The organism is Pseudomonas sp. B707 (genome assembly GCF_022496685.1).
Lineage (GTDB): Bacteria > Pseudomonadota > Gammaproteobacteria > Pseudomonadales > Pseudomonadaceae > Aquipseudomonas > Aquipseudomonas paraglycinae.
On the sequence record NZ_WTVE01000027.1, the window covers coordinates 1 to 57,671 of the forward strand.

Genomic DNA, 57,671 nt, shown 5'->3' on the forward strand with positions numbered 1-57,671 from the left:
ACGATGAGCGTTAGCTCGAGTACCGCTTTTGATCGCAGGGCCCGTCGGCAGGCTGAGTGGAGGGATTGATCCGGGGGTGGGAGCGCAGCGACCGTTTGGCGAAGCCAAACACATCGAGAGGAGGTGCAGCGAAGCAAACCGTAGGCGATGCCCCCGGATCAATCCCGGAGCGAAGGAACCCGAGCCACAGCGAGGGCCGTACGTCAGGGTTGAAGCCTTTTGGGTTACCTTTTCGGCGTTTGGAAAAGGTGACTCGCCGTAAGGGCGAAACCGCCAGCGGCAGCTCCCGAAGCAACGGATATGCCCCCAAAATAAAAACCGCAGACAATAAAAAGGCGCCCGAAGGCGCCTTTTCACTTACCAGCCGTCAGGCCATTTCTGCAGTGGTCTCGAAGTCAAACGTCAACTCACCATCCTTGATGTCGATGTGAACCACACCACCATGCTCGGCCAGCTCGCCAAACAGAATCTCCTCCGCCAGCGGACGCTTGATCTTGTCCTGGATCAGACGCGCCATCGGACGAGCGCCCATGGCCGAATCGTAACCACCGGCCGCCAGCCAGCTGCGCGCCGCATCGGTAACTTCCAGAAGCACACGCTTGTCTTCCAGCTGCGCCTGAAGTTCGGTGAGGAACTTGTCCACCACACTTTTGATGACCTCATGACTGAGGCGACCAAACTGAATGATGGTATCCAGACGGTTGCGGAATTCCGGCGTAAAGCTCTTCTTGATCACTTCCATCGCATCAGACGAGTGGTCCTGATGGGTGAAACCGATCGAAGCACGTGCCGCCGTCTCAGCACCGGCGTTGGTGGTCATGATCACGATCACATTGCGGAAATCCGCCTTGCGCCCGTTGTTGTCGGTCAGCGTACCGTGGTCCATCACCTGCAGCAGCAGGTTGAAGACTTCCGGATGCGCCTTCTCGATTTCATCGAGCAGCAATACGCAATGCGGCTGCTTGGTGATCGCTTCGGTCAACAGACCGCCCTGGTCGAAACCGACATACCCCGGAGGCGCACCGATCAGACGCGATACGGTGTGACGCTCCATGTACTCGGACATGTCGAAGCGCACCAGTTCGATCCCCAACGCCTTGGCCAATTGACGCGCGGCTTCGGTTTTACCAACACCGGTCGGTCCTGCGAACAGGAACGAACCGACAGGCTTGTCAGGCGACTTGAGCCCGGCACGGGACAGCTTGATCGCAGTCGACAGCGAATCGATCGCCGCGTCCTGACCGAACACCGTCAGCTTCAGGTCACGCTCGAGGTTACGCAGCAGTTCCTTGTCGGAGCTGGTGACGTGCTTCGGCGGAATCCGCGCGATTTTCGCAACGATGTCCTCGACCTCAGGCACTTCGATGCGTTTCACACGCTTCTCGACCGGTTGCAGACGCTGGTAGGCGCCCGCCTCGTCGATCACGTCGATGGCCTTGTCCGGCATGTGCCGGTCATTGATGTAGCGCGAAGCCAGTTCCGCAGCGGCGCGCAGCGACTCATCGCTGTATTCGATGTTGTGGTGCTGTTCGAAACGCCCTTTCAGGCCGCGCAGGATACCGATGGTGTCTTCCACCGACGGCTCGACGACATCGACCTTCTGGAAGCGACGCGCCAGGGCACGGTCTTTTTCGAAGATGCCACGGAATTCCTGGAACGTGGTCGAGCCGATGCAGCGAATGTCGCCAGACGACAGCAGCGGTTTGAGCAGGTTCGAGGCATCCATGACGCCACCGGACGCAGCACCCGCACCGATGATGGTGTGGATTTCGTCGATGAACAGGATCGCCTGCGGACGTTTTTTCAGTTCGTTGAGCAGCGCCTTGAAGCGCTTCTCGAAGTCACCGCGATACTTGGTGCCCGCGAGCAGAGCGCCCAGATCGAGGGAATAAACGACGCTGTTGGCCAGCAGGTCCGGCACCTGGTTGTCGACAATACGTTTGGCCAGGCCTTCGGCAATCGCGGTTTTACCCACGCCAGCCTCGCCTACCAGCAGCGGATTGTTCTTGCGACGGCGCGCGAGAATCTGCGCGACACGCTCGACTTCCGTTTCACGCCCGACCAGCGGATCGATCCGGCCCTGGCGTGCGAGTTCGTTGAGGTTGCTGGCGTAAGCGTCCAGCGGATTGCCTGAAGAAGAAGACTCACCGCCCTCGTCGTCCTGCATATCTTGTTCACCTTCAGAGTGATCGCCATGCCCCGGCACTTTGGAAATGCCGTGGGCGATATAGTTGACGACATCAATGCGTGCAACGCTCTGCTGTTTCAGCAGGAACACCGCCTGACTCTCTTGCTCACTGAAGATTGCAACCAGCACGTTGGCGCCGGTCACTTCGCGTTTGCCCGAGCTCTGCACATGAAAGACAGCACGTTGCAGCACACGCTGGAAGCCCAGGGTTGGCTGGGTTTCGCGATCCTCGTCATGGACGGGGATCAGTGGCGTGGTGGAGTCGATGAACTCCTGCAGGTCGTGCTTGAGTTTGTCGAGGTTTGCGCCGCAGGCACGCAATACGGTGGCGGCAGCCTCATTGTCCAATAGGGCCAGCAGCAGGTGTTCGACGGTCATGAATTCATGACGTTTCGAACGTGCCTCCTTGAAGGCAAGATTGAGGGTGACTTCGAGCTCGCGGTTTAACATAGCTTCACCTCATACCCAAGTGGTCGGCGATTAACCGTCCTTCTCGATTTCACAGAGTAGCGGATGCTGGCTTTCCCTGGCGTACTGGTTGACCTGCATGGCCTTTGTCTCGGCGATGTCGCGGGTAAACACTCCACATACTGCCCGCCCTTCTGTGTGGACGGCCAGCATGACCTTGGTCGCCAGCTCGCGATTCAGGTTAAAAAACACCTCGAGCACTTCGACGACGAAATCCATCGGTGTGTAGTCATCATTAAACAAAACCACCTTGTACATCGGCGGCGCCTGTAACGCAGGCTTTGCTTCCTGAACAGCAACGCCTGCCGAATCGTCGTCGTGCTCCTGTGGAAGATCCTTTTGGAGAAGCGGGCGATCCTGATTGAATGTTAGTCGAATCTGGCTGATTGCATGCATGGAAAGAAAGGTTCGTCAGTTGTGCAAATACAGTGGTGGGGGCGGCTTGACACGTTTTCAACTCCGACTGCCCGGTCACCTTGACTATCGGGAAAACGGTGTTACAACCAATAGAACCCACAGTGGGGAAAAAAGATCCGCGGAGTCAATCTTTTTAACGGATTCGACTGCGGATGAATTGGATGATACTCCAGCGATGGAGACTGTTGCAGAGGGATTTGAGCATGGCTGTCGGCAAGGTGAAATGGTTCAACAATGCCAAGGGGTTCGGCTTCATCAATACCGAATCCCGCGAGGGGAAGGACGAGGACGGCAAGGATATCGATTTCTTTGCCCACTATTCCGCCATTGAAATGGACGGATACAAAACCCTCAAAGCCGGGCAGATCGTCAAATTCGAGATCGTGCAAGGCCCCAAAGGCCTGCATGCCACAAAAATTCAGAATGTCGAAGCCGCAAAAGATGCGGCCCCGTCCGCTGCTCATCACCAGTCAGTGACCAGCTGAAGCGACCCGAACACCTGCCAGAAAACAAACCGCCCGACTCGATTACTCGAGCCGGGCGGTTTCGTTGCAGCTGGCTTTATTACATGTGCTTGATCAGCGCATCACCGAAGCCCGAAGAAGACACCAGCGTGGCGCCTTCCATCAGACGTTCGAAGTCGTAGGTCACGGTCTTGGCCTTGATGGCGCCATTGGTGCCCTTGATGATCAGGTCGGCCGCCTCGGTCCAGCCCAGGTGGCGCAGCATCATCTCCGCCGACAGAATCACCGAACCCGGGTTGACCTGGTCCTTGCCGGCATATTTCGGCGCAGTACCGTGGGTCGCCTCGAACATGGCCACGGTGTCGGACAGGTTGGCGCCCGGCGCGATACCGATACCGCCCACTTCCGCCGCCAGCGCATCGGACAGGTAGTCACCATTGAGGTTGAGGGTGGCGATCACATCGTATTCGGCCGGACGCAGCAGGATCTGCTGGAGCATGGCGTCGGCGATGGCGTCCTTGACGACGACTTCGCGGCCGGTTTTCGGGTTCTTGAATTTCATCCATGGGCCGCCATCGAGCAGCTCGGCGCCGAATTCTTCCTTCGCCACCTCGTAGCCCCAGTCCTTGAAGGCACCTTCCGTGAATTTCATGATGTTGCCCTTGTGCACGATGGTCAGCGACTTGCGGTCGTTGTCCACCACGTATTGCAGGGCCTTGCGCACCAGACGCTTGGTGCCTTCTTTCGAAACCGGCTTGATGCCGATGCCGCAATCCTGGTCGAAACGGATCTTGGTGACGCCCATTTCTTCTTTCAGGAACTTGATGACCTTGGTGGCCTCAGGGGAGCCGGCTTTCCATTCGATACCGGCATAAATGTCTTCGGAGTTCTCGCGGAAGATCACCATGTCGACGTCGCCAGGCTTTTTCACCGGGCTCGGCACGCCTTCGAACCACACCACAGGGCGCAGGCAGACATAAAGATCAAGCTGTTGACGCAAGGCAACGTTGAGGGAACGGATGCCGCCACCGACCGGGGTGGTCAGCGGGCCCTTGATGGAAACCACGTAATCCTTGACCGCGTCCAAGGTTTCCTGGGGCAGCCAGGTGTCCTGGTCATAGACTTGAGTTGCTTTTTCGCCAGCATAAACCTCCATCCAGGAAATCTTGCGCTTGCCCCCGTAGGCTTTCTCTACGGCAGCATCAACCACTTTGATCATCACAGGGCTGACGTCGACGCCAATGCCGTCACCTTCGATGAAGGGAATGATCGGGTTATCAGGGACATTGAGAGAATGGTCTGCGTTGACGGTGATTTTGTCGCCGACGGCTGGAACCTGAATCTTCTTGTAACCCATGCTGAACTCCATTGTTTGGATTGAACATCTGGCTTGGTTCGAGCGTAACCCAGTTAAATCAACACGCAAACCCTCTGTTCCGGGCGCGGCCACATCTCGTTTCGTACAAGCCTGAAAGCAAAGGGAAAAGCGCCAATCTCAAGCATTCACGGCGACTCTACGCCCCACCCCGCCCTGCGACCTTTAGACCAATGGACGAGAATCGTTGCATATGAACCATCGGCAGATTGCCAGCTACCTATGTATAATGCCGCCCGCTGACCACAGGGTCACGACGGCTGGCCTCTCTAGCACGAGACTTTCCGCCTGATTGGTCGGGTTGTTACCGCAGTCCGACTGCTTGACGCTCTACTGATGCACCCAACATCACCGCGAAGATTCTCGACATTCGGTTCATGGATGACTTTGAACGAACGCGCTTACCCGGCGCCCCTCGAGTTTCTGCGCACGCTTTAGCAAAGAAGAGAGAGTTAATCCGAATATGCCCACCCGCTCGAAGATCATCTATACCTTCACCGACGAAGCTCCAGCCCTCGCCACCTATTCCCTGCTGCCGATCATCGAGGCTTACACCGCCTCGGCCGATATCGCCGTGGAAACCCGCGATATCTCTCTTGCAGCACGTATTCTGGCCAGCTTCCCCGAGCAACTGGGCGACAAAGCCGTAGCCGACCACCTCGCCGAACTGGGCGACCTGGCCGTTACGCCTGAAGCCAACATCATCAAGCTGCCGAACATCAGCGCCTCGGTTCCGCAACTGCAAGCCGCGATCAAAGAACTGCAGGCCCAGGGCTACAACCTGCCGGACTACCCGGAAACCGTGACCAGCGACGCCGACAAAGACGCCAAGGCGCGCTACGACAAGGTCAAGGGCAGCGCCGTGAACCCGGTTCTGCGTGAAGGCAACTCCGACCGTCGCGCTCCGCTGTCGGTCAAGAACTACGCTCGCAAGCACCCACACAAAATGGGCGCCTGGGCCAAGGACTCCAAGTCCCACGTCGCTCACATGAGCACCGGCGATTTCTACGGCAGCGAAAAAGCGGCCCTGATCGACGCCGCTGACACCGTGAAAATCGAGCTGGTCGCCCAAGACGGCACCACCACCGTCCTGAAAGAAAAAACCACCGTTCAGGCGGGCGAGATTCTCGACTGCTCCGTAATGAGCAAAAAGGCTCTGCGCGCGTTCATCGCCGCTGAAATCGACAGCGCCAAGCAACAAGGCGTGCTGCTGTCGGTTCACCTGAAAGCCACCATGATGAAGGTCTCCGACCCGATCATGTTCGGCCAGATCGTTGCCGAGTTCTACAAAGACGCCCTGACCAAGCACGCCGACGTGCTGGCCGAGATCGGCTTCAACCTGAACAACGGCATCGGCGACCTGTACGCCCGCATCAAATCCCTGCCGGCCGAACAACAAGCCCAGATCGAAGCCGACGTGCAGGCGGTCTACGCCGTTCGTCCTTCGCTGGCGATGGTCAACTCCGACAAAGGCATCACCAACCTGCACGTGCCGAGCGACGTTATCGTCGACGCCTCGATGCCGGCCATGATCCGTGACTCCGGCAAGATGTGGGGCACCGACGGCCAGCTGCACGACACCAAGGCGGTGATCCCGGATCGCTGCTACGCCACCATCTACCAGGCCGTGATCGAAGATTGCAAAGCCAATGGCGCTTTCGATCCGACCACCATGGGCAGCGTGCCAAACGTTGGCCTGATGGCTAAAAAGGCTGAAGAGTACGGTTCCCACGACAAGACCTTCCAGATCAAGGCCGACGGCGTGGTTCGCGTAACCGACAGCAAAGGCTCCCTGCTGATGGAACAGGCTGTTGAAGCCGGCGACATCTTCCGCATGTGCCAGACCAAAGACGCGCCGATCCAGGACTGGGTCAAACTGGCCGTCAACCGTGCTCGTGCAAGCGCAACGCCAGCCATTTTCTGGCTGGACCCGATGCGCGCCCACGACGGCGTGGTGATCGAGAAGGTTCAGTCTTACCTGAAGGATCACGACACCGCCGGTCTGGACATCCAGATCATGGCGCCGGTCGATGCCATGAAATACACCCTGCAGCGCACCCGCGAAGGCAAGGACACCATTTCGGTGACCGGCAACGTACTGCGTGACTACCTGACCGACCTGTTCCCAATCATGGAACTGGGCACCAGCGCCAAGATGCTGTCGATCGTGCCGCTGATGAACGGCGGTGGCCTGTTCGAAACCGGCGCCGGCGGTTCGGCTCCGAAGCACGTGCAGCAACTGGTCGAAGAGAACTTCCTGCGCTGGGATTCGCTGGGTGAATTCCTGGCCCTGGCCGCGTCTCTCGAGCACCTGGGTGTGAACTACAACAACCCGAAAGCGCTGGTTCTGTCCAAGACCCTGGACCAGGCCACTGGCCAGTTCCTCGACAACAACAAGTCGCCATCGCGTAAAGTCGGCAACATCGACAACCGCGGCAGCCACTTCTACCTGGCAATGTACTGGGCACAAGCCCTGGCCGCCCAGACCGAAGACGCTGCACTGCAAGCGCAGTTCGCGACTCTGGCCAAGACCCTGACCGAGAACGAAGCGACCATCGTTGCCGAGCTCAACGCCGTTCAAGGCAAGCCAGTGGACATCGGCGGTTACTACCACGCCAATGCCGAGCTGATCAGCAAGGCCATGCGCCCAAGCGCAACCCTCAACGCGGCCATCGCTGCGCTGGTATAAGGTTGTAAAGGGAACATCACAAACCCCGGCCTTGCGCCGGGGTTTGTGTTTCTGCCTATCGCTCAGGAGATTCAATCAATGCAATGGCAACCCCACATCACCGTCGCCACCATCGTCGAGGACAACGGTCGTTTTTTGATGGTCGAGGAACACAAGGCCGGGCGTAATGTGCTCAATCAGCCCGCTGGCCATCTGGATCCGGACGAAACCCTGATCGAAGCCGCCGTGCGCGAAACCCTCGAAGAAACCGGCTGGGACGTCGAACCCACCGCCGTGGTCGGCATTTATCTGTACACCGCCCCGAGCAACGGCGTGACTTACCAGCGCGTGTGCTTCAGCGCCAAAGCCGTGAAACACCACCCGGATTATCAGCTGGACGACGGCATCGTCGGTGCCAAGTGGCTGACTCGCGACGAATTATTGGCCCAGCGCGACAACTGGCGCAGCGAGCTGATCATCCGTTGCATCGATGATTATCTGGCCGGCAATCGCTTCGGCCTCGAACTGATCCGCCCTTCCCTTTAGCCTTGAGGCCGTGAGCCTGATAGAATCGCGTCCTTTTTCAAGACACTCATTGAATCCCTATGCGTGATCCAGCCCCTTCTGACACATCCAAGAAGCGCGTCATTGTCGGCATGTCCGGCGGCGTGGACTCTTCCGTTTCCGCTCTCCTGCTGATCGAGCAGGGCTATGAAGTGGAAGGCCTGTTCATGAAGAACTGGGAAGAAGACGACGGAACGGAATACTGCACCGCCATGGACGACCTGGCGGATGCCCAGGCCGTGTGCGACAAGATCGGTATCAAGCTGCACACCGCCAACTTCGCCGCCGAGTACTGGGACAACGTGTTCGAGCACTTCCTGGCCGAATACAAGGCCGGCCGCACGCCGAACCCGGATATCCTGTGCAACCGCGAGATCAAGTTCAAGGCGTTCCTCGACTACGCCATGATGCTCGGCGCCGACCTGATCGCCACCGGTCACTACGTGCGCCGCCGCGACATCGACGGCCGCACCGAACTGCTCAAGGGCCTGGATCCGAACAAGGATCAGAGCTACTTCCTGCACGCCGTCGGCGGCGAACAGATCGCCAAGACCCTGTTCCCGGTCGGCGAGCTGGAAAAACCGGAAGTCCGTGCAATCGCCGAGAAATACGAGCTGGCCACCGCCAAGAAGAAGGATTCCACCGGGATCTGCTTCATCGGCGAGCGTCGCTTCAGCGATTTCCTCAAGCAATACCTGCCGGCACAACCGGGCGAGATCAAGACCACCGAAGGCGAAGTCATCGGCCGTCACCACGGCTTGATGTACCACACCATCGGCCAGCGTCAGGGCCTGGGCATCGGCGGCCTGAAAGACGCCGGCGACGAGCCGTGGTACGTGCTGCGCAAGGATCTGGACACCAACGAGCTGATCGTCGGTCAGGGCAACAACCATCCGTGGCTGTTCTCCAGCGCCCTGCTCGCTTCGGAAATCTATTGGGTCAACCCGATCGATCTAAGCCAGCCGCTGCGCCTGACTGCCAAGGTTCGTTATCGCCAGAGCGATCAGGCCTGCACCCTTGAGAAAACCGAAACCGGCTATCGCGCCGTGTTCGACGAGCCGCAGCGCGCGGTCACGCCGGGCCAGTCGGTGGTGTTCTATGACGGTGAAATCTGCCTCGGTGGCGGCGTGATCGAAGTCGCCGAGCCGTGGAGCGGCCAGGCATGAGCCCGACTCAGGAGCAATTGACCGCTCTGGGCGGCGTGTTTCTCGCCGCCGTGCTGGTCGACCGGATCGCCAAGACCGGTCAGACCAACGAGGCCGGCCTGAGCTGCATGCTCGGCAGCCTGCTGGTTCGTGACCCGAAAGACACGCTGGATGTTTACGGCGGCGACGATATCAACCTGCGCGAGGGTTACCGCGCGCTGATCGGCGCCCTCGAGCGCGACCCGAGCACCTTGCAGCGCGAGCCGCTGCGCTACGCCCTGTCGATGCTCGGCCTTGAGCGACAACTGGCCAAGCGCAACGACATGCTCGACGTGATCGGCAAGCGCTTGCCGCAGATCCAGTCGCAGGTCGAGCACTTCGGCCCGGCCCACGAAAACGTGATCGCAGCCTGCGGTGCGCTGTATCAGGACACCCTGAGCACGCTGCGCCAGCGCATTCAGGTGCATGGCGACATGCGCAACCTGCAGCAGCCGAGCAACGCCTCGAAGATTCGCGCTCTGCTGCTCGCCGGCATTCGTTCGGCACGCCTGTGGCGTCAGCTCGGCGGTCATCGCTGGCAGCTTGTCGTCAGCCGACGCAAATTGCTCAAAGAGCTGTATCCGTTGATGCGCAGCGAGTAAATCGCCGCGCAATAAAAGCTTTGTAGTCTGTAACGCGTAATACGCCGGTCAGTTGGCGACGGACCGGCGGATTTTTTCATGTATGATACGCGCCCCATTTCGTTGCCCGACTGTCCGAGAACACCCCATGCAGCTCTCTTCGCTCACTGCGGTTTCCCCTGTTGACGGCCGCTACGCCGGCAAAACCCAGGCCCTGCGCCCAATTTTCAGCGAGTACGGTCTGATCCGTGCCCGCGTTCTGGTTGAAGTGCGCTGGCTCCAGCGCCTGGCCGCTCACGCCGGCATCCCGGAAGTGCCAGCCTTCTCCGCCGAAGCCAACGCCGTTCTGAATGAACTGGCCGAGAACTTCTCGCTGGAGCACGCCGAGCGCGTGAAAGAGATCGAGCGCACCACCAACCACGACGTCAAAGCGATCGAATACCTGCTCAAGGAGCAGGCGGCCAAGCTGCCGGAGCTGGCCAAGGTCAGCGAATTCATCCACTTCGCCTGCACCAGCGAGGACATCAACAACCTGTCCCACGCCCTGATGCTGCGCGAAGGCCGTGACGACGTGATGCTGCCGCTGATGCGCCAGACTGCCAATGCCATCCGCGAACTGGCGATCCGCTTCGCCGACGTGCCGATGCTGTCGCGCACCCACGGCCAACCGGCTTCGCCGACCACTCTGGGTAAAGAGCTGGCGAACGTGGTTTACCGTCTCGAGCGTCAGATCGCTCAGGTCGCTGCCGTTCCGCTGCTGGGCAAGATCAACGGCGCTGTCGGCAACTACAACGCTCACCTGTCGGCCTACCCGCAGATCGACTGGGAAGCCAACGCCCGCGCCTTCATCGAAGACGAGCTGGGTCTGGGCTTCAACCCGTACACCACGCAGATCGAGCCGCACGACTACATCGCCGAGCTGTTCGACGCCATTGCGCGCTTCAACACCATCCTGATCGACTTCGACCGTGACATCTGGGGCTACATCTCCCTGGGCTACTTCAAGCAGCGCACCATCGCCGGCGAAATCGGTTCGTCGACCATGCCGCACAAGGTCAACCCGATCGACTTCGAAAACTCCGAAGGCAACCTGGGCATCGCCAACGCGCTGTTCCAGCACCTGGCGAGCAAACTGCCAATCTCCCGCTGGCAGCGTGACCTGACCGACTCCACCGTGCTGCGTAACCTCGGTGTCGGCTTCGCCCACAGCGTTATCGCGTACGAAGCGAGCCTCAAAGGCATCAGCAAGCTCGAGCTGAACGCTGACAAGATCGCTGCCGATCTGGACGCTTGCTGGGAAGTCCTGGCCGAGCCGATCCAGACCGTGATGCGCCGCTACAACATCGAAAATCCGTACGAGAAGCTGAAAGAACTGACTCGCGGCAAGGGCATCAGCCCTGAAGCGCTGCAGACTTTCATCGATGGCCTGGACATGCCGGCCGCTGCGAAAGCCGAGCTCAAGCAACTGACGCCGGCCAACTACATCGGCAACGCTGTAGCGCAAGCCAAACGCATCTGATCGACTGTTTGACCCGTTTGAGACGCCCGGCCGCGCCGGGCGTTTTTATTCCCGTCTGAAAAATGCTTTTTTTCAATAGGTTACATATGAATCCCGATATTCCTCTTCAACTTCTGGGTGGTCTTACGGCGCGCGAATTCATGCGCGACTACTGGCAGAAAAAACCACTGCTGATCCGTCAGGCGATTCCTGATTTCGAAAGCCCGATCGACGCCGACGAACTCGCCGGCCTGGCCCTGGAAGAAGAAGTCGAATCGCGCCTGGTGATCGAGCACGGCGAGCGCCCTTGGGAACTGCGTCGCGGCCCGTTCGCCGAAGACGAATTCAGCAAACTGCCGGAGCGCGAGTGGACCCTGCTGGTGCAGGCGGTCGATCAGTTCGTGCCGGAAGTCAGCGAGCTGCTGGAAAACTTCCGCTTCCTGCCGAGCTGGCGCGTCGACGACGTGATGATCAGCTTCGCCGCTCCGGGTGGCAGCGTCGGTCCGCACTTCGACAACTACGACGTGTTCCTGCTGCAAGGCCACGGCAAGCGCAACTGGAAAATCGGCCAGATGTGCGACTCCGAAAGCCCGCTGCTGCAACACGCGGATCTGCGCATCCTCGCCGAATTCCACGAGACCGAAGAGTGGGTCCTGGAACCGGGCGACATGCTCTACCTGCCGCCGCGCCTGGCTCACTGCGGCGTTGCCGTCGATGACTGCATGACCTACTCGGTCGGCTTCCGCGCACCGAGCGCCGCTGAAGTGCTGACCCACTTCACCGACTTCCTCAGCCAGTTCCTGACTGACGAAGAGCGCTACACCGACGCCGACGCCAAGCCGGTCAGCGATGATCCACATCAGATCCAGCACGATGCACTCGGCCGCCTGAAAGCGCTGCTCGCCGAACACATGAGCGACGAACGCCTGCTGCTGACCTGGTTCGGCCAGTACATGACCGAGCCGCGTTATCCAGAGCTGGTGGTCGGCCCGGAAGAAGTCGAGGAAGAAGACCTCCTCGGCGCGCTCGAAGACGGTGCCATCCTGATCCGCAACCCGAGCGCGCGTCTGGCGTGGTCGGACGTCGATGACGATCTGCTGCTGTTCGCCAGCGGTCAGAGCCGTTACCTGCCGGGCAAGCTGCGCGAACTGCTGAAGCTGATCTGCTCTGCCGACGCCCTGCACACAGACAATCTCGGTGACTGGCTGAGCGACGAAGACGGTCGCGGCCTGCTGTGCGAACTGGTCAAACAGGGAAGCCTGGGGTTCGCCGACGATGAATAAGATTCGCGTACGTGTTGCAGACTGGCAAAAGGACAACGCCGAGATCCGCCGCATTCGCGAAACGGTGTTCATTGCCGAACAATCGGTTCCACCCGAGCTTGAGTGGGACGCTGATGACGCCACGGCGGTGCATTTCCTGGCTTTCGAAGGCGACTTTCCGATCGGCACCGCCCGCCTCTTGCCCGACGGGCATGTCGGCCGGGTTTCGGTGCTGAAGGACTGGCGCGGCCTGAAGGTCGGCGATGCGCTGATGCAAACGGTGATTGCCGAAGCGGAAGCACGCGGCCTGAAGCAGCAGATGCTCAGCGCCCAGGTACAGGCCACGGCGTTCTATGAGCGCCTGGGTTTCAACCTGGTCAGCGAGGAATTCCTCGAAGCCGGGATTCCGCATGTCGATATGGTTCGTCACTCAGCTTAAGACCGAGGCGCCGATCGTTCCCACGCTCTGCGTGGGAATGCCTCTCGGGACGCTCCGCGTCCCTTGCGGCATGTGACGCAGAGCGTCACTGGCTGCATTCCCAGGCGGAGCGTGGGAACGATCACGTAAAACGCCCCGCCATCTCACGATGCCGGGGCGTTTTGCTGTCTAGGATTCAACTTGCCCCACCCCGGGCCGACAAACTGGCAATATCAAGCCTTTCGAAAGCGGAGATAACGGACATGTCCCTACGCACCCTGCTCACCACCCTGCTGCTCGGCTGCAGTTTTTCGGTGATGGCAGCCACAGAAATCGTGCCCCTCAAATACCACACCAGCGCCGACATGCTGCCGGTGGCTCAAGACTTCATCGGCAAGGACGGCCAGGTCAGCGCCTATGGCAACCAACTGATCGTCAAGGCTGAACCCGGCAAGATCGAAGAACTCAAGGACCTGCTCTCGCAACTCGACACCGCGCCCAAGCGCCTGCTGATCACGGTCGACACCAACGAAAACAACGGTCGTGGCGATGAAGGCTATTCGGTCAATGGCGCGCAAACCCGCATCATCAGTCGCAGCACTGCCAGCCGTGACGGCGGCATTCAGCAGATCCAGGCCAGCGAAGGCGCACCGGCGCTGATCCAGGTTGGCCAAAGCGTGCCGATCACCAGCAGCCAGACCAACTCCTACGGCGATTACAGCAGCCAGACTCAATATCGCAACGTCACCCAGGGGTTTTATGTCACCGCAAGCGTCACCGGCGAAACCGTTCACCTGGCCATCAGTACCAACCGTGACCGCATGAGCCAGGAACGTCCCGATGTAGTGAACGTGCAAAGCACCGACACAACTGTCACCGGACGCCTGGGCGAGTGGATCACCCTCGCTGGCGTAAATCGCCAGACTCAGGCCGACAAACAGGGCCTGGCCCGCAGCTACTCGACTCAAGGCCGGGATGACATGACGTTGCGGGTGAAAGTCGACACGTTGGACTAAAGCACCGAAAACTGACTGATTAGTCGTATTAGACGAAAGATGTAGTGCTTGAAAAAAAGCACTACAAAACGTTTGACGAGCCAAAAAAGCGAAGGCATGATGGCCTCGCTCCCGCTAATCAGAGGCCCTGGCAAGGGCCTTCGAAGCGATGCTCGCAACCATCCCCGCGAGCCGTTTCGTGTCTGTACCGCCCACAAGGTGTGTTTGACGAGGTTGCCGACTGGAACGAAGTTGTCCCGAGGGACGGAAGCGTAATTAGGTAACCCGGCTTTACACTGTAGTTCGTATAAAGGCCCACGACGCCCGAATGCGCCCGCCAGTTCGCCTTTACCTGCTCACTTCCCCTCGAGCCCATCGTTCATCCCGTCGCCTGCCCCGCCGAACCCGACCTGACCACCTAAGCTTCTGGTCAGCGAGCGCAAGGAATTTTCCACCGCAGAACAACTTTTCATAAAGACGCGACGAGGTTTATCTCCATGGCACTGACACGCGAACAGCAAATTGCAGCCCTTGAAAAAGACTGGGCTGAAAACCCGCGCTGGAAAGGCGTGACTCGCAATTACTCCGCTGCTGACGTCGTCCGTCTGCGTGGCTCGGTTCAACCAGAGCACACCTTTGCAAAAATGGGCGCCGAAAAACTGTGGAACCTGGTCACCCAGGGTGCCAAGCCGTCCTTCCGCCCAGAGAAAGATTTCGTCAACTGCATGGGCGCCCTGACCGGCGGCCAGGCTGTGCAACAGGTCAAAGCCGGTATCCAGGCGATCTACCTGTCGGGCTGGCAAGTCGCTGCGGATAACAACTCCGCCGAATCGATGTACCCGGACCAGTCGCTGTACCCGGTGGACTCGGTGCCAACCGTGGTCAAGCGCATCAACAACTCGTTCCGTCGTGCCGACCAGATCCAGTGGAAAGCCGGCAAGAACCCGGGCGACGAAGGCTACATCGACTACTTCGCGCCAATCGTGGCTGACGCCGAAGCCGGCTTCGGCGGCGTACTGAACGCCTACGAGCTGATGAAGAGCATGATCGAAGCAGGCGCCGCCGGCGTTCACTTCGAAGACCAGCTGGCCTCCGTGAAGAAATGCGGCCACATGGGCGGCAAGGTTCTGGTTCCAACCCAGGAAGCCGTACAGAAGCTGACCGCTGCACGTCTGGCTGCCGACGTTGCCGGTGTACCGACCATCATCCTGGCCCGTACCGACGCCAACGCTGCCGACCTGCTGACTTCCGACTGCGACCCGTACGACCAGCCGTTCGTGACTGGCACCCGTACTCAGGAAGGTTTCTACAAGGTTCGTGCAGGCCTGGACCAGGCAATCGCCCGCGGCCTGGCCTACGCGCCGTACGCCGACCTGATCTGGTGCGAAACCGCCAAGCCGGACCTGGACGAAGCCCGTCGTTTCGCTGAAGCGATCAAAAAGGAATATCCGGACCAGATCCTGTCGTACAACTGCTCGCCTTCCTTCAACTGGAAGAAAAACCTGGACGACGCGACCATCGCCAAGTTCCAGCGCGAACTGTCCGCCATGGGTTACAAGCACCAGTTCATCACCCTGGCCGGCATTCACAACATGTGGCACAGCATGTTCAACCTGGCGCACGACTACGCCCGCAACGACATGACTGCCTACGTGAAGCTGCAAGAGCAGGAATTCGCTGACGCCGCCAAGGGTTACACGTTCGTGGCTCACCAGCAGGAAGTGGGCACTGGCTACTTCGACGACATGACCACCGTGATCCAGGGCGGCACGTCCTCGGTGACCGCGCTGACCGGTTCGACCGAAGAAGAACAGTTCCACTGATCGACTTCGCCTGAGCGAACGGCCTTTGCGGACCGTATAGAAAGCTAACCGCATTGCCGAAAAACTGACGCCCCGACTGGTTCGGGGCGTTTTTTTTGCCTGCGGTTTTCCGAGCGCCTCAGGAATTGGCACAACCTGTCAGGCAAAACATTGATCCAGAGCGGTATCCGCATCGCAAAAATCGGCTAAAACGGGCGCCGCCGCTACTTGCAGTAACGCGCATATAAGACAACTTCCCAACTACTGACCCGTTAAACAGTTACGAAACCACCCCAAACGATATTAATTATCATTTAGCGGCAACTATGTTCGTTACATTTCCTACAAAACATAATTCTTGAAATTCCGGCTAATGCCCGCAACGCATGGGCTGCGGGCCCTTCGAGGCGCGCTATGTCCTTATTCCAATAAATAATTTCGCTATAGGAATTTTACTTGCCGGGTGTTTAGCCATAAAATCAGCGCGATTGATTGCTGCGACATATCGTCACTGCCTTATTTCTTTATCAAGCTCAGAGACCTTTGCTCTCTGTTAAGGATTTCCAGCATGCCCGAAGCGACAGGACTCATGGCCCACAACTGGGGCTTTGCCATTTTCCTTCTGGGTGTAGTCGGCCTGTGTGCCTTCATGCTCGGTGTCTCCAGCCTCCTCGGGTCAAAAGCCTGGGGCCGCAGCAAAAACGAACCGTTCGAGTCCGGCATGCTACCTACCGGTGGCGCCCGCTTGCGGCTCTCAGCCAAATTCTATCTGGTCGCGATGCTGTTCGTGATCTTCGATATCGAAGCCCTCTTTCTCTTTGCATGGTCTGTGTCCGTCCGCGAAAGCGGCTGGACCGGATTCGTCGAAGCTCTCGTTTTCATAGCAATTCTGTTGGCAGGTCTTGTCTACCTGTTCCGAGTGGGCGCCCTTGACTGGGCTCCGGAAGCTCGTCGCAAGCGGCAGGCGAAGCTGAAACAATGAGGCTTTGGCAATGCAATACAATCTCACCAGAATCGACCCCGATGCTCCTAACGAGCAATATCCGATCGGCCAGCGGGAAACCGTTTCCGATCCGTTAGAGGATCAAGTCCACAAAAACATTTTCATGGGCAAGCTGGAAGACGTGCTGAGTGGCGCGGTCAACTGGGGACGTAAGAACTCCCTGTGGCCGTACAACTTCGGTCTGTCGTGCTGCTACGTGGAAATGACCACCGCCTTCACGGCGCCCCACGACATCGCGCGCTTCGGCGCCGAAGTTATCCGGGCATCACCGCGTCAGGCCGACTTCATGGTTATCGCCGGGACCTGCTTCATCAAGATGGCGCCGATCATTCAGCGCCTGTACGAGCAGATGCTCGAGCCCAAGTGGGTGATCTCGATGGGTTCGTGCGCCAACTCCGGCGGCATGTACGACATCTACTCCGTGGTTCAGGGGGTGGACAAGTTCCTGCCCGTTGACGTCTACGTACCTGGCTGCCCGCCCCGTCCAGAAGCATTTCTGCAAGGCTTGATGCTGTTGCAGGAATCCATTGGCCAGGAGCGTCGCCCACTTTCCTGGGTCGTTGGCGATCAAGGCGTTTATCGCGCCGACATGCCTTCGCAGAAGGAACAGCGCCGCGAACAGCGAATCGCAGTCACCAACCTGCGCAGCCCTGACGAAGTCTGATCCAGTCTGTTTCAAAGAAACGAGAAGCTGGCTTCATTCTTTACGTTGACCGAAAGCGAAAAAATAACCATGACTACAGGCAGTGCTCTGTACATCCCGCCTTATAAGGCAGACGACCAGGATGTGGTCGTCGAACTGAACAACCGTTTTGGCGCCGAAGCGTTCACCGCTCAGCCGACCCGCACCGGCATGCCGGTGCTGTGGGTGGCTCGCGCCAGACTCGTCGAAGTCCTGACCTTCCTGCGCAACCTGCCCAAGCCGTACGTCATGCTCTATGACCTGCACGGCGTGGATGAGCGTCTGCGCACCAAGCGTCAAGGGCTGCCGAGCGGGGCCGATTTCACCGTGTTCTATCACCTCATGTCGCTGGAACGTAATAGTGACGTGATGATCAAGGTCGCCTTGTCCGAGAGCGACCTCAGCTTGCCGACCGTCACCAGCATCTGGCCGAACGCCAACTGGTACGAGCGTGAAGTCTGGGACATGTACGGCATCGACTTCAAAGGTCACCCGCACCTGTCGCGCATCATGATGCCGCCGACCTGGGAAGGTCACCCGCTGCGCAAGGACTTCCCGGCGCGCGCCACTGAATTCGATCCGTTCAGCCTGAACCTGGCCAAGCAACAGCTTGAGGAAGAAGCCGCGCGTTTCCGTCCTGAAGACTGGGGCATGAAGCGTTCCGGGGCGAACGAGGACTACATGTTCCTCAACCTGGGTCCGAACCACCCTTCGGCTCACGGTGCGTTCCGCATCATCCTGCAACTGGACGGTGAAGAGATCGTCGACTGCGTTCCGGACATCGGTTACCACCACCGTGGTGCCGAGAAGATGGCCGAGCGTCAGTCCTGGCACAGCTTCATTCCGTACACCGACCGTATCGATTACCTCGGCGGCGTGATGAACAACCTGCCGTACGTGCTCTCGGTCGAGAAGCTGGCCGGCATCAAGGTGCCAGAGAAGGTCGACGTCATCCGCATCATGATGGCCGAGTTCTTCCGGATCACCAGCCACCTGCTGTTCCTGGGTACCTACATCCAGGACGTCGGCGCCATGACTCCGGTGTTCTTCACCTTCACCGACCGCCAGAAGGCGTACACGGTGATCGAAGCCATCACCGGTTTCCGCCTGCACCCGGCCTGGTACCGCATCGGTGGCGTCGCCCACGACCTGCCGCGCGGCTGGGAAAAACTGGTGAAAGACTTCGTTGAATGGCTGCCAAAGCGCCTCGACGAATACACCAAGGCCGCCCTGCAGAACAGCATCCTCAAGGGTCGTACCATCGGCGTTGCCCAGTACAACACCAAAGAGGCCCTGGAATGGGGCGTCACCGGCGCCGGCCTGCGTTCCACCGGTTGCGATTTCGACCTGCGTAAAGCGCGTCCGTACTCCGGCTACGAGAACTTCGAGTTCGAAGTACCGCTGGCTGCCAACGGCGATGCCTACGACCGCTGCATGGTTCGCGTCGAAGAGATGCGCCAGAGCGTCAAGATCATCGACCAATGCCTGCGCAACATGCCGGAAGGCCCGTACAAGGCGGATCACCCGCTGACCACGCCGCCGCCGAAAGAGCGCACGCTGCAGCACATCGAAACCCTGATCACGCACTTCCTGCAGGTTTCGTGGGGCCCGGTCATGCCGGCCAACGAATCCTTCCAGATGATCGAAGCGACCAAGGGCATCAACAGTTATTACCTGACGAGCGACGGCGGCACCATGAGCTACCGTACCCGGATCCGTACTCCGAGCTTCCCGCATCTGCAACAGATCCCTTCGGTGATCAAAGGCAGCATGGTCGCGGACCTGATTGCGTACCTGGGTAGTATCGATTTCGTTATGGCCGACGTGGACCGCTAAGCATGAACAGCACGCTTATCCAGACAGACCGTTTCACATTGAGTGAAACCGAGCGCTCGGCCATCGAGCACGAGCTGCATCACTACGAAGACCCGCGCGCGGCGTCGATCGAAGCCCTGAAGATCGTTCAGAAGGAACGCGGCTGGGTGCCGGACGGCGCCCTGTACGCCATCGGCGAGATCCTCGGCATCCCGGCCAGCGACGTTGAAGGCGTGGCCACGTTCTACAGCCAGATCTTCCGTCAGCCGGTCGGCCGTCACATCATTCGCGTCTGCGACAGCATGGTCTGCTACATCGGCGGCCACGAGTCGGTGGTCAGCGAAATCCAGAACAACCTGGGTATCGGCCTGGGTCAGACCACTGCCGACGGTCGCTTCACTCTGCTGCCGGTCTGCTGCCTCGGCAACTGCGACAAGGCACCGGCGCTGATGATCGATGACGACACCTTTGGCGATGTCCAGCCTGCCGGCGTCGCCAAACTGCTCGAGGGCTACGTATGACCCTGACTTCTTTCGGCCCGGCCAACCGCATCCAGCGTTCGGCCGAGACTCACCCGCTGACCTGGCGCCTGCGTGACGACGGCGAAGCCGTGTGGCTCGACGAGTACCAGGCCAAGAACGGTTACGCCGCTGCGCGCAAGGCCTTCGCCGACATGGATCAGGACGCCATCGTCCAGACCGTGAAAGACGCCGGCCTCAAGGGTCGCGGCGGTGCAGGCTTCCCCACTGGCGTGAAGTGGGGCCTGATGCCAAAAGACGAATCCATCAACATCCGCTACCTGCTGTGCAACGCGGATGAAATGGAGCCGAACACCTGGAAAGACCGCATGCTGATGGAGCAACTGCCCCATCTGCTGATCGAAGGCATGCTGATCAGCGCCCGCGCGCTGAAAACCTACCGTGGCTACATCTTCCTGCGTGGCGAGTACACCACCGCTGCCAAGCACCTGAACCGTGCCGTGGAAGAAGCCAAGGCTGCCGGCCTGCTGGGCAAGAACATCCTGGGCAGCGGCTTCGATTTCGAGCTGTTCGTCCACACCGGCGCCGGGCGTTACATCTGCGGTGAAGAAACCGCACTGATCAACTCCCTCGAAGGTCGCCGCGCCAACCCGCGCTCCAAACCACCCTTCCCTGCCGCCGTTGGCGTGTGGGGCAAGCCGACCTGCGTGAACAACGTTGAAACCCTGTGCAACGTGCCGGCGATCATTGCCGACGGCGTGGACTGGTACAAATCGTTGGCCCGCGACGGCAGCGAAGACATGGGCACCAAGCTCATGGGCTTCTCCGGCAAGGTCAAGAACCCTGGCCTTTGGGAACTGCCATTCGGCGTGACCGGTCGCGAACTGTTCGAAGACTACGCCGGCGGCATGCGCGACGGCTTCAAGCTGAAAGCCTGGCAGCCAGGCGGCGCCGGTACCGGTTTCCTGTTGCCGGAACACCTCGACGCACAAATGTACGCCGGCGGCATCGCCAAAGTGGGCACCCGTATGGGTACCGGCCTGGCCATGGCGGTGGACGACAGCGTCAACATGGTGTCCCTGCTGCGCAACATGGAGCAGTTCTTCGCTCGCGAATCCTGCGGCTTCTGCACCCCGTGCCGTGATGGTTTGCCATGGAGCGTCAAGCTCTTGATGGCGATCGAACAAGGTCGCGGCCAGCCAGGCGACATCGAGACCCTGCTGGGTCTGGTCAACTTCCTCGGCCCGGGCAAGACCTTCTGTGCTCACGCACCGGGTGCCGTGGAGCCGTTGGGCAGTGCCATCAAATACTTCCGTCCAGAGTTCGAAGCCGGTATCGCGCCTGCAAGCGCCACCGTCCCGCCTCTGGCGAAGCCGATCGTAGTCGGCGCGTAAACGCTTAGAAAAGGCGAAGGGTCCGTGCCCTTCGCCTTTCGTCCGATGACGCCTTTCGGGGCTGACTGGATTCGGACGGATAACAAGATTCCATTAGCCACGCCCGCTGACACCGGGCCAACGAAGACCTTTGAACCATGGCCACTATCCACGTAGACGGCAAAGCGCTCGAAGTCGACGGGGCAGACAACCTGTTACAGGCATGTCTGTCGCTGGGCCTCGACATCCCTTATTTCTGCTGGCACCCCGCGCTTGGTAGCGTCGGGGCCTGCCGCCAGTGCGCGGTCAAGCAGTACACCGACGAGAACGACACCCGTGGTCGCATCGTCATGTCCTGCATGACCCCTGCCACCGACAACACTTGGATCTCCATCGACGATGAAGAATCCAAGGCGTTTCGCGCCAGTGTTGTTGAATGGCTGATGACCAACCACCCGCACGACTGCCCTGTGTGCGAGGAAGGCGGTCACTGCCACCTGCAAGACATGACCGTGATGACCGGCCACAACGAGCGCCGTTATCGCTTCACCAAACGTACCCACCAGAACCAGCAACTGGGCCCGTTCATTTCCCACGAAATGAACCGCTGCATCGCCTGCTACCGCTGCGTGCGTTTCTACAAGGATTACGCCGGCGGCACCGACCTCGGTGTATTTGGCGCCCACGACAACGTGTACTTCGGTCGCGTTGAAGACGGCACCCTCGAAAGCGAGTTCTCCGGCAACCTCACCGAGGTCTGCCCGACCGGTGTGTTCACCGACAAGACTCACTCCGAGCGCTACAACCGCAAGTGGGACATGCAGTTCTCGCCGAGCATCTGCCATGGCTGCTCGAGCGGTTGCAACATCTCCCCGGGCGAGCGTTACGGCGAACTGCGTCGCATCGAAAACCGTTACAACGGTTCGGTGAACCAGTACTTCCTGTGCGACCGTGGCCGTTTCGGTTATGGCTACGTCAACCGCACCGACCGTCCACGTCAGCCGCTGCTGGCCGACGGCACCAAGCTTGGCCTGGATGCTGCGCTGGACAAAGCCGCCGACCTGCTGCGCGGTCGCAACATCGTCGGTATCGGTTCGCCGCGTGCCAGCCTGGAAAGCAACTACGCGTTGCGTGAACTGGTAGGCGCCGAGCACTTCTACTCCGGTATCGAAGCCTCCGAGCTGGAACGCATCCGTCTGGTCCTGCAAGTGCTGAAAGACAGCCCGCTGCCAGTGCCGAACATGCGCGACATCGAAGACCACGACGCCGTGTTCGTCCTCGGTGAAGACCTGACCCAGACCGCTGCCCGCATGGCCCTGGCCCTGCGTCAGGCGGTAAAAGGCAAGGCCGAAGACATGGCCGAAGCCATGCGCGTCCAGCCTTGGCTCGACGCCGCCGTGAAGAACATCGGTCAGCACGAGCTGAACCCGCTGTTCATCGCCAGCCTGGCTGAAACCAAGCTCGACGACATCGCCGAAGAATGCGTACACGCCGCTCCGGACGATCTGGCCCGCATCGGTTTCGCCGTGGCTCACGCCCTGGACGCCAGCGCCCCTGCCGTTGAAGGTCTGGACGCCGAAGCCCTGGAACTGGCCAAGCGCATCGCCGACGCACTGCTCGCGGCCAAGCGTCCACTGATCATCGCCGGTACTTCGCTGGGCTCCAAAGCCTTGATCGAAGCCGCTGCGAACATCGCCAAGGCCCTGAAGCTGCGCGAGAAGAACGGTTCGATCAGCCTGATCGTGCCGGAAGCCAACAGCCTCGGCCTGGCCATGCTCGGTGGCGAATCGGTTGATGCCGCGCTGCAAGCGGTCATCGACGGCAAGGCCGACGCCATCGTCGTGCTGGAAAACGATCTGTACACCCGCACCGCCAAGGCCAAGGTCGATGCGGCACTGAACGCTGCGAAAGTAGTGATCGTTGCCGACCATCAGAAGACCGCCACCAGCGATCGCGCGCATCTGGTTCTGCCAGCCGCCAGCTTCGCTGAAGGCGACGGTACGCTGGTCAGCCAGGAAGGTCGCGCCCAGCGCTTCTTCCAGGTTTTTGACCCGCAATACATGGACGCGAGCATTCTGGTCCACGAAGGCTGGCGCTGGCTGCACGCCCTGCGCGCCACCCTGCTGAACCAGCCGATCGACTGGACGCAACTCGACCACGTGACCGCTGCCGTTGCTTCGAGCACGCCGCAACTGGCGCGCATCGTCGACGCCGCTCCGTCCGCCTCGTTCCGCATCAAGGGTCTGAAACTGGCGCGTGAGCCGCTGCGTTACTCCGGTCGCACCGCGATGCGCGCCGACATCAGCGTTCACGAACCACGCACCCCGCAAGACAAGGACACCGCGTTCGCCTTCTCGATGGAAGGTTACTCGGGCTCCGCCGAACCGCGTCAGCAAGTGCCGTTCGCCTGGTCGCCGGGCTGGAACTCGCCGCAAGCCTGGAACAAGTTCCAGGACGAAGTCGGTGGTCACCTGCGCGCTGGCGATCCGGGCACCCGCCTGATCGAGAGCACCGGTGATTCGCTGAACTGGTTCGCCAGTGTTCCGCGCGCGTTCAACCCGGCCCAGGGCACCTGGCAAGCCGTGCCGTTCTACCACCTGTTCGGCAGCGACGAGAACTCGTCGAAAGCCGCTCCGGTCCAGGAACGCATCCCGGCCGCCTACGTTGCACTGGCCAAGTCCGAAGCGGACCGTCTGGGCGTCAACGACGGCGCATTGCTGAGCCTCAATGTTGCCGGCCAGACCCTGCGTCTGCCGCTGCGCATCAATGAAGAGCTGGGCGCTGGCCTGGTTGCACTGCCGGCCGGTCTGGCAGGCATTCCGCCGGCGATTTTCGGCCAAACCGTTGATGGTCTGCAGGAGGCAGCGCAATGACCTGGTTCACCCCTGAAGTGATCGATGTGATCCTGACGGTCATCAAGGCCATCGTGATCCTGCTGGCCGTGGTGGTCGCAGGCGCGTTGCTCAGCTTTGTCGAGCGTCGCCTGCTGGGCTGGTGGCAGGACCGTTACGGTCCGAACCGCGTGGGTCCGTTCGGCATGTTCCAGATCGCGGCCGACATGCTGAAGATGTTCTTCAAGGAAGACTGGACCCCGCCGTTTGCCGACAAGGTGATTTTCACCCTGGCACCGGTGGTGGCCATGTCCGCCCTGCTGATCGCTTTCGCGATCATCCCGATCACCCCGACCTGGGGCGTGGCGGATCTGAACATCGGCCTGCTGTTCTTCTTCGCCATGGCCGGTCTGTCGGTCTACGCGGTGCTGTTCGCCGGCTGGTCGAGTAACAACAAGTTCGCCCTTCTCGGCAGCTTGCGTGCCTCGGCGCAGACCGTGTCCTACGAAGTGTTCATGGGCCTGGCCCTGATGGGCATCGTGGTGCAGGTCGGCTCGTTCAACATGCGCGACATCGTCGAGTACCAGGCGCAGAACCTGTGGTTCATCATTCCGCAGTTCTTCGGCTTCTGTACCTTCTTCATCGCTGGCGTGGCCGTGACTCACCGTCACCCGTTCGACCAGCCGGAAGCGGAACAGGAACTGGCCGACGGTTACCACATTGAATACGCCGGTATGAAATGGGGCATGTTCTTCGTCGGTGAATACATCGGCATCATCCTGATCTCGGCGCTGCTGGTCACCCTGTTCTTCGGTGGCTGGCACGGTCCGTTCGGCATCCTGCCGCAACTGTCCTTCGTCTGGTTCGCACTGAAGACCGCGTTCTTCATCATGCTGTTCATCCTGCTGCGCGCTTCCATCCCGCGTCCGCGTTATGACCAGGTGATGGATTTCAGCTGGAAATTCTGCCTGCCACTGACCCTGATCAATTTGCTGGTGACCGCTGCAATCGTGTTGTGGAACACGCCTGCGGTTGCGGTTCAGTGAGGATTTGACCCATGTTCAAATATATTGGCGACATCGTTAAGGGTACCGGTACCCAGTTGCGCAGCCTGGTCATGGTCTTCGGCCATGGCTTTCGCAAGCGCGACACCCTGCAATACCCGGAAGAGCCGGTCTACCTGCCACCACGCTACCGTGGTCGCATCGTCCTGACCCGTGACCCCGATGGCGAAGAACGCTGCGTAGCCTGCAACCTGTGCGCCGTGGCTTGCCCGGTGGGTTGCATCTCGCTGCAGAAAGCTGAAACCGAAGACGGTCGCTGGTACCCGGACTTCTTCCGTATCAACTTCTCGCGCTGCATTTTCTGCGGTCTCTGCGAGGAAGCCTGCCCGACCACCGCGATCCAGCTGACCCCGGATTTCGAGATGGCCGAGTTCAAACGTCAGGACCTGGTGTACGAGAAAGAAGATCTGCTGATCTCCGGCCCCGGCAAAAACCCTGATTACAACTTCTATCGTGTTGCAGGTATGGCCGTTGCGGGCAAGCCGAAAGGCGCCGCACAAAACGAAGCCGAGCCGATCAACGTGAAGAGCTTGCTGCCTTAAGGAAGAACGATGGAATTCGCTTTCTATTTCGCATCGGGTATCGCTGTTGTGTCCACATTGCGTGTGGTCACCAACACCAATCCTGTGCACGCCCTGCTCTACCTGATCATTTCGTTGATCGCCGTGGCCATGACCTTCTTCGCACTCGGCGCTCCGTTCGCCGGCGTGCTGGAAGTGATCGCCTACGCTGGCGCCATCATGGTGCTGTTCGTGTTCGTGGTGATGATGCTGAACCTCGGTCCCGCCTCGGTTCAGCAGGAACGCACCTGGCTCAAGCCCGGGATCTGGGCGGGGCCGGTCATTCTCGCCGCCCTGCTGCTGGCCGAACTGCTGTATGTGCTGTTCGCTCACCAGAGCGGTCAGGCCATCGGCCACACCACCGTCGATGCAAAAGCCGTGGGCATCAGCCTGTTCGGTCCGTATCTGCTGGTGGTCGAACTCGCCTCGATGCTGCTGCTCGCTGCAGCCGTCACGGCGTTCCATTTGGGCCGTAACGAGGCGAAGGAGTAAGACATGCCTGCTATCCCTCTCGAACATGGATTGGCCGTCGCCGGCATCCTGTTCTGCCTTGGTCTGGTCGGCCTGATGGTCCGCCGCAACATTTTGTTCGTGTTGATGAGTCTGGAAGTGATGATGAACGCCTCTGCACTGGCCTTCATCGTTGCGGGCGCCCGCTGGGCGCAACCGGATGGACAGATCATGTTCATCCTGGTGATCAGCCTTGCAGCCGCCGAAGCCAGTATTGGCCTGGCGATCCTGCTGCAACTGTATCGCCGCTTCCACACGCTCGATATCGACGCTGCCAGTGAGATGCGCGGATGAACCTACTCTTTCTGACTTTCGTATTCCCTCTGATCGGGTTCCTGTTGCTGTCGTTCTCGCGCGGCCGCTTCTCGGAAAACCTGTCGGCGCTGATCGGTGTCGGCTCCATCGGCCTGTCTGCCATCGTCGCGGCCTACGTGATCTGGCAATTCAACGTCGCGCCACCGGAAGGTGGCGTCTACACCCAGGTGCTGTGGCGCTGGATGTCGGTGGAAGGTTTCCAGCCTGACTTCGCGCTGTACCTGGATGGTCTGTCCGTGACCATGCTCGGTGTGGTCGTTGGTGTCGGCTTCCTGATCCACCTGTTTGCATCGTGGTACATGCGTGGCGAAGACGGTTACTCGCGCTTCTTCTCGTACACCAACCTGTTCATCGCCAGCATGCTGTTCCTGATCCTGGGCGATAACCTGCTGTTCATCTACTTCGGTTGGGAAGGCGTGGGCCTGTGCTCGTACCTGTTGATCGGCTTCTACTACAGCAACCGCAACAACGGTAACGCCGCACTCAAAGCCTTCATCGTCACCCGTATCGGCGACGTGTTCATGGCGATCGGCCTGTTCATCCTGTTCCAGCAACTGGGCACGCTGAACGTCCAGGAACTGCTGGTGAAGGCGCCTGAGCACTTCAAGGTCGGCGATTTCTGGATCGTGCTGGCGACCCTGATGCTGCTGGGTGGTGCGGTCGGTAAATCGGCGCAACTGCCGCTGCAGACCTGGCTGGCGGACGCGATGGCCGGTCCTACCCCGGTTTCGGCACTGATCCACGCCGCAACCATGGTGACTGCCGGTGTCTACCTGATCGCCCGTACCCACGGTCTGTTCGCCTTGGCGCCGGACATCCTGCACCTGGTCGGCATCGTTGGTGGTGTGACCCTGGTACTGGCCGGTTTTGCCGCGCTGGTACAAACCGACATCAAACGTATCCTCGCCTACTCGACCATGAGCCAGATCGGCTACATGTTCCTGGCGCTGGGCGTTGGCGCCTGGGAAGGCGCGATCTTCCACCTGATGACCCACGCCTTCTTCAAGGCCCTGCTGTTCCTTGCCTCCGGTGCGGTGATCGTTGCCTGCCACCACGAGCAGAACATCTTCAAGATGGGCGGCCTGTGGAAGAAACTGCCGCTGGCCTACGCCAGCTTCATCGTCGGTGGTGCCGCTCTGGCCGCCCTGCCACTGGTGACTGCAGGTTTCTACTCCAAGGACGAAATCCTCTGGGAAGCGTTCGCCAGCGGCAACCACGGTCTGCTTTACGCAGGTCTGGTCGGCGCATTCATGACGTCGCTTTACACCTTCCGCCTGATCTTCATCGCGTTCCATGGTGAAGCCAAGACCGAAGCCCACGCCGGTCACGGCATCGCTCACTGGCTGCCGCTGTCGGTGCTGATCGTGCTGTCGACCTTCGTCGGCGCCATGATCGTTCCACCGCTGCACGGCGTACTGCCCGAGAGCGTTGGCCATGCCGGTGGCGAAGCCAAGCACAGTCTGGAAATCGCTTCGGGCGCCATCGCCCTGGCCGGTATCCTGCTGGCGGCCCTGCTGTTCCTCGGCAAGCGTCGCTTCGTGACCGCGATTGCCAACAGCGGCATCGGCCGTCTCCTTTCGGCCTGGTGGTTCGCTGCCTGGGGCTTCGACTGGATCTACGACAAACTGTTCGTGAAGCCGTACCTTGCGATCAGCCACATGCTGCGCAAAGACCCGCTCGACCAGACCATCGGTCTGATCCCGCGCATGGCCAAGGGTGGTCACACCGCCCTGAGCCGTACCGAAACCGGTCAACTGCGTTGGTACGCTGCTTCGATGGCTGCTGGTGCCGTGTTGGTCATCGGCGCTGTCGTGCTGGTAGCGGTCTGATATGAACCTTGCGAATTTGCGAAAGGAAACGAGCCCGTCATGATTCTGCCTTGGCTAATCCTGATCCCCTTCATCGGCGGCCTGCTGTGCTGGCTGGGTGAGCGCTTCGGCGCCACCCTCCCCCGCTGGATTGCGCTGTTGACCATGACCCTGGAACTCGCCCTCGGCCTCTGGCTGTGGGCCCACGGTGACTATTCATTTGCTCCGGCGCCTGGCGCCGATCCGACCTGGGCGCTTGAGTTCAAGCACGTCTGGATCCAGCGCTTCGGCATCAACGTGCACCTGGCCCTCGACGGCCTGTCGCTGCTGATGATCCTGCTGACCGGTCTGCTGGGTATCCTGTCGGTACTCTGCTCGTGGAAAGAGATTCAACGTCACGTTGGCTTCTTCCACCTGAACCTGATGTGGATCCTGGGCGGCGTTGTCGGCGTGTTCCTGGCCCTCGACCTGTTCATGTTCTTCTTCTTCTGGGAAATGATGCTGGTGCCGATGTACTTCCTCATCGCGCTCTGGGGTCACAGTTCTTCGGACGGCAAGAAAACCCGTATCTACGCCGCGACCAAGTTCTTCATCTTCACTCAGGCTTCCGGCCTGATCATGCTGGTGGCGATCCTCGGTCTGGTCCTGGTCAACTACAACAGCACCGGCGTGATCACCTTCAACTACGCCGATCTGTTGAAGACCAAGATGTCGATGACCACCGAGTACATTCTGATGCTCGGCTTCTTCATCGCCTTCGCGGTCAAGCTGCCAGTGGTTCCGTTTCACTCCTGGCTGCCTGACGCTCACGCCCAGGCGCCGACTGCAGGTTCCGTCGACCTCGCCGGTATCTTGCTGAAAACCGCGGCCTACGGTCTGCTGCGTTTCGCCCTGCCGCTGTTCCCGAACGCCTCGGCCGAATTCGCGCCGATCGCCATGACCCTCGGTCTGATCGGGATCTTCTACGGTGCGTTCCTCGCTTTCGCGCAAACCGACATCAAGCGTCTGATCGCCTTCTCGTCCGTTTCCCACATGGGCTTCGTACTGATCGGCATCTACTCCGGCAGCCAACTGGCGCTGCAAGGTGCCGTGATCCAGATGCTGGCGCACGGTCTGTCGGCGGCGGCACTGTTTATCCTCAGCGGTCAGCTGTACGAGCGTCTGCATACTCGTGACATGCGTGAGATGGGCGGTCTGTGGTCGCGTATCGCTTACCTGCCGGCGATCAGCCTGTTCTTCGCAGCCGCCTCTCTGGGTCTGCCGGGTACCGGTAACTTCGTCGGCGAGTTCCTGATCCTGATCGGTACGTTCGCCAGTGCTCCATGGATCACCGCGATTGCCACCTCCGGTCTGGTGTTCGGTTCGGTCTACTCGCTGATCATGATCCACCGCGCTTACTTTGGTCCGTCCAAATCGGATTCGATCCTGCACGGCATGGACGGTCGCGAACTGATCATGGTGCTGGGCCTTGCGGTACTGCTGATTTACCTCGGCGTCTACCCGCAACCGTTCCTCGACACTTCTGCCGCCACGATGCATGGCGTGCAGCAGTGGCTCGGCACCGCCTTCACTCAACTCGCTTCGGCCCGGTAAGAGCGCTATGGAATTCACGATTCAACACTTTATTGCGCTTGCGCCACTGTTGATCACCAGCCTCACCATTATCGTGGTGATGCTGGCAATCGCCTGGCGCCGCAACCACTCGCAGACCTTCCTGATTTCGGTGGCAGGTCTGAACCTGGCCTTGCTGTCGATCCTGCCAGCGCTGAAAGTCGCGCCTCTGGCCGTGACTCCATTGCTGCAGATCGACACCTTTGCCTGCCTGTACATGGCGCTGATCCTGGTCGCCACCCTCGCTTGCGTCACCCTCGCCCACGCCTACCTCGGCGATGGCGGTTCGGGTTACCCGGGCAACCGTGAAGAACTGTACCTGCTGATCCTGATGGCCGCCGCCGGTGGCCTGGTTCTGGTCAGCGCGCAGCACCTGGCCGGCCTGTTCATCGGTCTGGAACTGCTGTCGGTGCCGGTCTACGGTCTGGTGGCCTACGCCTTCTTCAACAAGCGTTCGCTGGAAGCCGGCATCAAGTACATGGTGCTGTCGGCCGCCGGTTCCGCGTTCCTGCTGTTCGGTATGGCGCTGCTGTACGCAGACTCGGGTTCGCTGAGCTTCGTCGGTATCGGTCAGGCCCTGGCCGCGACCGGCTTGCCAAGCTCGCTGGCACAACTGGGCCTGGGCATGATGCTGATCGGTCTGGCGTTCAAGCTGTCGCTGGTACCGTTCCACTTGTGGACGCCGGACGTGTACGAAGGTGCTCCGGCACCGGTGGCCGCGTTCCTCGCCACCGCGTCGAAAGTGGCTGTGTTCGCGGTCATGGTTCGTCTGTTCCAGATCTCCCCTGCCGCAAGCAGTGGCGTACTGAGCAACGTGCTGACCATCATCGCCATCGCTTCGATCCTGTTCGGTAACCTGCTGGCCCTGACCCAGAGCAACCTCAAGCGTCTGCTCGGTTACTCCTCCATCGCGCACTTCGGCTACCTGCTGATCGCACTGGTGGCGAGCAAGGGTCTGGCGGTGGAAGCCATCGGCGTGTACCTGGTCACCTACGTGATCACCAGCCTCGGCGCCTTCGGCGTGATCACCCTGATGTCCTCGCCGTACAACGGCCGTGACGCAGACGCCCTGTACGAATACCGCGGCCTGTTCTGGCGCCGTCCGTACCTGACCGCCGTACTGACCGTGATGATGCTGTCCCTGGCCGGTATCCCGCTGACCGCTGGCTTCATCGGCAAGTTCTACATCATCGCTACCGGTGTCGAGTCGCACCAATGGTGGCTGGTAGGTTCCCTGGTACTGGGCAGCGCCATCGGCGTGTTCTACTACCTGCGCGTGATGGTCACCCTGTACCTGATCGAACCAAACCTGCGCCGCCACGACGCCCAACTGCACTGGGAACAGAAAGCAGGCGGCGTGATGCTGCTGGCAATCGCTGTGGTTGCGTTCTTCCTCGGCGTCTACCCACAACCGCTGCTGACCCTGGTTCAGCAATCGGGCCTGGCGGGCTGATCGCTCAGCGATAGTTGGCTAGAAACAGAAACGGCACCTTCGGGTGCCGTTTTTGTTTTTGTGGGATTTTGATTTTCAACGCCCTCCCCTTTTTAGGAATTTGCCTTCAAAACGATGAGCAACGGCTGACATCACGCAGTTGGCCTATGCCGTTAAATTCGAAAGTCACCCATCAAGTGGAGATCCAGAAACCATGAAGCGAGATATTTTTTCAGAGTTGATGGACGGCCTAAAGGCGTTAGCCGAAGAACGCAAAGACAAAGTCACCTTGAAAAAAACGCGCGCCCAACGGATCGGAACCATGAAGGGCCAACTCACACTTCCCAATGACATCGATACCTCTCTGCCAGAAGACGTGCTGGATAGCTTCGAACGGTAGAAACGAACATTTGCATACATGGAACGATCAGACCCCACCCTGTGTGTGAGTTTCGCCCGCCCCACCTGACAAAATTGTAATTCCCCAATCACCTCCGCGTTATCTGCAGCCTGCAACGATGTCACCCGGCGACCATGCCGGCGGGCCCCTTGTCCGTCGAACAATAAAACCCACGCCGAAGCTCGTTCCCGTTCTGCCGAACCCAAGGAGTGATTGATGGTTAACAACACAAAAATATCGATGGCCGCTCTGGCAGTGGTCGTCGGCGCCGGGCCGTCCTCGGTGTTTGCAGAAGAAAAACCCGAAAGGTTTATCGAAGGCAGCAGCCTGACGGTGCTCAACCGTAACCTTTACTTCAACCGTGATCACCGCAACGGTCAGTCCAGCCCTACCGGCAATGGATACTCCGAAGCCTGGGCCCACGGCATCATCGGCAAGTTCGAATCCGGTTTCACCCAGGGCACCGTCGGGGTCGGGGTGGATGCATTTGCGATGATCGGCCTGAAGCTCGACACCGGCGACGGCCGCAACGGTGGCCGCAGTTCGTTCGATGTGTTGCCGGTCAACAGCGACGGTGAAGCACGGGACGAATACACCAAGGTCGGCGGCGCCGCCAAAGTGCGGGCCTTCGATACGGTGGTGAAAGTCGGTGATGTGTTCCCGGCCAACCCGGTGGTCGCGGCAGGTGATTCGCGATTGCTGCCGGAAAGCTTTCGCGGTGTGACCGCGACCAACAACAGCGTCGAAGACCTGTCGATCCAGGGCGGCCGGTTGCATGCGATGAGTCAACCGGTGTCCAGCGACCTGCGCGAGAACTTCGCGACCTTCTATGCCGGCCCGGTCAACTCGCCGTGGATCGCTTACGGCGGCGGCGATTACGCGCTGAACAAAAACCTGAGTTTCAGCCTGTACTCCAGCCGCCTCAAAGATGCCTGGAACCAGTACTACGCCGGCACCGCCTGGACGTATCCGCTGTCGGATGACCTGTCGCTGTTCGGCGGCCTGAATTACTACAAGGCGGTCGACGAGGGCAAACAATTGCTCGGCGAGTTCGACAACAACATCTGGAGCGGCCGCGTCGGCGTGAAACTCGGCGCGCATTCCGTCGCCCTTTCCCACCAGCGCAACAACGGCAACGACGACTTCGACTACTTGCGCCAGTCCGACTCGATCTTCCTCGACAACTCGATCCAGTACAGCGACTTCAACTCGCCGAAAGAACGCTCGTGGATGGTGCGCTACGACCTCGACATGACCCCCTACGGCGTGCCCGGCCTGTCGTTCATGACCCGTTATGCACGCGGCACCGACGCCGATTACTCCAACGCCAACGCCGTGTACATGCGCCGCGATGCCGACGGCAATCCACTGACCGACCAGAAGCGCTGGGAGCGTGACATCGAAGTCAAATACGTGGTGCAGAGCGGTTCGATGAAAGACCTGTCGCTGCGCCTGCGCCAGGCCACGACCAGAGCCACGGCATTTGAGTCGGACCTGGATGAGGCACGGGTGATCGTCGAATACCCGCTGGCGATTCTCTGAGTTTTACGAGCAATGCCCATTCACCTTTAGAAGCTCCTTGCTCCTTTGGTAAGAGGTGAATCCTTTGGCGTCCTTCGGGGCGCTTTTTTTTGTTCCGCAAATAACAGATCGATTTCTTGACCGGACAAGCGGTCACCTGCCATCTTCGCCAGCGCTGAAAAACAAGAACAACGAGGGATCGATGAGCGCGCGTAAAAACCTGGAAATCGAATACTTGAGAGGCGCGGCCGTCGCCATGACCCTCTTGAGCCACGTCAACATGATGCTGCCGTTTCACGCCGATACGCTGCTGAGGATCTTTTCTGTCTTCATGCCCTGGACCGGGGTCGATCTGTTCTTCTGCATTTCCGGTTTCGTGGTGAGCAAGGCCTATCTGGACTATTTCGACAAACACCGCGCGCAAGGCCAGCCGGGGCTGGCCGCCGCTTGTTTCTGGCTACGGCGCGCCTACCGGCTGTTGCCCACTGCGTGGCTCTGGATTCTCCTCCCGCTGTTGTTTTCCATTGTGTTCAACCAGTCGAACGCCTTCGGCTCGTGGTACGACAATCTGCGCAGTTTCACTGCCGTAGCAACATTCACTGGCAACATCGCTCATTACCAATCACTGCTGGGTTCCAGCCCCCAATACTGGAGCCTGGCGCTGGAGGAGCAGTTCTACTTCGTCTTTCCGTTTTTTCTGCTGTTCATAACGTCGCCACGCTGGCGCGTCATCGTCCTGTTCGCGCTCATTGCCTTGCAGTTTGGTGTGGATCGAAATCCTTTCGGCCACCCCATGAGCATCCTCACGTACTTCCGTCTGGACGCAATGCTCTGGGGAATTCTCCTGTGCCTGTTTACCCGAACCCGCCTCTATCGGCAGATCGAACCGCGTGAGCTGGGGCAGAGTTCGACCAGATCCATGTTCTGCACGCTTTTTCTGCTCTACATGCTGGGTGCTGTCGCCATACAACTGATAGCCATGCCGATTGCCGTCGGCATGGTCGCGCTCGTCGCGGTGCTGATTGTCTGGCTGGCGAGTTACGAGAAGGGTTACATCTACTGCCCGGCCTTCATGCGCGGTTTCATGCAGTGGGCCGGCTCGCGATCCTATGGACTCTACGTGATTCACGTCTTCACCAATCACCTGAGTACAGAGATCTGGACCCGTGTGGCCGCCAGTCAGGGCGTGCCTCTGGACGGGCGTTTTACCCTTGAGCTGTTAGCGACGTCTCTGGTTCTGCTGGTAGTGCTGAGCGAGCTCAATTACCGCTTTATCGAAACGCCCCTGCGCCAGCGTGGAGCAGAGATTGCCCGCCGCAAACTGAGCCATGAAGCGCCTGCGGTAACTGCCGGCGCGACTGCTGAGCCATTGCCAGTCAAATAACCCGCAAACGCAAAAGCGCGGCAGACGCCAGGGTCTTCCGCGCATGACCACAATGGCCGGGTGCACACCGTGAAAGTGCGCAGCATCAGCTGCCGCTGTTCCGGCAAGCACCCGCCACGCGGTACTTGAGCGTATTGAGCTGCCCGTTCGAATCCTCATAGGTCATCGCAGTGGGGACGACGGCGCAAGCGGGCTGGGGCTTCACAACGCTGACGATTTTCACCACATCAAGCTTCATTCCGTATTCGTAATCCTTCACCACGGGCGCCGCCTTGCCCCGTTCGGCCGCGTATTGCTCCATGGCCTTGGCGTTGGCGCTGAACGCTCGCTCGAAGGTTCGATCACCACCGCCTTCGGCCAGCACATTCACAGACATCGCCATGGCGCCGGCGAAGGTCATCCACTTGATCCACTTCATGTTCAATTCCTCCAAAAAAGCCCGGCATCGGAATTCGGACGACAGGCTTGTTCCAGCGCGGCGTTTTTAAAGGTCCTTGGTGGTGTCGTCTTTCTTCTCATTGACGACAACCGGGTCGCGGGCCTTTTCCCTGGCGACATACAACTCCATGGAGCGCTCGTTGGCGGTCATCATTCGGTCGAAGGTGCGATCCCCGCCACCTTCGGCCAACACCAGCGAAGACATCATCAGAGCCACGGCAAACGCGCCAATCTGTGCAAGTTTCATCGTTGATTCCTCATTCAAGTCACTGACGGGATCAAGGTAACAATCCGAACCTTTCGTGACGGTGGCGCCGAAATTACATATCCGTCATGTAGAAAGGCCCGCAATCGCGGGCCTGTAGTTGAGGCAAAAAGTGACTAGGCAGCCGTGGGGGATTCCTCGTCCCGACGATGCGCCAGCTGATACAGCGCTGGCAGGATCAGCAGCGTGAGAATGGTCGAGGACAGAATTCCGCCAATCACCACCGTCGCCAGCGGTCGCTGCACCTCGGCCCCGGTGCCGGTCGCAAGAGCCATCGGAATGAAGCCTAAAGACGCCACCAGCGCCGTCATCAACACCGGGCGCAATCGCGTCAGCGCGCCTTCATGGATCGCTTCGGACAACGACCGGCCTTCCTCCCGCAAGTTGCGAATGAACGCGATCATCACCAGCCCGTTGAGCACCGCCACGCCGGACAGCGCGATAAACCCGACGCCCGCCGAGATCGACAGCGGAATGTCCCGAAGCCACAACGCCATGACCCCGCCGGTCAGCGCAAACGGAATCCCGGTGAACACCAGCAAGCCGTCCTTGAGGTTGTTGAACATCATGAACAGCAACCCGAACACCAGCAGCAACGCCACCGGCACCACGATCTGCAAGCGCTTGGCCGCCGATTGCAGTTGCTCGAACTGACCGCCCCAGGTGGTCCAGTAACCCGCCGGCACCTGCACGTCGCGCTCGATCACCTCGCCCGCCTCGGCGACGAAAGAACCGATGTCGCGCCCACGTACGTTGGCGCTGACGATCACCAGGCGCTTACCGTTTTCGCGGCTGACCTGATTCGGCCCCAGCACCAGATCGAGGCTGGCAACGTCCTTCAGCGCAATGAAACCGATCTGACTGGAAGCATCACCACCCGCCGCTGGCACCGGAATCAGCAGCGCCGACAACCCGTCGATGTCCTTGCGCATGGCGTCGGACAACCGCACCACCATGTCGAATCGACGGTCACCTTCATACAACGTCCCGGCCTTCTGCCCGCCGACGGCCACCGCGATGGTGTCCTGCACATCACCGACGTTGAGCCCGTAACGCGCAGCCTTGTCGCGGTCGATGTTGATGGTCAGCACCGGCAGACCGGTGGTTTGCTCGACCTTGACCTCGGACGCACCGTCGACCTTCTGCATCGCGGCGGCAATCTTCGCCGCCGTGGCGTTGAGCACGTCCATGTCATCGCCGAACACCTTGACCGCCACGTCGCTGCGCACGCCGGAGATCAGTTCGTTAAAGCGCAACTGGATCGGCTGCGACAGTTCATAGTTGCTGCCCGGCAGCGTCGCCGCGGCCTGTTGCAGTTCGGCCATCAGGGTTTCGCGGGACTTGCCCGGGTCAGGCCATTGCTCTTTGGGCTTGAGCATCACGTAGCTGTCGGAGATGTTCGGCGGCATCGGGTCAGAGGCGATTTCCGCAGTACCGGTGCGGGCGAACACGCGCTCGACTTCCGGCACTTTATTGAGGATCAACGTTTCCAGCCGCTGCTGCATATCCACCGATTGCGTCAGGCTGGTGCCCGGCACGCGCAACGCCTGCAAGGCAAAATCGCCTTCGCTGAGACTCGGCACAAACTCGCTGCCCATGCGGCTGGTGACCACGCCACTGAGGACGATCACGCCCAGCGCCGCACCCACGGCAACAGCACGATGCGACATCACCCAGGCCAGCGCCGGTGCATACACGCGACGTGCACCACGCATCACCACGCCCTCTTCTTCCTTGACCTTGCCGGTCACGAACAACGCAATCGCCGCCGGCACAAAGGTCACGGACAAGAGCATGGCGCCGAGCAACGCGATGACCACGGTGAACGCCATCGGGTGGAACATTTTTCCCTCGACGCCGCTCAGAGCGAAGATCGGCAGATACACGACCATAATGATCAACTGGCCGAAAATCAGCGGTCGCCGCGCCTCTTTCGCTGCCGCAAACACTTCATGGAAACGCTCGGATCGCGTCAGCAGACGCCCGTGATGCTGCTGCGCATGGGCCAGTCGGCGCAGGGTGTTTTCAACGATTACCACCGCGCCGTCGACAATGATCCCGAAGTCCAGCGCGCCGAGGCTCATCAGGTTGGCGCTGACCTTGTTGCTGAACATGCCGGTGAAGGTGAACAACATCGACAGCGGAATCACCATCGCCGTGATCAGCGCAGCGCGGATATTGCCGAGGAACAGAAACAGGATAGCGATCACCAGAATCGCGCCTTCGACGAGGTTCTTCTTCACCGTGGCGATGGCCTTGTCGATCAGATGCGTGCGGTCGTACACCGGCACCGCGATCACGCCGGCGGGCAACGATTTGTTGATCTGTTCGAGCTTCGCGGCGACGGCCTGGGAAACCGTGCGACTGTTTTCACCGATCAACATGAACACCGTGCCGAGCACCACTTCGCGGCCATTTTCCGTGGCGGCGCCGCTGCGCAGTTCGCGGCCGATGTCCACGGTGGCGACGTTCTTGATCCGGATCGGCGTGCCGTCGACGTTGGCCATGACGATGTTGGCGATGTCCTCGGTGCTCGCCACCTGGCCCGGCGCGCGAATCAGCAATTGCTCGCCGCTGCGCTCGATGTAGCCGGCGCCGACGTTGGCGTTGTTGCGCTCCAGCGCCGTCACCAGATCGGTGAGGGTCAGTTTATAGGCCGCGAGTTTTTTCGGGTCGGGCGCAATCTGGTACTCCTTGGCAAAACCGCCGATGGTGTTGATCTCGGCCACGCCGGGGACGTTGCGCAGTTGCGGCTTGATGATCCAGTCCTGGATCACCCGCAAGTCGGTCGGCGTGTAGGGCGTGCCGTCATCTTTCAGCGCGCCTTCTTTGGTCTCGACCGTCCATAAGAAGATCTCGCCGAGACCGGTGGAAATCGGCCCCATCACCGCTTCCACGCCTTCGGGCAACTGCTCCTTGGCCGACTGTAATCGTTCGTTGACCAATTGCCGCGCAAAGAACAGATCGGTGCCGTCCTTGAAGATCACCGTGACCTGGGACAACCCCGAACGCGACAGCGAGCGCGTCTGCTCCAGCGCCGGCAGGCCGGCCATCGCGGTTTCAATCGGAAAGGTGATGCGCTGCTCGGTTTCCAGCGGCGAGAACCCGGCCGCGCCGGTGTTGATCTGTACCTGGACATTGGTGATATCGGGCACGGCGTCGATCGGCAGCTTCTGATAACTGGCGATGCCGAGGCCGGCCATGAGCAGAACGGCGAGCAGCACGATGATGCGCTGCTCGATGGCAAACTGGATCAGGCGTTCGAACATGGGAGTCTTCCGCGATTAATGACTGTGCTCGGCCGAGGCTTTGCCCAGCTCCGATTTGAGGACGAAGCTGCCGGCGCTCGCGACTTGCACGCCAGGCTCCAGTCCGGCGGTGACTTCCACTTGCCCCGCCGCGCGACTGCCCAGCTCTACCGCTTGGGCCTTGAAGCCATCTTCTGTGCGGACGAAGACCGTGGGTTTGTCCTCGACGGTCTGGACTGCGGTTTCCGGTACGGCGACTTTGGCCTGACGGCTGTCGGTGGCGACCAGCGCGGTGACAAACAGGCCCGGGCGCCATGAGCCTTGCGGGTTTTCCAGGGTGACGCGCACGGTCGCGGTGCGGGTCTGTTCGCCGAGCAGGCTGCCGACGTAAGCCACGGTGCCGCTGACTTCGGCGTTCAACTCCGCCGCGCTGACGGTGACGGGTTTGCCCACTTGCACCTTGTTCAGGTCCTTCGGTGAAACGCCGAACGTGACCCACACCCGCGACAGATCCGAAAGCGTAAACGCCGCCGTGGTTTCGTCGACCACCTCCCCTGGCGTCAGGTGCTTTTCCACCACCACGCCGTCGAAAGGCGCGCGCAGTTCATAGCGATTGCCTCCGGTGGCGACCACGCTGCCACTGAGCACGCTGATCTTTTGCCGGGCATTGCTCACGGCGATTTCGGCTTCTTCCAGAGCCTGACGTGCCTGGAGGAAATCCTGTTCGGCGGAGATCTTGTCCTGCCACAGTTTCTTCTCGCGCTCGAACGTCGTGCGGGCCAAAGCCAGACGGCGTTGCGCGGCTGCCTGCTCGCTGCGCTGATCGGAAATCTGCTGACTGGCGATCACCGCCAGCAACTGGCCCTTTTTCACCGACTGCCCGAGATTGACCGACACCGACTCGACCACGCCCGGCACGCGCGGCACCACATGCGCGGTGCGGTCTTCGTCAAAACGCACTTCACCGGGGAACGACAGGCCGAGGCTGAAGCTATGCGCCTGGGCGGCGGCCAGTTGAATCCCCGCCGCCGCGATCTGCTCGGCCGTCAATTCTATGTGCCCTTCTTCGGCATGCTCGCCGTCAGCAGCGGCGCCTTCTTCGGCGTGATCGGCGTGTTCCGCCGCTTCGTCGGCATGCGCATCGATGGACGCATTGCCGCTCCACATCGAGCCGATGCCAATGCCCAGCGCCAACGTCGCCGCAGCGACTACAATCAGTTTTTTATCCATGGAAACTCCTCTGCGCCAAACCATCGCGCAGTGATCAGAAAGTTGAAATTCAAGGGTTGGCGCTGAGGTCGCCGAAGATGCGTTCGATGCGGACCCGGGCGTCGGTCGCCTCGCTCACCGCCTGGATGTATTGGCTGCGAGCGGCGATCAATGTGCGCTGGGCGTCGAGCACGTCGAGGAAGCCGAACTTGCCCATTTCGAAACCGCGAGTGGCGCTGTCCACCGCACTTTGCGCGGCGGGCAGAATGGTCCGGTCGAATGCCTGGATTTCGCCGTTGGCGGTCTGCCATTGCGCCAGCGTGGTCTGGATTTCCGTGCGCAAACGCAGCTCGGTGGCGTTGCGCAGGTCCCGCGCCTGATCAGTACGCCGCGCCGCCGCCAGCACGTTGCCCTGATTGCGGTTGAACAGCGGAATCGGCATCGACAGCCCCACCACGTTGACCCGCTCGCGCTCGGTTTCGCTGTACTGGCTGCCGATGCTGACGGTGAGATCGGGAATCCGCTGGGACTTTTCCAGCCCCAGCGACGCCTCGCGCTGGTCGATCTGCAACTTGGCCAGGCGCAGCTCCGCCGTCTCGTTCAGGCGCTCAAGCAAACGGGTGGGCGGCGGTACGCTGGGCAGACTTTGAGTCGCGCTCTGCACCGTGGTCGACGTCGGCAACGGTGCGCCCATGACCTGCGCCAGCTGCTGGTACGCATTGGCCTGATCGCGCTCGGCGCGGCTCAATTCCAGGCGCACTTCCGAAAGCTGCACTTGCGCCCGCGTGCCTTCCACCGGCGACGACTTGCCCGCCTCGATCCGCCCCTGTGCCACACGCAAACCGTGCTCGGCGAGCTGCAGCGACTGCCGGGCCAGTTGCAAACGTTGCTGCGCGGTTTGCGCACCGTTGAACGCTTGAAGCACGTCGGCGCGCAGTGCGTTGCGCTTGCGCTCCAGCTCGATGCCGGCGGCATCCTGCGCACGACTCGCTACTTCAATCCGCGCGCCACGCTTGCCGCCCAGCTCGATCGGCTGGCTGAGCATCACCGTGGTGGTGCGCGATTCGCGCCGGGTGTCTTCGGCCTCCCACGACACCTCGGGGTTGGGGATCAGCCCGGCCTGCTTGCGGTCGCCTTCGGCAATGCCGATTTCCCACTGTGCGGCGGCCAGCTCCGGGTTGCCGGCGAACGCGGTTTGCAGTGCCTGATCCAGCGTCAAAGTCGATGCGCCGGCAAGGCTGGTACAAGCCAGCAACAAGAGGCCGCTGGCGGTTTTTTTCAGGCGTGATCGCGCCGTCAGTTCAATTAAACCGGGCAATGGAAGGCTTCCTTCAATCAAGAATCGTTGATGGCGCAACGGTAGGGTTTTGAACTTATCGACAAGGTGACGTGAACATTACAAATCCGTTATCCACGGTTTATCGAAGTTGTTTTGCTCTAGGATTCGAAGTTCGAATGGCTTTATTGCAATAGATAGAAACAAATGCACGTTAGTTATCTGCCGGACAGCACTTGCCGAAATGAAAGTCGTGAAAAATGCGCCATTCCACTGCGACAGGCTGTCGCGGACGGCCGATTTAAAGCGCTCAGGCGTTGACTCTGTAGCCACTACAGCCTTTACCGTGCCCGCCACTCAGTTTCAAAGTCCGTCAGGAAGCCCCTGCAAAAACTGCAACTTCCAGACTCACTTACTTAAATACCCATTCATTAAAAGTGGTGAAACATCATGCGAATCCTTGTCGTCGAGGACGAGCTTAAAGCTGCCGAATACTTGCATCAGGGCCTGACCGAAAGTGGTTATATCGTTGACCACGCCGTTAATGGCGCTGACGGTTTGCACCTGGCGCAACAACAGGTTTATGACCTGATCATTCTCGATGTGAACCTGCCGGAACTCGATGGCTGGAGCGTGCTGGAACAACTGCGTCGCACCCACTCCACCCGGGTGATGATGCTCACCGCACGCGGGCGGCTGGCGGACAAGATCCGCGGTCTGGATCTGGGCGCCGACGATTATCTGGTCAAGCCGTTCGAGTTCCCGGAACTGCTGGCGCGGGTACGCACGTTGATGCGCCGTAGCGAAAACATCCCGGTGCCGCAGGTGCTCAAGGTCGCCGATCTGGAACTCGATCCGGGCCGTCACCGGGCGTTTCGAGGCACGCAGCGCATCGACCTGACCACCAAGGAGTTCGCCCTGCTGCACCTGCTGATGCGCCAGTCCGGCGAAGTGCTGACCCGCACCCAGATCATCTCGCTGGTGTGGGACATGAATTTCGACTGCGACACCAACGTGGTCGAAGTTTCGATCCGTCGCTTGCGGGCGAAGATCGACGACCCGTTCGACAGCAAACTGATCCACACCCTGCGCGGTGTCGGCTATGTGCTGGAGGCCCGGGAATGAAGCCGGCCAGTCTGTCGCTGCGACTGGGGCTGACCGTGAGCATCCTGGGTGCGCTGCTGGTGGTTTTCCTGGCGATTCTTGCCTACTTCGCACTCACCCATGAACTCAATGCGTTGTCCCGGGACAGCCTGGAAAAGAAGCTGGAACAGGTCGAGCACAGCCTGACGCTGTACTTCGACACCGGCGAGATCAGCGCCAAGCCGCACATTCTGCTCGATCAGGTCATGGGGCATGACAACCTGACCCTGACCATTTACGACCTGAACAACCTGCGCACCCCGCTGCTCAAGTCCGGCTCGGGCCTGACCGATCCACGGATTGAACTGAAGGCAGTTCGGGCGACCACCGATCAGTTGACCCACACCGACAGCGCCGATGCTGAAGGCGCGAAGTTTCTCACCGTTTCCAAGCTGATTCGCCTCAAGGACGGCAGCAACGTACCGGTGCTGCTGTCGATGGATAACGCCCACGATCAGGCTCTGCTCAGTGCTTATTTGCGCTCGACGTTGATGGCTTTGCCATTGCTGCTGGTATTCATCGGCCTGACCGCATGGGGGGCGGTGCAACGAGGGCTGGCCCCGCTTCGGGAGTTTCGCAAAGTGGCGGCACGAGTGACGACGCAGGATCTCGATCACCGGTTGTCGGTGCTGAACATGCCCCAGGAACTCAGCGAACTGGCGCAGGGCATCAACGTCATGCTCGATCGACTGGACAGCGGCGTGCAGCAGTTGTCGCAGTTCTCCGATGACCTGGCCCACGAACTGCGCACGCCGATCAACAACCTGATGGGCAAGGCCCAAGTGACGCTGTCGCGAGAGCGCTCGGTCGAGGAATACACCAACGTTCTGGTGTCCTGCACCGAGGAGCTGGAGCGGGTCGCGCGGATTGTTTCGGACATGCTGTTCCTGGCCCAGGCGAGCCAGCCTGCGGCACACACCTCGTTCGAGCCGATTGCGCTGGAGCAAGAGGCGTTCAAAGTGGCGGATCTGTTTTTCCTGACGGCACAGGACAAACAGATCGATCTGAAGGTCATCGGCAGCGCTCAGGTATCGGGCGACCGGCTGATGATTCAGCGAGCGATTTCCAATCTGCTGTCCAATGCCCTGCGCCACTGCCCGTCCGGCAAGACCGTTTCGCTGTTCATCGAAAAGGCGCCGAACGAGGTGTCGCTGCGGGTGAGCAATCCCGGCACAGGCATCGAAGCGCAGCACCTGCCGTATCTGTTCGACCGTTTTTACCGGGTCGACAGCAGTCGCACCCGTTCACAGGGCAGTACCGGGCTGGGGCTGGCCATCGTGCATTCGATCATGACCTTGCATCAGGGCTCCGCGCAGGTTCAAAGCCGTCCGGGGGCGATGACGGTGTTCAGTCTGGTGTTTCCTGTGATGCACCGGGAACGGCACTGAACCGTCAAGCCGATTTGTGCGGTGTTTTCTCAAACCTCATGGGAAAAATCACCGCACAAGTGCTGCATCCATCTCCGTAAATCCTTCAGTACGAATTTGCGTCGTCCCCGCGCTGAAACGTCCGACAGCGGCACACGACAAAAAGCCTCAAACCGCTGACTCCTTTCGCATGGTTCGCCCGTTGCCACGCAGTGCTGCCCCCCAGAAACACATCCGCCCGGCGTCAATTCACGTTTTATCAGTACGTATTTCGACACCGCTGAAACCCGCGGCTGGAAACGTCCGGACATTTTTGACCCCGCCCTCACCGCCCTTTTAGATTCGGTTCGTGCTTGCAACAGCACTCCCAAACAACAACCAAGGAGCAACATCATGGGCTACATGGGCAGCTTGAACGCAAACCCTATCGATGAACTGGAAGAGCAGGAAGCACCCTCGCCAGAGCAGATCGAAGCGCTGCAACTGACCGAGGAAGAACAGGCGGAACTCAACGCCGAGTGACAGAACCCGCGGGGGCTCTGCGCCCTCGCGGGCTTTCCAGGAAGGGAATCATGGACAAGACAACGTTGGCCGAGCGTGAGCTCACGGCCGCTCAGGCAGAACGGCGTATTCACACCGAACTTTCACGCCTGGGCCTCACACCACACACCCGCACCCTCGGCAGCAAAGTGGTTGCCGTTCAGGCCAGTCTGCATGGCAGCGACAACCGTCATGCCCGTGGCTCCGGCAAGGGCTATGCGGATCAGGCGCACCTGGGCGCGCTCTTTGAAGCGCTCGAGCATTACTGGACGGATGAGCTCTGTACCTACGATGTTCACCACGAGACGGAAGGCTATTTCAAAGACACGCCGGTGTTTGCCGATGACTCGCTTCTGCACAGGCTCACTTGCCAGCAAAACGTGCGCATCACCTGCCGGACCTATGTCTGTCCGCCGTGGCATGACCGGTTTTCCTATCCGGTGGCGCTGACCTCGCCGAACGGTTCACCTTTGCCCTCGTCACCGGATATGGCGGACTACCGCGCCGTGCAGCGCTACGCCAGCAACAGCGGCACCGCGATTGGCGCCACTTACAACGAAGCGATGCTGCACGCCGCCAACGAATGCATCGAGCGCGACGCCGTGTCGTTGTTTTTGCTCAACCATTTTTACTACGAGAATCATCCACCACTGCGGCGGGTGGCGCGTCTCACTGAAAGCGACGAACTCGGTCGTCTGTGGGCCGATGCCGAACAGGAGATCGACGGCGAAATCGTGCTTGTGGATATCAGTACCGAGTTCACGACCCGGACTTTTCTGGCCCTCACCACGAAGCCGGGCGCTCACCCACAGGTATTCGGCAGTGGCAGCTCCCTCGACCCGCGCCACGCGGCGTGGCGGGCGCTCACTGAACTGGTGCAATTGCAACTCAGCGCCGCCGAACCCGAATACCGACAGACGCTGAACAACGCGCTGCGCAATCTGCAGCCCTTCCCGCGCCTGCTGCGCTGTGCGCAGTTCGATCCGCAGACGCTCCTGCATCGCTGCGTTCAACACGAAATCAGACTGCCGGATTCCGCTAAAGACCTGTCGGTGGAAAACCAACTGTACTTGCTGACTCAAGACCTGCGGATTCATGGCCGTACGCTGGGGGCCGCCATCCTGCAGCGAACCGAGCTCGGCACCACCCTGCTCAACGTGGTGATCCCCGGACTGGAACGCTTCTTCGTGGTCTCCAGCGGCAACGTCGTCATTCCGCAAGCCCGAGGCCGTACGCTGGAGAGGCCAGCCGTATGAACCGACTCGATCGCACCCGGGAACTGACACTGGCCCGTTCGATGCGCCTTTACCTCAACGAGAACGGCACGGTTGGCCACTTCCTCGAACCACGAGGCAGCGGACTGCACCACGTTTTTTTCCTGCGGGTGAACGATGAGCTCTGGGTCGGCCGCAAGCTCCTGCAGCGTGACCGGCATTTCCGGTGGCAGGCCGGCAGTGCGCTCAAACCCGACATGTTGTTTGGCCCGCACCTCCACTCATTGTGGGGTGATGACGGGTTGTCGATCGGCTATCGGACGGTCTCCCCCGCAGACAAAGCGCAGTTCTTCGAGCACGCCTTGCATCAGGCTGACAGCGAGGTCCTGTTTCCCTTTCCGCTGCTGGATGAGGCGGGCCGGGAAGCGGTCTGCCCGGCAGACTTCTGGCAATGCAACGAATCACTGGCCGAACAGCTGAACACTGACGAACACCACTTGCGCGAATACTGCGCCGGGCTGCTCCAGGCCATCACTGAAAAAGGCGCGCTGATTTACGACCCGGCCTGTTCGACCGGCGCGTTCATCGCCCACCTCGCCCGCGCCCTGCCCGACTGTCTGTGCCTGGGCAGTGACCGTTCGGCCTCGATGATCGAACACGCCAGGCGCTGGCACAGCGGAACATCCATCGAATTCGACGTGCTGGAGGCGAGTGAAGCTTTCGATTCCGGGATTCGCTGCGATGTCTTGGTCCTGCGGTTCCTCAACGCCGAAGTCTTGACCCGACGGGATGCCCAGGCCGCATTCGAATCGCTGATCCGCTGCGTCAAGCCCGGCGGCACGATCCTCGTTTTCGGGCACACCCCGGTGTTGATTTCGGTCACCTGGCTCGCCTCCCTCCACCACCTGAAACTTGAATCCAGCGTCGCGGCACGGCCCGGGCAGGTCGAGCTGTTCCAGTTCTATCGTCTGACGGTTCCGGCGCCATGAGTTTTTCCCTGCACAGCCGAGGTTATTACCCGACCGGCGACGGCCATCAACTCTATTGGGAACGGCATGGTGTTCCGGGACACGAACCGGTGTTTTTTATCCATGGTGGTCCCGGCGGGCGTATCAGCCGCCACCATTTGCAGTTCTTCGACACGGGCCGGTTCGACATCATCCTGTTTGATCAACGAGGTTGCGGACGCTCGACGCCCTACGGCGAACTTCGGGATAACACTACCGGGCAGTGTGTCGAAGACATCGATGCCCTGCGCCAGCATTTCGGCTTCGAAAAAATCAGCGTGCTGGGGGTGTCATGGGGTAGCTGGCTGGCGATCCAGTACCAACAGCGCTATCCGCAGCACCTGCTGAAAACCACGCTGGTCTCGGTATTCGTGCCGTTTGCCGACAATGTCCGGGCCTACGATCAGGCGCTCAATGACGGGCTGGCGCAATCGCCTCAAATGTCGCCCAGCCACCGTGCCAGGGACATCTACCGAATCCTCGGCGAAGGCTGTCCATCGCAGCAACACCGCGCCGCCATCGAATGGTTGAACGCTGTTCTACGTCGCACAGGGCAGACGATTTGCCCCGACACACTTGAGCGTTTCGTCGATCAGGAAGCCGTGCTCGCGATTCGTCTGGAACTGCATTACCACCTGCAGAACTACTGCTTCACGCCAAAGGATGAAGACCTGACCCTCGATGACAACACCCTGCTGATCCAGGGCATCCGCGATACCCATGGCATGGCCAGCGTGCGCTGGCTCAGGCAACGCATGAACATCCACTGCCGGCTGCTGCACGCCGGGCACAACGCCTTTGAAAACGCCCTCCTTAAAGCGGTGCGCCGGGCGGTGAAACGTGAAATCGAGGGCTAAAAAAAACGGCACCCGAAGGTGCCGTTCCGCCCCGCAAAAAACCTTACTTGCGTGCCGCCTCCCACGACTTGAGCAGTTCGTTGTAGCTCACGGTTTCGCCCTTCGGCTTCTCGTTGGCCAGTTTCGGTTTTGGTGCGCCCGGTTGGTCGAACCAGTATTGCGCGTCGCGCTCGGGGTTCATTTTCGGTGCGCACACCGCTTGGGCCTTGGACCGTTCCAGACGGGTCATGATCGCGTCCTGGTCCTTGGCCAGACCGTCGAGGGCCTGTTGCGGGGTCTTCTCGCCGCTGGCGGCCTCAGCGATGTGGCTCCACCACAGTTGCGCCAGGCGTGGGTAGTCCGGCACGTTGGTGCCGGTCGGGGTCCATTGCACGCGGGCCGGGCTGCGGTAGAACTCGACCAGACCACCGAGTTTCGGTGCCAGATCGGTCATCGCTTGCGAGTTGATGTCCGATTCACGAATCGGCGTCAGGCCGACGATGGTTTTCTTCAACGAAACGGTTTTCGAGGTCACGAACTGCGCGTACAGCCAGGCCGCGAGTTTCTGTTTCTCAGGCGTGGATTTCATGAAGGTCCACGAGCCCACGTCCTGATAACCGAGTTTCATCCCCTCTTCCCAGTACGGTCCACGCGGCGACGGCGCCATACGCCATTTCGGCGTGCCGTCGGCGTTGACCACCGGCAGGCCCGGTTTGGTCATGTCGGCGGTGAACGCGGTGTACCAGAAGATCTGCTGGGCGATGTTGCCCTGGGAGGGTACCGGGCCGGATTCGGAGAAGGTCATGCCCGCCGCTTCCGGTGGCGCGTACTTTTTCAGCCAGTCGACGTATTTGGTGGTGGCGAACACCGCCGCCGGGCCGTTGGTGTCGCCGCCGCGGGTCACGCTGGAGCCGACCGGGTGGCAATCCTCGACACGAATCCCCCACTCGTCCACCGGCAAGCCGTTGGGAATGCCCTTGTCGCCGCCACCGGCCATGGAGAACCAGGCATCGGTGAAGCGCCAGCCCAGCGACGGGTCTTTCTTGCCGTAGTCCATGTGCCCGTAAATGCGCTTGCCGTCGATTTCCTTGACGTCTTCGCTGAAGAATTTGGCGATGTCTTCATAGGCCGACCAGTTCACCGGGACGCCCAGTTCATAGCCGTACTTTTCCTTGAACTTGGCTTTCAGGTCGGCACGCTCGAACCAGTCGGCGCGGAACCAGTAAAGGTTGGCGAACTGCTGGTCGGGCAACTGATAGATCTTGCCGTCCGGCGCGGTGGTGAAGGAGATGCCGATGAAGTCCTTGATGTCGAGGGTCGGCGAGGTGAAGTTCTTGCCTTCGTTGGCCATCAGGTCGGTGATCGATTCGGTCTTGCCGTAGCGAAAGTGCGTACCGATCAGGTCCGAGTCGTTGACCCAGCCGTCGTAGATGTTCTTGTCCGACTGCATCACCGTCTGCATTTTTTCCACAACGTCGCCTTCCTGCAGCAGGTCGTGGGTCAGCTTGATACCGGTGATTTCGCTGAAGGCCTTGGCCAGCACCTTGGATTCATATTCGTGGGTGGTCAGGGTTTCCGAGACGACCTTGATGTCCATCCCGCGAAACGGCTCGGCCGCCTTGATGAACCACTTCAGTTCTTCGAGTTGCTGCTCGGCCGTCAGGGTCGACGGCTTGAACTCGCTGCCGATCCATTTTTTTGCGGCATCTTCGTAGGCGTCGGCCCAGGCGGACGCGCTCAAACCGCTGAGTGCCAGCATGGCTGCCAATGAAATGCTATGTCGCAGCTTATTTTTCTTATCGAACATAGAGACCTCCTGTTAGGTTTTCGGAGCAAGATTGCCGAGCGATTCGACTAGCCCCAACGCATCACAGCCAACAGCCACACCAGGGACAACGCGGACGCTACCCAGATGCTCCAGTCGGTCACGCCGATTACCAGCAGATGCAGGTAGGCGCTGCCGAGAAGACCAATGAACAAGCGATCGCCACGGGTGGTGGCAATCGGCAGAAACCCTCGCCGCAAGATGCTCGGCGAGCGCAGTTCCCAGGTGGTCATGCCCACCAGGATCAAACCAATCACGATGAAAAACGCCGCCGTCGGGACGGTCCAGCTCATCCATTCCATCATCAGTTCCTCAGACCCGGCCCAGGGCAAAGCCCTTGGCCACGTGGTTGCGAACGAACCAGATCACCAGCATGCCGGGGAGGATAGTCAACACCCCCGCCGCCGCCAGTACGCCCCAGTCAATGCCGGACGCCGACACCGTGCGCGTCATCACCGCCGCGATCGGTTTGGCGTTCACCGAGGTCAGCGTGCGCGCCAGCAGCAGTTCGACCCAGGAAAACATGAAGCAGAAAAACGCCGTCACACCGATGCCGGAGCCGATCAGCGGGATGAAGATCTTCACGAAGAACTTGGGAAAACTGTAGCCGTCGATGTAGGCGGTTTCGTCGATTTCCTTCGGCACCCCGGACATGAATCCTTCAAGAATCCACACCGCCAGCGGCACGTTGAACAGGCAGTGCGCCAGCGCCACGGCGATATGGGTGTCGAACAGACCAATCGACGAATACAACTGGAAGAACGGCAGTAGAAATACCGCCGGTGGCGCCATGCGGTTGGTCAGCAGCCAGAAGAACAGGTGTTTGTCGCCAAGAAAGCGATAGCGCGAAAACGCGTAGGCCGCCGGCAGTGCCACGGTCAGAGAAATGATCGTGTTCAGACTGACGTAGTACAGCGAATTGATATAGCCGGTGTACCAACTCGGGTCGGTGAAGATCACCTTGTAGTTCGCCAGCGTGAAATCCTGTGGGAAAAGGGTCAGTCCGCCGAGGATTTCGGTGTTGCTCTTGAACGACATGTTCAGCAGCCAGTAGATCGGCACCAGCAGGAACAGGATGTAGAGCAGCAGGGGGATCAGCTTTCTTTTGCTCATGGCCGGGCCTCAGCGGTTGGCATCGTTGTGGGTCATGGCGGTGTAGAACAGCCAGGACACCAGCAGGATGATCAGGAAGTACACCAGCGAGAATGCCGCCGCCGGCCCCAGGTCGAATTGGCCTACGGCCATCTGGGTCAGGGTCTGGCTCAGGAAGGTCGTCGAGTTACCCGGCCCGCCGCCGGTGAGCACGAACGGCTCGGTGTAGATCATGAAGCTGTCCATGAAGCGCAGCATCACCGCGATCAACAGCACGCTCTTCAACTTCGGTAACTGAATGTGCCGGAACACGGCCCAGGCCGAGGCCCGGTCGATGCGCGCGGCCTGGTAATACACATCGGGAATCGCCCGCAGGCCGGAGAAACACAGCAGCGCCACCAGCGAAGTCCAGTGCCAGACGTCCATCACCAGCACGGTGACCCAGGCGTCCATGGTGTTGGCCGCGTAGTTGTAGCTGATGCCCATGGCGTTGAGGCTCGAACCCAGCAGGCCGATGTCGGCGCGGCCGAAAATCTGCCAGATGGTGCCGACGACGTTCCATGGAATCAGCAACGGGATCGCCAGCACGATCAGCACCACCGACGACCAGCGACCCTTGGTCGGCATGGTCAGGGCAATGGCGATCCCGAGGGGGATTTCGATCAGCAGCACACACGCCGAGTAGATGAACTGGCGCAGCAACGAGTCGTGCAGACGCGGATCGAGCAGCACCTGCTTGTACCAGTCGGCGCCGACGAAGTAGCGGCTGGACTGGTCGAAAATGTCCTGCACCGAATAGTTGACCACGGTCATCATCGGGATCACGGCACTGAACGCCACCAGCAGGAACACCGGCAACACCAGCCACCAGGCCTTGTTGTTCTGCACCTTATTCATGGCTGTACCTCGCTGTCGGTGGCATCCAGCAGAAACTCGTCGGCATAGACCATCAGCCACTGCGCCGGAAAACTGATGTAAGCCGTGCCCTGGGGCACCGGTTTGTCCTCGGCCAGGCGCACTTTCAGCGGTGCGCCGTCCAGATCCAGGGTCATGATCTTGTAGGTGCCGAGGTCTTCGACGTGTACGACCCGCGCCTGCATCGCGTCATCAAACGGCTCGTCCCACACATGGATGAACTCGGGACGGATGCCGACCTTCAGATTTTTCCACTGGCCGTGTTCGATATGGCGCTGCAAGCCGTCGGACAGCGGCAGATGGGTTGAATTGAAACCGACCCCGCCCGGTTGCGGTTGCACTTCGATCAGGTTCATCCCCGGGCTGCCGATGAAGTAGCCGACAAAGGTGTGGCTCGGCCGCTCGAACAATTCCCGTGGGGTGCCGAACTGTACGATCTGGCCGCCGTACATCACCGCGATCTTGTCGGCGAAGGTCGAAGCCTCCAGTTGATCGTGGGTGACGTAGACCATGGTGATGTTGAACTGCTCGTGGATCTGCTTGAGCTTGCGGCGCAGTTTCCATTTCAGGTGCGGGTCGATCACCGTCAGCGGCTCGTCGAACAGAATCGCCGAGACGTCATCGCGCACCAGGCCACGGCCCATGGAGACTTTCTGTTTTTCGTCGGCGGTGAGGTTGCGCGCCTTTTTGCTCAACAGGTTTTGCAGGTCGAGGACTTCGGCGATTTCCTGCACCTTGCTGTGCACTTTCGCCTCGGCCAGGCCCTGATTGCGCAAGGGAAAGGCCAGGTTGTCGAACACGGTCATAGTGTCGTACACCACCGGGAACTGGAACACCTGGGCGATATTGCGCTTCTCCGGGGTCAGGTCGTTGACCGCTTTGCCATCGAACAGCACATGGCCCTGGGACGGGCTGAGCAGGCCGGAAATGATGTTGAGCAACGTCGATTTGCCGCAACCCGAAGGGCCGAGCAAGGCATAGGCGCCGCCCTGCTCCCAGATGTGGTCCATCTCACGGATCGCGTAATCCTCGGGCCCGCTCGGGGTTTTACTGTAGCTGTGGGCGAGGTGCTGCAAACGGATTTCGGCCATCAGGCAACCCTCGCGACGCGCCGGCCCGGTGCCTGCACCAGACGGCCCTGCGCATCGAACACAAACAGTTTATGGGTCGGAATGTAGATGCGGATCGGCGCATCGACGTCGTATTCGTGAACCCCCGGCAAATGCAGCACCAGCAGGAAATGCTCGTTGCGCACGTGGAGGAAGGTTTCGGAACCGCTGATCTCCGCCACCTCGACGGTCACCGCCAGTTCCAGGTCGTCGTCGTTGCTCGGCACCAGCGAGATGTGGCTCGGACGCACGCCAAAGCGGAACTCGCCCTCGCCCACCGGCCGCAGGTCGACGTTCAACGGAAAGTGTACGAAGTTGGCGAAGCTCACTTCGTTGCCGGCGATGCGCCCCGGCATCAGGTTGATCGGTGGCTCGGAGAACAATTCAGCCGCCAGCACCGTTTGCGGCTGGTGATAGACCTCGGTCGACGGGCCACTCTGGATCACCCGGCCCTCGTGCAGAATGGTGGTGGTGCCGCCCAGCGCCAGCGCTTCATTGGGCTCGGTGGTGGCGTAGATGGCGATGGTGTGGCGCGCCTTGAACAGCTCGCGCATTTCCTGGCGCAGCTCTTCGCGCAGTTTGTAGTCGAGATTGACCAGCGGCTCGTCGAACAGAATCAGTTCGGCATCCTTGACCAGTGCCCGGGCCATGGCCGTACGCTGTTGCTGGCCGCCGGACAGTTCCAGCGGATAGCGCTTCAGAAACTTCTCGATGCGCAGCATCTTCGCGGTTTCCTGCACCTTGCTCTGGATCTGTTCGTTGGAGATCCCGGCCTGGCGCAGCGGCGAGGCGATGTTCTCGAACACCGTCATGGTCGGGTAATTGATGAACTGCTGATAGACCATCGACACGTTGCGCAGACGCACCGGGCGCTGGGTGACGTCGACGCCGTTCATCAGGATGCGGCCGCTGTCGGGCTTGTCCAGACCGGCCATCAGGCGCATCAGACTGGTTTTCCCGGACAGCGTGCGCCCGAGCAAAACGTTGAAGGATCCAGGTTCGAATTTCAGGCTCGCATCGTCGATCCAGGTCTGGCCCTCGACGGTGCGGCTGACGTGCTCCAGGGTGAGTGACATGGCTCGGCCTTTTTATTATTGGAGTCAAGCGACCTGTCCTGTAGAGCGACATTCGTGCCAGAAACGGCAAGCTGTTGATTTGCCGTCGAATTCGCTGAAAGCCACGCAATCCGTGGTTCGTAGCTGAACACAAGTGAACAGTTGCGACTGAACAATTGAACAGTCTGGCGATTGACAATGAACAATAGTGAACAACACTCTATGGATGCTTTTTGCTCGTTGAACGAGCCATAACAAAAACAACAAAGCACCCTTCAGAGACTGCCAATCATGGCCGCACCTGCCCCGCCGCTTTCCCATGACGCCATCGTCCAGGACTCCTGGTCCCGTTGCCGCGCCTTCGGTCTCAATCATCAAAGCGCACCGGCCTTCGATCAGTTGCCCGCTGCCGGCATCGCGCAGTTGCTCGACCGCCATCATTCACTGGTGCAGACCACTCACCAGGAAGTGCTGCCGTATTACGAGAACATCCTGAGCAACTCCAACTGCCTGATCATGCTGGCCGACAATCAGGGCCAGGTGCTGACGTCCTGGGGCACCCAGCGCTTTATCGAGCCGAACCTGGCGCGCGGTTTTCAGGCCGGCGCCAGTTGGGTCGAGCGCGCCAGCGGCACCAACGCCATCGGCACGGCGCTGGCCTGCGAGCAGGCGGTGCACATTGAACACGATGAACACTTTCTCAAGGCCAACCGTTTCATGACCGGTTCCGCCGCACCGATTTTCGATGCCGAGCGCAAGGTCATCGCCGTACTCGATGTGTCCAGCGACAGCTATCTGCCACCGTCGCACACCCTCGGCATGGTCAAGATGATGAGCCAGACCGTGGAGAACCGGCTGATCCTCAACCTGTTCCATGGCCAGCACTTTCAACTGACCTTCAACACCGGGTTGAACAACCTCGACAGCCAGTGGGCCGGGCTGCTGATCTTTGATGAGAGCGGTCAGGTGTTGTCGGCCAACCGTCGGGCCGACAATCTGTTGGGCGTGCGGTTGTCGCGGGTCAGCGTTGAAAGCCTGTTCAAGGTGTCGTTGCTGGAGTTGATCAATCAGCCAGACGGTTTGCCGTTCGCCTTGCAGACCTCCGGGCGCAATCGTTTCCAGTGTTTGTTGAAACGGCCTAAACAGGCGCCGGTTCAAGCCCGGGTCTTTGCTGAAACCAGAACCGCTGAACCGAAAGTCGTCGTACCTACGGCCATCAGCCTGAGCACTTTGCACTTCGGCGACAGTCGCGTGGAGAAAGCCGTGCGCCAGGCCGAACGCCTGCTGGAAAAGGACATTCCGCTGCTGATTCACGGGGAAACCGGGGTCGGCAAGGAAGTCTTCGTCAAGGCCCTGCACCAGGCCAGCTCCCGCAGCAAACAGGCGTTCATTGCCGTCAACTGCGCGGCGATCCCCGCCGAACTGGTGGAGTCCGAGCTGTTCGGCTACGAGAAAGGCGCGTTTACCGGCGCCAACCAGAAAGGCAGCATCGGACTGATCCGCAAGGCCGACAAGGGCACGCTGTTCCTCGACGAAATCGGCGACATGCCGCTGCCGACTCAGGCTCGCCTGTTGCGCGTGTTGCAGGAGCGCTGCGTGCAACCAGTGGGCAGCAGCGAGCTGTTTCCGGTGGATCTACGGATCATCTCCGCCACCAACCGTTCGCTCAGGGAACAGGTGCAACTGGGTCGTTTTCGCGAGGATCTGTACTACCGCATTGGCGGTTTGACTCTGGAATTGCCTCCGTTACGCGAGCGCAGTGACAAGCAGGCGCTGTTCAAGCGGTTGTGGGAACAGCATCGCGAGCCATCGCAGTGGGCGGGATTGAGTCGCGAGGTGCTGGACTTGTTTGAACGACACCCGTGGCCGGGTAATCTGCGTCAGGTCAGCAGTGTGATGCAGGTGGCGCTGGCGATGGCCGAGGAACAACCGATTCGACCCGAGCATTTGCCGGACGACTTTTTTGTCGATCTGGAGATGGAGCCGGTGGAAGTGGCCGAGCCGCTGGGCATCGATCTGAACGATGCCGAGGCGTTGAACCGGGAGTTGCAGCTGGCCGGGGGCAATATTTCCCATCTGGCGCGGCGGTTGGGGGTGAGCCGCAATACGCTGTACAAGCGATTGCGACAGATCGAAGGTTGAGTAACCCCCTTCCCCCTCACCCCAGCCCTCTCCCCCCAGGAGAGGGAGCCGACCGAGGTGTCTTGCGTTTTACATCGACCTGAAACAACCAGTCGATTATGGATTCGACGCCAATCGTTCAAGTCGGTGTACCTCTCGAACATCCCCCAATCAGTCCCCTCTCCTGGGGGAGAGGGCTAGGGTGAGGGTGAAAAGGCTGGCTCAACAGGTGCAGCCGATGCGGCCGCCAACGTCCGCAGGCCCATCAACACTACAACCATCATCATCAAACCTGCGGCTATCGCAACGCCGAACCCTGCCCGGGCGCCCCAGGCATCAATCACCAGCCCCGCCAGCATGCCGCCGAGCGCCACGCCGATGCTGATCCCGGTGGTCATCCATGTCAGGCCTTCGGTCATCCTCGCTGCCGGGATGATGATTGTTCCCAGCTTCATGACCACCACCATGGTCGGCGCGAACGAGATGCCGGCGATAAACAGCATCTCGGACAGGACATAAACGTCCGGTGAGAACACCGGCAATACGCCGGTGACTGCCGTGACCAGGATCCCGATAAAGAACTGTTTTTCAATCGCCAGCGAAACCCGCAACGCGCCGAAGGTCAGGCCCGCCACCAGCGAGCCGAACGCATAGGCGGCGAGGATGAAGGTGGCAGCCGATGGCCAGCCTTGCGCATTGGCGAAGGCCACAACGGCAACATCGATCGCTCCGCCAATAACCCCCATCGCCAGCAGCGCCAGAACAATGGTGCGAACGCCGGGAATCAGCAGGGTTGAACCACTGTTTTTCCGGTTGCTGGCCACCACTTTCGGTTCGGTCTGACGCTGCATGAGAAACGCCGTCACGCCGACGGCCAGCAGCCCTACCGCCACCAGCGGCCCGGCTTCCGCGAAGAAACTCACGCTCAAACCGATCGCCAGGGGTGGGCCGATGATGTAGGCCAGTTCGGTGAGGACTGTGTCCAGCGAGAAAGCGGTGTGCAGCTGCGGCTTGCCACGAAACAGCTGCATCCAGCGTGCGCGGATCATCGACGGCATGCTCGGCATTGTCCCCGCCAGTGCCGCCAGTACAAAAAACAACGCAGCGGGCGCCCTCAGGTGCACGGCCACAATCAGCGCCAGCAACATGACGATGCTGAACACCGTGACGACGGGCAGCACGCGACTCTGGCCATACTGATCAACCTGTTTCGAGATGCGCGGGCCGAGCAGCGCATTGGCCAGGGTAAACGTACCGGCGACTGCGCCGGCCAGCCAGTAAACGCCGGTCTGCTGCACCAGCATGGTGATGATGCCGATGCCGATCATTGCCTGGGGCAGTCGGGCGATGGAGCTCGCGAGCACCAACCCGGTTGCGCCGGGGGTTGTCAGGAGTTCGCGATAGTGGTTTGCCATGATGTCTTCATTCCGAATCGTCGCCGCTCAGCATCCGGCTGAGCGCGTTGCCGACATCAAGACCTACGCGAACGTCAAAAGCAATCCCTCACCCCAGCCCTCCCGAAACGTCGGACCGCCCGGAGGGAGAGGGAGCCGACCGAGGTGTCTGGCGTTCTACATCGACCTGAGAGATTGCGTCGATTATGGATTCGGAGAAAACCTTTCAGGTCGGCGTATTTCTTGAATATCCCCCATTCAGTCCCCTCTCCCTCTGGGAGAGGGTTAGGGTGAGGGGCTCTTCTCGCAGCCAAACAAAAACCCGCACAAGGCGGGTTTTGTTTGTAGCAGGCGCAGCAATCAGTCAGCCAGACGCCAGGTCGTGCCGCCCTTGCCGTCTTCCAGCACCACGCCCATGGCGGTGAGCTGGTCGCGGATGCGGTCGGATTCGGCCCAGTCCTTGCCGGCACGTGCCGCCAGACGCGCAGCGATCAGCGCCTCGACTTCAGCTGCATCGACACGCCCTTCGGCGCCGGCCTGCAGGAAGTCATCGGCTTCGAGCTGCAACACACCCAGAACGCTGGCCAGTTCTTTCAGGCGCGCTGCCAGACCGGCCGCTGCATCGAGATCGCTCTCGCGCAGACGGTTGATCTCACGCACCATCTCGAACAGCACCGCGCAGGCTTCCGGCGTGCCGAAGTCGTCGTTCATCACCGTGGTGAAACGCTCGACGAACGCTTCGCCGCCCGCCGGCGCCACGTTCGGCAGGCCTTTCAACGCGTGGTAGAAACGCTCCAGTGCGCCCTTGGCGTCCTTGAGGTTGTCTTCCGAGTAGTTGATCGCGCTGCGGTAGTGGCTCGACACCAGCAGGTAACGCACGACTTCCGGGTGGTACTTGTCGAGCACGTCGCGAATGGTGAAGAAGTTGTTCAAGGACTTGGACAT

49 protein-coding genes (1 of these 49 running past the window's edge) are annotated in these 57,671 nt (G+C 60.2%); 33 read left to right on the top strand and 16 right to left on the bottom strand.

All coding sequences use genetic code 11. The features are described from left to right. Positions 1-367: 367 nt before the first annotated feature. Positions 368-2,638 carry an ATP-dependent Clp protease ATP-binding subunit ClpA gene (clpA, locus tag GQX66_RS16700; protein WP_007951436.1) on the bottom strand — a complete coding sequence of 757 codons (2,271 nt, stop codon included), beginning with the start codon at positions 2,636-2,638 and terminating at the stop codon, positions 368-370. A 30-nt stretch (positions 2,639-2,668) separates the two neighbouring features. Further along, positions 2,669-3,052, bottom strand: a complete 384-nt coding sequence (gene clpS, locus GQX66_RS16705; RefSeq protein ID WP_011334948.1) for an ATP-dependent Clp protease adapter ClpS — start codon at positions 3,050-3,052, stop codon at positions 2,669-2,671. Positions 3,053-3,276: 224 nt separating this feature from the next. On the opposite strand from clpS, the gene GQX66_RS16710 reads away from it, so the two are divergent. Continuing rightward, complete coding sequence (locus GQX66_RS16710) at positions 3,277-3,558, top strand: cold shock domain-containing protein (RefSeq protein WP_240870091.1); 282 nt, start codon at positions 3,277-3,279, stop codon at positions 3,556-3,558. Positions 3,559-3,637: 79 nt separating this feature from the next. Here the strand turns inward: GQX66_RS16710 and icd are convergent, their stop codons facing one another. Continuing rightward, positions 3,638-4,894: an NADP-dependent isocitrate dehydrogenase gene (gene icd, locus GQX66_RS16715; protein ID WP_064380687.1), complete on the bottom strand. Its 1,257-nt coding sequence runs from the start codon at positions 4,892-4,894 to the stop codon at positions 3,638-3,640. Positions 4,895-5,375: 481 nt separating this feature from the next. On the opposite strand from icd, the gene GQX66_RS16720 reads away from it, so the two are divergent. From GQX66_RS16720 to GQX66_RS16840, 25 genes are all read left to right on the top strand, one after another. Then, positions 5,376-7,601, top strand: a complete 2,226-nt coding sequence (locus tag GQX66_RS16720) for an NADP-dependent isocitrate dehydrogenase (protein WP_240870093.1) — start codon at positions 5,376-5,378, stop codon at positions 7,599-7,601. Positions 7,602-7,679: 78 nt separating this feature from the next. Next, entirely contained in the window at positions 7,680-8,126 is a 447-nt protein-coding gene (locus GQX66_RS16725) for an NUDIX hydrolase (protein WP_240870095.1), read from the top strand. 59 nt (positions 8,127-8,185) lie between these two features. Beyond that, positions 8,186-9,310, top strand: coding sequence for a tRNA 2-thiouridine(34) synthase MnmA (gene mnmA / locus GQX66_RS16730; protein ID WP_074688946.1), 1,125 nt, complete (start codon positions 8,186-8,188; stop codon positions 9,308-9,310). Next, entirely contained in the window at positions 9,307-9,930 is a 624-nt protein-coding gene (gene hflD, locus GQX66_RS16735; protein ID WP_039767411.1) for a high frequency lysogenization protein HflD, read from the top strand. The genes mnmA and hflD overlap by 4 nt, the downstream gene beginning before the upstream one ends. A gap of 127 nt (positions 9,931-10,057) precedes the next feature. Beyond that, entirely contained in the window at positions 10,058-11,428 is a 1,371-nt protein-coding gene (gene purB, locus GQX66_RS16740; protein ID WP_039767413.1) for an adenylosuccinate lyase, read from the top strand. An 86-nt stretch (positions 11,429-11,514) separates the two neighbouring features. Next, positions 11,515-12,690, top strand: coding sequence for a cupin domain-containing protein (locus GQX66_RS16745; RefSeq protein WP_007951451.1), 1,176 nt, complete (start codon positions 11,515-11,517; stop codon positions 12,688-12,690). Continuing rightward, the gene (locus GQX66_RS16750) at positions 12,683-13,108 is read left to right on the top strand and encodes a GNAT family N-acetyltransferase (RefSeq protein WP_129972714.1); all 426 of its coding nucleotides are present in this window, start codon (positions 12,683-12,685) and stop codon (positions 13,106-13,108) included. Before GQX66_RS16745 ends, GQX66_RS16750 begins: the two co-directional genes overlap by 8 nt. 242 nt (positions 13,109-13,350) lie before the next feature. Beyond that, on the top strand, positions 13,351-14,103 hold the full coding sequence (locus GQX66_RS16755; RefSeq protein WP_007951453.1) for a secretin N-terminal domain-containing protein: 753 nt from the start codon (positions 13,351-13,353) through the stop codon (positions 14,101-14,103). Between the two features lie 476 nt (positions 14,104-14,579). Then, positions 14,580-15,905 carry an isocitrate lyase gene (aceA, locus tag GQX66_RS16760; protein ID WP_011334956.1) on the top strand — a complete coding sequence of 442 codons (1,326 nt, stop codon included), beginning with the start codon at positions 14,580-14,582 and terminating at the stop codon, positions 15,903-15,905. Positions 15,906-16,452: 547 nt separating this feature from the next. Next, positions 16,453-16,866 (top strand): NADH-quinone oxidoreductase subunit A, encoded by a 414-nt coding sequence (locus tag GQX66_RS16765; RefSeq protein ID WP_003223812.1) that lies wholly within the window; start codon positions 16,453-16,455, stop codon positions 16,864-16,866. Between the two features lie 10 nt (positions 16,867-16,876). Continuing rightward, positions 16,877-17,551 carry an NADH-quinone oxidoreductase subunit B gene (locus GQX66_RS16770; RefSeq protein ID WP_007951456.1) on the top strand — a complete coding sequence of 225 codons (675 nt, stop codon included), beginning with the start codon at positions 16,877-16,879 and terminating at the stop codon, positions 17,549-17,551. Between the two features lie 69 nt (positions 17,552-17,620). Then, on the top strand, positions 17,621-19,405 hold the full coding sequence (gene nuoC / locus GQX66_RS16775) for an NADH-quinone oxidoreductase subunit C/D (protein ID WP_179694430.1): 1,785 nt from the start codon (positions 17,621-17,623) through the stop codon (positions 19,403-19,405). A gap of 2 nt (positions 19,406-19,407) precedes the next feature. Then, on the top strand, positions 19,408-19,905 hold the full coding sequence (gene nuoE / locus GQX66_RS16780) for an NADH-quinone oxidoreductase subunit NuoE (RefSeq protein WP_003223804.1): 498 nt from the start codon (positions 19,408-19,410) through the stop codon (positions 19,903-19,905). Then, the gene (nuoF, locus tag GQX66_RS16785; RefSeq protein ID WP_085745980.1) at positions 19,902-21,257 is read left to right on the top strand and encodes an NADH-quinone oxidoreductase subunit NuoF; all 1,356 of its coding nucleotides are present in this window, start codon (positions 19,902-19,904) and stop codon (positions 21,255-21,257) included. The genes nuoE and nuoF overlap by 4 nt, the downstream gene beginning before the upstream one ends. A 137-nt stretch (positions 21,258-21,394) precedes the next feature. Then, entirely contained in the window at positions 21,395-24,109 is a 2,715-nt protein-coding gene (gene nuoG / locus GQX66_RS16790) for an NADH-quinone oxidoreductase subunit NuoG (RefSeq protein WP_240870097.1), read from the top strand. Further along, positions 24,106-25,113, top strand: coding sequence for an NADH-quinone oxidoreductase subunit NuoH (gene nuoH / locus GQX66_RS16795; RefSeq protein WP_007951460.1), 1,008 nt, complete (start codon positions 24,106-24,108; stop codon positions 25,111-25,113). Before nuoG ends, nuoH begins: the two co-directional genes overlap by 4 nt. Before the next feature lie 11 nt (positions 25,114-25,124). Continuing rightward, positions 25,125-25,673, top strand: a complete 549-nt coding sequence (gene nuoI, locus GQX66_RS16800) for an NADH-quinone oxidoreductase subunit NuoI (RefSeq protein ID WP_007951461.1) — start codon at positions 25,125-25,127, stop codon at positions 25,671-25,673. A gap of 9 nt (positions 25,674-25,682) precedes the next feature. Next, a complete protein-coding gene (gene nuoJ, locus GQX66_RS16805; RefSeq protein WP_007951462.1) occupies positions 25,683-26,183 on the top strand; it encodes an NADH-quinone oxidoreductase subunit J in 501 nt (166 codons plus the stop codon). Between the two features lie 3 nt (positions 26,184-26,186). Then, a complete protein-coding gene (nuoK, locus tag GQX66_RS16810) occupies positions 26,187-26,495 on the top strand; it encodes an NADH-quinone oxidoreductase subunit NuoK (protein ID WP_003180046.1) in 309 nt (102 codons plus the stop codon). Continuing rightward, positions 26,492-28,345, top strand: a complete 1,854-nt coding sequence (gene nuoL, locus GQX66_RS16815) for an NADH-quinone oxidoreductase subunit L (protein ID WP_085612666.1) — start codon at positions 26,492-26,494, stop codon at positions 28,343-28,345. Before nuoK ends, nuoL begins: the two co-directional genes overlap by 4 nt. A 39-nt stretch (positions 28,346-28,384) precedes the next feature. Further along, positions 28,385-29,917: an NADH-quinone oxidoreductase subunit M gene (nuoM, locus tag GQX66_RS16820; RefSeq protein WP_011334963.1), complete on the top strand. Its 1,533-nt coding sequence runs from the start codon at positions 28,385-28,387 to the stop codon at positions 29,915-29,917. 7 nt (positions 29,918-29,924) lie between these two features. Continuing rightward, positions 29,925-31,388, top strand: coding sequence for an NADH-quinone oxidoreductase subunit NuoN (nuoN, locus tag GQX66_RS16825; RefSeq protein ID WP_011334964.1), 1,464 nt, complete (start codon positions 29,925-29,927; stop codon positions 31,386-31,388). A 193-nt stretch (positions 31,389-31,581) separates the two neighbouring features. Further along, positions 31,582-31,767, top strand: coding sequence for a hypothetical protein (locus GQX66_RS16830; RefSeq protein WP_102687963.1), 186 nt, complete (start codon positions 31,582-31,584; stop codon positions 31,765-31,767). A 216-nt stretch (positions 31,768-31,983) separates the two neighbouring features. Next, positions 31,984-33,309: an OprD family porin gene (locus tag GQX66_RS16835; protein ID WP_240870099.1), complete on the top strand. Its 1,326-nt coding sequence runs from the start codon at positions 31,984-31,986 to the stop codon at positions 33,307-33,309. 181 nt (positions 33,310-33,490) lie between these two features. Continuing rightward, positions 33,491-34,672 carry an acyltransferase gene (locus GQX66_RS16840; protein WP_085745976.1) on the top strand — a complete coding sequence of 394 codons (1,182 nt, stop codon included), beginning with the start codon at positions 33,491-33,493 and terminating at the stop codon, positions 34,670-34,672. Positions 34,673-34,757: 85 nt separating this feature from the next. Here GQX66_RS16840 and GQX66_RS16845 read toward each other — a convergent pair whose 3' ends face one another. The 5 genes from GQX66_RS16845 to GQX66_RS16865 form a co-directional block, all read right to left on the bottom strand. Beyond that, positions 34,758-35,090, bottom strand: a complete 333-nt coding sequence (locus GQX66_RS16845) for a DUF2790 domain-containing protein (RefSeq protein WP_085745975.1) — start codon at positions 35,088-35,090, stop codon at positions 34,758-34,760. 66 nt (positions 35,091-35,156) lie between these two features. Beyond that, on the bottom strand, positions 35,157-35,357 hold the full coding sequence (locus GQX66_RS16850; RefSeq protein ID WP_134023543.1) for a co-regulatory protein PtrA N-terminal domain-containing protein: 201 nt from the start codon (positions 35,355-35,357) through the stop codon (positions 35,157-35,159). 134 nt (positions 35,358-35,491) lie between these two features. Continuing rightward, positions 35,492-38,644 carry a CusA/CzcA family heavy metal efflux RND transporter gene (locus tag GQX66_RS16855; protein ID WP_240870100.1) on the bottom strand — a complete coding sequence of 1,051 codons (3,153 nt, stop codon included), beginning with the start codon at positions 38,642-38,644 and terminating at the stop codon, positions 35,492-35,494. Between the two features lie 15 nt (positions 38,645-38,659). After that, positions 38,660-39,853 carry an efflux RND transporter periplasmic adaptor subunit gene (locus tag GQX66_RS16860; RefSeq protein ID WP_240870102.1) on the bottom strand — a complete coding sequence of 398 codons (1,194 nt, stop codon included), beginning with the start codon at positions 39,851-39,853 and terminating at the stop codon, positions 38,660-38,662. A 49-nt stretch (positions 39,854-39,902) separates the two neighbouring features. After that, the gene (locus GQX66_RS16865) at positions 39,903-41,150 is read right to left on the bottom strand and encodes a TolC family protein (protein ID WP_240870103.1); all 1,248 of its coding nucleotides are present in this window, start codon (positions 41,148-41,150) and stop codon (positions 39,903-39,905) included. Positions 41,151-41,558: 408 nt separating this feature from the next. Here GQX66_RS16865 and GQX66_RS16870 point away from each other — a divergent pair, with 408 nt between their 5' ends. From GQX66_RS16870 to GQX66_RS16890, 6 genes are all read left to right on the top strand, one after another. Further along, entirely contained in the window at positions 41,559-42,233 is a 675-nt protein-coding gene (locus GQX66_RS16870; RefSeq protein WP_007951475.1) for a heavy metal response regulator transcription factor, read from the top strand. Beyond that, positions 42,230-43,639, top strand: a complete 1,410-nt coding sequence (locus GQX66_RS16875) for a heavy metal sensor histidine kinase (RefSeq protein WP_240870104.1) — start codon at positions 42,230-42,232, stop codon at positions 43,637-43,639. The genes GQX66_RS16870 and GQX66_RS16875 overlap by 4 nt, the downstream gene beginning before the upstream one ends. A gap of 372 nt (positions 43,640-44,011) precedes the next feature. After that, positions 44,012-44,140 carry a hypothetical protein gene (locus tag GQX66_RS28510; RefSeq protein WP_007951477.1) on the top strand — a complete coding sequence of 43 codons (129 nt, stop codon included), beginning with the start codon at positions 44,012-44,014 and terminating at the stop codon, positions 44,138-44,140. 50 nt (positions 44,141-44,190) lie between these two features. Continuing rightward, complete coding sequence (locus GQX66_RS16880) at positions 44,191-45,414, top strand: YcaO-like family protein (protein WP_240870105.1); 1,224 nt, start codon at positions 44,191-44,193, stop codon at positions 45,412-45,414. Further along, positions 45,411-46,361 carry a class I SAM-dependent methyltransferase gene (locus GQX66_RS16885; protein WP_129972706.1) on the top strand — a complete coding sequence of 317 codons (951 nt, stop codon included), beginning with the start codon at positions 45,411-45,413 and terminating at the stop codon, positions 46,359-46,361. Before GQX66_RS16880 ends, GQX66_RS16885 begins: the two co-directional genes overlap by 4 nt. Beyond that, complete coding sequence (locus GQX66_RS16890) at positions 46,358-47,236, top strand: alpha/beta fold hydrolase (protein WP_240870106.1); 879 nt, start codon at positions 46,358-46,360, stop codon at positions 47,234-47,236. Before GQX66_RS16885 ends, GQX66_RS16890 begins: the two co-directional genes overlap by 4 nt. 43 nt (positions 47,237-47,279) lie before the next feature. On the opposite strand, the gene GQX66_RS16895 is transcribed toward GQX66_RS16890, so the two are convergent. Genes GQX66_RS16895 through GQX66_RS16920 form a run of 6 tightly spaced genes read right to left on the bottom strand, consistent with a single transcriptional unit; the run spans position 47,280 to position 53,232 of the window. After that, positions 47,280-49,022 (bottom strand): ABC transporter substrate-binding protein, encoded by a 1,743-nt coding sequence (locus GQX66_RS16895; RefSeq protein ID WP_007951484.1) that lies wholly within the window; start codon positions 49,020-49,022, stop codon positions 47,280-47,282. 47 nt (positions 49,023-49,069) lie between these two features. Further along, on the bottom strand, positions 49,070-49,342 hold the full coding sequence (locus tag GQX66_RS16900; protein ID WP_039767461.1) for a DUF2160 domain-containing protein: 273 nt from the start codon (positions 49,340-49,342) through the stop codon (positions 49,070-49,072). 10 nt (positions 49,343-49,352) lie between these two features. Further along, positions 49,353-50,153, bottom strand: a complete 801-nt coding sequence (locus tag GQX66_RS16905) for a carbohydrate ABC transporter permease (protein ID WP_007951486.1) — start codon at positions 50,151-50,153, stop codon at positions 49,353-49,355. 9 nt (positions 50,154-50,162) lie between these two features. Further along, positions 50,163-51,029, bottom strand: a complete 867-nt coding sequence (locus tag GQX66_RS16910) for a sugar ABC transporter permease (protein ID WP_007951487.1) — start codon at positions 51,027-51,029, stop codon at positions 50,163-50,165. Continuing rightward, positions 51,026-52,138 carry an ABC transporter ATP-binding protein gene (locus tag GQX66_RS16915; protein ID WP_007951488.1) on the bottom strand — a complete coding sequence of 371 codons (1,113 nt, stop codon included), beginning with the start codon at positions 52,136-52,138 and terminating at the stop codon, positions 51,026-51,028. Before GQX66_RS16915 ends, GQX66_RS16910 begins: the two co-directional genes overlap by 4 nt. Then, positions 52,138-53,232, bottom strand: a complete 1,095-nt coding sequence (locus GQX66_RS16920; RefSeq protein ID WP_007951489.1) for an ABC transporter ATP-binding protein — start codon at positions 53,230-53,232, stop codon at positions 52,138-52,140. Before GQX66_RS16920 ends, GQX66_RS16915 begins: the two co-directional genes overlap by 1 nt. Before the next feature lie 270 nt (positions 53,233-53,502). Between GQX66_RS16920 and GQX66_RS16925 the strand changes: the two genes are divergently transcribed. Continuing rightward, complete coding sequence (locus tag GQX66_RS16925) at positions 53,503-55,353, top strand: sigma-54-dependent Fis family transcriptional regulator (RefSeq protein ID WP_240870108.1); 1,851 nt, start codon at positions 53,503-53,505, stop codon at positions 55,351-55,353. Between the two features lie 176 nt (positions 55,354-55,529). On the opposite strand, the gene GQX66_RS16930 is transcribed toward GQX66_RS16925, so the two are convergent. Together GQX66_RS16930 and cysS are read right to left on the bottom strand one after the other, a co-directional pair. Then, positions 55,530-56,747 carry an MFS transporter gene (locus tag GQX66_RS16930; protein ID WP_240870110.1) on the bottom strand — a complete coding sequence of 406 codons (1,218 nt, stop codon included), beginning with the start codon at positions 56,745-56,747 and terminating at the stop codon, positions 55,530-55,532. A 339-nt stretch (positions 56,748-57,086) separates the two neighbouring features. Beyond that, positions 57,087-57,671: the final stretch of a cysteine--tRNA ligase gene (gene cysS, locus GQX66_RS16935; RefSeq protein ID WP_085690018.1), read on the bottom strand. Its footprint extends 798 nt past the window's final position; only the last 585 of its 1,383 coding nucleotides appear in the window; its start codon lies off the right edge, out of view — the gene reads right to left on this strand; the stop codon is at positions 57,087-57,089.

Coding starts and splice junctions, on each gene's coding strand:
- nuoI (WP_007951461.1), top strand. CDS start 25,125: ATGTTCAAATATATTGGCGACATCGTTAAGGGTACCGGTACCCAGTTG.
- GQX66_RS16830 (WP_102687963.1), top strand. CDS start 31,582: ATGAAGCGAGATATTTTTTCAGAGTTGATGGACGGCCTAAAGGCGTTA.
- nuoL (WP_085612666.1), top strand. CDS start 26,492: ATGAACCTACTCTTTCTGACTTTCGTATTCCCTCTGATCGGGTTCCTG.
- GQX66_RS16915 (WP_007951488.1), bottom strand. CDS start 52,138: ATGGCCGAAATCCGTTTGCAGCACCTCGCCCACAGCTACAGTAAAACC.
- GQX66_RS16920 (WP_007951489.1), bottom strand. CDS start 53,232: ATGTCACTCACCCTGGAGCACGTCAGCCGCACCGTCGAGGGCCAGACC.
- mnmA (WP_074688946.1), top strand. CDS start 8,186: ATGCGTGATCCAGCCCCTTCTGACACATCCAAGAAGCGCGTCATTGTC.
- GQX66_RS16835 (WP_240870099.1), top strand. CDS start 31,984: ATGGTTAACAACACAAAAATATCGATGGCCGCTCTGGCAGTGGTCGTC.
- GQX66_RS16875 (WP_240870104.1), top strand. CDS start 42,230: ATGAAGCCGGCCAGTCTGTCGCTGCGACTGGGGCTGACCGTGAGCATC.
- GQX66_RS16930 (WP_240870110.1), bottom strand. CDS start 56,747: ATGGCAAACCACTATCGCGAACTCCTGACAACCCCCGGCGCAACCGGG.
- nuoF (WP_085745980.1), top strand. CDS start 19,902: ATGACCCTGACTTCTTTCGGCCCGGCCAACCGCATCCAGCGTTCGGCC.
- GQX66_RS16895 (WP_007951484.1), bottom strand. CDS start 49,022: ATGTTCGATAAGAAAAATAAGCTGCGACATAGCATTTCATTGGCAGCC.
- GQX66_RS16880 (WP_240870105.1), top strand. CDS start 44,191: ATGGACAAGACAACGTTGGCCGAGCGTGAGCTCACGGCCGCTCAGGCA.
- nuoC (WP_179694430.1), top strand. CDS start 17,621: ATGACTACAGGCAGTGCTCTGTACATCCCGCCTTATAAGGCAGACGAC.
- GQX66_RS16765 (WP_003223812.1), top strand. CDS start 16,453: ATGCCCGAAGCGACAGGACTCATGGCCCACAACTGGGGCTTTGCCATT.
- GQX66_RS16910 (WP_007951487.1), bottom strand. CDS start 51,029: ATGAATAAGGTGCAGAACAACAAGGCCTGGTGGCTGGTGTTGCCGGTG.
- nuoE (WP_003223804.1), top strand. CDS start 19,408: ATGAACAGCACGCTTATCCAGACAGACCGTTTCACATTGAGTGAAACC.
- clpS (WP_011334948.1), bottom strand. CDS start 3,052: ATGCATGCAATCAGCCAGATTCGACTAACATTCAATCAGGATCGCCCG.
- aceA (WP_011334956.1), top strand. CDS start 14,580: ATGGCACTGACACGCGAACAGCAAATTGCAGCCCTTGAAAAAGACTGG.
- GQX66_RS16925 (WP_240870108.1), top strand. CDS start 53,503: ATGGCCGCACCTGCCCCGCCGCTTTCCCATGACGCCATCGTCCAGGAC.
- nuoG (WP_240870097.1), top strand. CDS start 21,395: ATGGCCACTATCCACGTAGACGGCAAAGCGCTCGAAGTCGACGGGGCA.
- GQX66_RS16845 (WP_085745975.1), bottom strand. CDS start 35,090: ATGAAGTGGATCAAGTGGATGACCTTCGCCGGCGCCATGGCGATGTCT.
- GQX66_RS16885 (WP_129972706.1), top strand. CDS start 45,411: ATGAACCGACTCGATCGCACCCGGGAACTGACACTGGCCCGTTCGATG.
- GQX66_RS16900 (WP_039767461.1), bottom strand. CDS start 49,342: ATGGAATGGATGAGCTGGACCGTCCCGACGGCGGCGTTTTTCATCGTG.
- GQX66_RS16840 (WP_085745976.1), top strand. CDS start 33,491: ATGAGCGCGCGTAAAAACCTGGAAATCGAATACTTGAGAGGCGCGGCC.
- GQX66_RS16725 (WP_240870095.1), top strand. CDS start 7,680: ATGCAATGGCAACCCCACATCACCGTCGCCACCATCGTCGAGGACAAC.
- icd (WP_064380687.1), bottom strand. CDS start 4,894: ATGGGTTACAAGAAGATTCAGGTTCCAGCCGTCGGCGACAAAATCACC.
- GQX66_RS16745 (WP_007951451.1), top strand. CDS start 11,515: ATGAATCCCGATATTCCTCTTCAACTTCTGGGTGGTCTTACGGCGCGC.
- hflD (WP_039767411.1), top strand. CDS start 9,307: ATGAGCCCGACTCAGGAGCAATTGACCGCTCTGGGCGGCGTGTTTCTC.
- GQX66_RS16755 (WP_007951453.1), top strand. CDS start 13,351: ATGTCCCTACGCACCCTGCTCACCACCCTGCTGCTCGGCTGCAGTTTT.
- GQX66_RS16710 (WP_240870091.1), top strand. CDS start 3,277: ATGGCTGTCGGCAAGGTGAAATGGTTCAACAATGCCAAGGGGTTCGGC.
- GQX66_RS28510 (WP_007951477.1), top strand. CDS start 44,012: ATGGGCTACATGGGCAGCTTGAACGCAAACCCTATCGATGAACTGGAA.
- nuoN (WP_011334964.1), top strand. CDS start 29,925: ATGGAATTCACGATTCAACACTTTATTGCGCTTGCGCCACTGTTGATC.
- nuoH (WP_007951460.1), top strand. CDS start 24,106: ATGACCTGGTTCACCCCTGAAGTGATCGATGTGATCCTGACGGTCATC.
- GQX66_RS16770 (WP_007951456.1), top strand. CDS start 16,877: ATGCAATACAATCTCACCAGAATCGACCCCGATGCTCCTAACGAGCAA.
- GQX66_RS16860 (WP_240870102.1), bottom strand. CDS start 39,853: ATGGATAAAAAACTGATTGTAGTCGCTGCGGCGACGTTGGCGCTGGGC.
- GQX66_RS16720 (WP_240870093.1), top strand. CDS start 5,376: ATGCCCACCCGCTCGAAGATCATCTATACCTTCACCGACGAAGCTCCA.
- GQX66_RS16850 (WP_134023543.1), bottom strand. CDS start 35,357: ATGAAACTTGCACAGATTGGCGCGTTTGCCGTGGCTCTGATGATGTCT.
- purB (WP_039767413.1), top strand. CDS start 10,058: ATGCAGCTCTCTTCGCTCACTGCGGTTTCCCCTGTTGACGGCCGCTAC.
- nuoK (WP_003180046.1), top strand. CDS start 26,187: ATGCCTGCTATCCCTCTCGAACATGGATTGGCCGTCGCCGGCATCCTG.
- GQX66_RS16750 (WP_129972714.1), top strand. CDS start 12,683: ATGAATAAGATTCGCGTACGTGTTGCAGACTGGCAAAAGGACAACGCC.
- nuoJ (WP_007951462.1), top strand. CDS start 25,683: ATGGAATTCGCTTTCTATTTCGCATCGGGTATCGCTGTTGTGTCCACA.
- GQX66_RS16890 (WP_240870106.1), top strand. CDS start 46,358: ATGAGTTTTTCCCTGCACAGCCGAGGTTATTACCCGACCGGCGACGGC.
- nuoM (WP_011334963.1), top strand. CDS start 28,385: ATGATTCTGCCTTGGCTAATCCTGATCCCCTTCATCGGCGGCCTGCTG.
- GQX66_RS16855 (WP_240870100.1), bottom strand. CDS start 38,644: ATGTTCGAACGCCTGATCCAGTTTGCCATCGAGCAGCGCATCATCGTG.
- clpA (WP_007951436.1), bottom strand. CDS start 2,638: ATGTTAAACCGCGAGCTCGAAGTCACCCTCAATCTTGCCTTCAAGGAG.
- GQX66_RS16905 (WP_007951486.1), bottom strand. CDS start 50,153: ATGAGCAAAAGAAAGCTGATCCCCCTGCTGCTCTACATCCTGTTCCTG.
- GQX66_RS16870 (WP_007951475.1), top strand. CDS start 41,559: ATGCGAATCCTTGTCGTCGAGGACGAGCTTAAAGCTGCCGAATACTTG.